This window comes from uncultured Pseudoramibacter sp. (genome assembly GCF_903789625.1).
Classification (GTDB): Bacteria; Bacillota; Clostridia; order Eubacteriales; family Eubacteriaceae; genus Pseudoramibacter; species Pseudoramibacter fermentans.
The window spans coordinates 1-52765 of record NZ_CAIFFF010000013.1 but is presented as its reverse complement, the minus strand read 5'-3'; the positions used below and the strand labels follow the sequence as shown (position 1 = coordinate 52765).

Sequence of the window (52765 nt, the reverse complement as noted above, 5' to 3'; positions counted from 1 at the left end):
GCAGCAGGATGAAAGAATTTCTTCTCTGTCTTGCTACACTTTTATGGTACTAAAAACAGAGCGATTTGAAAATTTCAAATTGCTCTGTTTTTTATTGAGCCGGATTATTTTTCGATGTTCTTGATCAGGTTGACCATTTCGATCGCGGAGCAGGCCACGTCGTAGCCCTTGTTGCCCGCCTTGGTCCCCGCACGTTCGACGGCCTGTTCGATATTTTCAGTCGTCAGAACACCAAAGAGCACCGGAATGCCTGTGTTCAGGCTGACCTGCGCGATGCCCTTGCTGGCTTCGTTGCAGACGTAATCGTAATGGCTGGTTGCGCCGCGAATGACTGCCCCGAGGCAGATCACCGCGTCGTATTTGCCGGACTGAGCGAATTTCTGGGCGATCAGCGGAATTTCAAAGGCGCCGGGCACCCAGGCGATGTCGATGTCGTCGTCGTTGACGCCGTGGCGGATCAGCGCGTCCTGCGCGCCGGAGACCAGCTTCGACACGATGAATTCGTTAAAACGCGCCGCTACGATGGCGACCTTAATCTGTTGTGCAACAACCTTACCTTCTAATTTGTTCATGATTTTGCCTTCTTTCTCAATTCTTTTTATTCTTTAAATTATCGTTCTTTTTCGCTTTTTCCGCCTTGCTGTAGCTGATTGGATAAGCGTGCACGTGACGGTCGTGTTCGTAATGGGTCATGTGGTTCATTCGATTCTGCTTCGTCATCAAGTAGTTGTAATCGTAAGGCTGAGCCTCGATTTCAATCGGCACCCGTTCTTCGATCGTAATACCGTAGCCGGAAAGCCCTGTGATTTTCTGCGGGTTGTTCGTCAACAGGCGCAGCCGCTTCGCACCGATGTCCCGGAGAATCTGCGCGCCGACGCCGTAATCCCTCAGATCTGGTGGAAAGCCCAGCTTGATATTGGCTTCAACCGTGTCGTAACCCTGTTCCTGAAGGGCGTAGGCCTTGATTTTGTTGATCAGCCCGATGCCGCGGCCTTCCTGTCTCAAATAGATCAGCACGCCCCGGCCTTCTCTGGCGATCTGGCGCATGGCTTGGTGCAGCTGATCGCCGCAGTCACAGCGTGAGGAACCGAAGACGTCCCCAGTCAAGCATTCAGAATGCACGCGGCAGAGCACCGGCTCGCCGTTGGCCACGTCGCCCATCGTCAATGCGACGTGGTGTTCCCCGTTGATTTTATTGCGGTAGCCGTAGATTTTAAAATTGCCGTAGGCTGTCGGCAGATTGGCTTCGGCTTCCCGGACCATGATCGTGTCGTTCTTGACGCGGTATTTAATCAAATCGTCGATAGTCACTACAGTGAAATCGTGTTTTTCAGCTAATTCCAACAATTCGGAGGTGCGCATCATCGTGCCGTCGTCCCGCATCACTTCGCAGCACAGCCCCACAGGTTTCAAGCCGGCAATGTTCATCAGGTCGACCGTCGCTTCGGTGTGGCCGCCGCGGGTCAAAACCCCGCCGCGTCTGGCCTGAAGCGGAAACATATGGCCCGGCCGTCTAAAGGCTTCGGGCTTCACGTCATCGGCGACGGTTTTCATCGCCGTGTACGACCGTTCGTAAGCTGAAATGCCGGTCGTCGTGTCGACATGGTCGATGGAAACGGTAAAGGCTGTGCTGTGGTTGTCCGAATTTTCGTCGACCATCTGCGGCAGATCCAGCTTCTGACACCACGCTTCGCTCATCGGCATGCAGATCAGCCCCTTGGCCTCACTGGCCATCATATTCACGTTTTCCGGTGTTGCGAATTCCGCCGCGCAGATCATGTCCCCTTCGTTTTCACGGTCCGGGTCGTCGATGCACAGGATGATCTTGCCATCTCTTAAATCCTGCGCTGCCTGTTCGATTGTACCTATTGATTTTGCCATTTGTTGTCTCTTTTCTATCCTTCTATACTCTGTATGATTAAAAGCCGTATTTCTTTAAAAATTCAAGGCTTAAGCCGCTGTCTTTTTGATTGTTTTCATCTCCCGTCAGCATCCGGTCACACCATTTTTCGATGTACTTCCCAACCATATCGCATTCGAGATTGACCGCGTCGCCGACGTCCTTCTGTCCCAGCGCCGTCACCTCCAGCGTGTGCGGGATGATCGACACTTTAAAAGATGTGTCGTCTACGTCCGCTACCGTCAGGCTGATGCCGGACATCGCGATGGACCCCTTTTCGACGATGTAATTCAAAATATCCTTCGGCGTCTTAACCGTGAACCACACCGCGTTGTCGTCCCGCCGCCTGTCGGTAATGATGCCGACGCCGTCGATGTGACCTGCGACCATGTGGCCGTTGAAGCGGCCGTCCGCGGGCATCGCCCGTTCGAGATTGACGCCGTCTCCAACTTTAAGTTTCGCCAGCGCGCTGCGGTTGAGGGTTTCGGCCATGACGTCCGCCGTAAAGTACCGGCTGCCAACCGTCGTCGCCGTCAGACAGACGCCGTCGGTCATGATGCTGTCGCCGATCTGCGTGCCGTCGAGTACCGTGCTGCAGCCGACGGTCAAAATGCAGGAGCGCGCGCCCTTTTTAATGCCCTGAATCGTGCCGATTTCTTCCACAATGCCTGTAAACATTCGTACTCCTCTCTTTTATTCCGTGTAGACCGGATAACCGGTGATGCAGAGATCGCGGTCGTAAGAGGCGACTGCGACGCCGTTCAACTGCACCGCCTGACTCATTTTATCGACGCCGACGCCGCCGACCGGCGAGGGCGCACCGACACCGCCGACGATTTTTGGCGCGACAAAGGCGTGAACCTTGTTGATCAGCCGGGCTTTCAACATCGATCCCATCAGCGTCCCGCCGCCTTCGAGAAGGATGCCGTCGATTTCGCGTTCAGCCAAGACCACTAACGCCTTTTTAAGATCGATCTCTCCCGATGTGTCTAACTCAGAGGAGATGACCTGAACGCCCTGCGCTTTCAGCGCCGCCCGCTTGTCCGCATCTGCCTCCGCTCCGGTGAGCACCCACGTCGGGATGTCCTTTGCCGTCTTCACGAGGGCCGCGTCCAGCGGCATGCGCAGATGGGTGTCGCAGACGATGCGGACGGGATCGACGCCGTCTGCGATGCGGCAGTTGAGCATCGGATCGTCACTGAGCACAGTGCCGATGCCACATATGATTCCCTTGTAATGCCGGCGAAGCTGGTGAACCGCTCTGCGCGAGGCCTCACCGCTGACCCATTTGGAGTCGCCAGACGCTGTCGCGATCTTGCCGTCTAATGTCATCGCGTATTTCGCGTCGACAAAGGGCAGATGCGCCGTCATGTAATATTCAAAGACCTCATTGAGTTTTCGGCAGTCGTCCTCAAGTATACCGGTTGTGACTTCAATGCCGGCGTCTCTTAAAATCTGAACCCCTTTGCCGGCAACGATCGGATTGACATCCATCGCCCCGACAAAGACCCGGGCGATTTTCTTTTCGATGATGATGTCGGTGCACGGCGGCGTGCGGCCAGTGTGGCAGCACGGTTCAAGGGTGACGTACAAATCTGCGCCTGCCGGATCCTCATGGCAGTGAAGCAGGGCGTTGCGCTCTGCGTGATAACCGCCGATGTACTCGTGAAAGCCCTCGGAGATGATCCGTCCGTCTTTGACGACCACGCAGCCCACCATCGGGTTGGGCGACGTGCGGCCGTCTGCCTGCCGCGCCAGAGCCAAGGCTCTTCGCATGTAGGCTTCTCTGTCTGCTGTTTCTTTTTCTGTCATGCAGCTTCCTTTCTACCAGGACGCCAATAAAAAAACGCCCTGAAAAATCAGGGCGTCGAGCTCAACAAAAAGGGTTCGATCTTCTTCCATCCGGACTATAACCGTCGGTCCCGGAATTGCACCGGATCATGCCAAATGGCTCGCGGACTTTACCGCCGATAGGGAATTTCACCCAACCCTGAAGATTGAAATATTTATTTTTTACATAAAACAGTATAGAGAAAACGCCGTCATCTGTCAAGACGGACGCAAAAAAATTTTCAGATACGCCGGCGGCACCACCCTCGTCATCCAAATGCCGTTGGCCGAAAGGTAAAAGACCAGACCGTCCTTGGCCATCCGCCTGGCGTCGATCTGGAAGACGACCGGCCTGCCGTGGCGGCTGCCGACTTTTTTCGCCGTCTCGGGATCCTTTGACAGGTGCACGTAAAGCCGGCCCATCGGCAGAAGCCCCTCTCTTAAAATGGCCGCCACCGATTTTTCGCCGGTGCCGTGCCACAAAATATCGGGCGGCGTCAGCTGCTCGGGCTCCACGTCTACAGGGATCGAATGCCCCTGATTCGCCCGGATTTTGGTGTGATCGGCGTTGAACGCGTAGCGCTGCTTCGCGTCGGTGCGGACAATTTTTTCAAGATAAGGCCGATCAAAAGTGCGGGTTCTGGCCATACCGGCGATCAGCGCGTCCACATCCGCCCAACCGTGGCGGTCCAAGGTGATGCCGATTTTTTCCGGATGGTGCCGGAGGACGAGACTTAAAAATTTGCTGTCGCGGGTCATCCGTTTAGCCGGGGTGTCCGGCTTCCTCCGCCAGGTCCGGCCGCGGTCGTCGACGGTGAAAATGTCGGTATAGCGCGGACCATGGGTCCCCAGCTCAGACTGAATCAGGGCGACGCGCGTCACCACGCCGTCAGACCGGTCCAGATGCACGTCGAAGGCCCCCGCGCTTTTCGCTTTGCGCAGCATCGTGATGTGCGGCCTGAAGGGCTTACGATCGTAGGCAATGCCCGCTCGGTCGAGGGCCTGTCTGAGGTGATCGGCCAATTCGGCAAGCTTTGGCTGACTGTCCGGGGCCGCCCAGATCGTGTCGCCAAAACGCCCGCTCTGGGAAAGCTTGAGATGAAAAGGCGCAAAACGCATCTTTTTCAGCACGCGCACTGCGGTATCACGCTGATTTGGATCACACTCACCCAAAAACGCCAGCGTCAGATGCAGGTTTTCCTCCGGTGTAAAACGGCCAGTCACCCCCTGACGTTTTAAATCCGCCTGTGCCCGGGCAATGGCCCGACGCTGTGATTTTGACAAATGGATACCGATAAAAAGCCGCATGTCCGCCTCCGCTGATTCAAAAAATTAAAAGGGATAAGTCCCGTCCAAATAGCCGATTAAAAAATCCTTGGCCAGGCTGTTGGGACGGATGGCCTCTCTGGCCTCGTCAACAGTGAACCATTTCCACTTGTCGACTTCCCAGTTCGGCTCAGGCTTGCCCTTCACAATCGCCGTAAAATTGAGCATCAAGGTATTCGTGGGCTTAAAGTAATGGGACCGGTTGAACTTCAGCTTTTGAACCTCTAAATGCATCTCTTCATTCACTTCTCGACGCACCGCGTGCTCGGCGTCCTCGCCTCGGTTGACGTAGCCCGCCACCAAAATGTAGCTCGGCCGACCATACTGCTGGATCAGCAGAATATGGTCCTGATCCTCATTCATCACAATGGTGCTGATGGCCGTGTTAAACACCGGAAAACGGTATTCCTCGCAGACGGGGCAGTAAGGCACGATGCCCTCGTCTTTCAGATAACGGTGCAGCAGCGGTGAGCCGCAAAACATACAGTGGGTCATTTCGGGTGTAGACATTTTAAATTCCTTTTCTATTTTTTATTTCTGCGCTGCGATGTGATCGCCTCGGTCGACCGCGACGTGATAGCCGGTCCGTTCGATCCGCAGCGCCATGCACCGCCTGCATTCGGCCGCCTCGTCGCCAGTGCAGATCTTCCCATCGTAGAGCAGGTATTTGCCGCGGACGCTGGTCGGCGAAAGATTGGGCATGACGACGTTGGCGCCGGCCAGTATGCCCTTTTCCCGTCCGGTCGGGTCAATGGTCCCAAGGGCCGTTGTCGCCGGCAGCAGCACGTCCGGCTGCATCAGCCGGATGATCGCCAGCAGGTGCAGCGTCATCTCGAGGCTCCCCTGCGCTTGAGTGCCAAAGGGCGTGTCCTTCTGGGGAATGAACGGGCCAATGCCGATCATTTCCGGCTGAAGCTCGCGCATGAATATGAGGTCGTCGACCAGATAATCCAGAGTCTGGCCGGGTGAACCGACCATCATGCCGGCGCCGACCTGATAGCCAATGGTCTTCAGCGTTTTGAGACAGCGCTTTCGATTTTCGCCGGACAGCTCCGGCGGATGCAGCACCCTGTAATGCTCGGGATTGGCCGTCTCATGGCGCAGCAAATACCGGTCGGCGCCAGCTTCGAAATAGGCGCGGTAGCTGGCCTCGGATTTCTCCCCGATCGACAGCGTCACCGCACAGTCCGGGTGGCGTGCCTTGATCTCGCGGACTAAATTGCAGATCCGCGTGTCGGAATAGGCCGGATCCTCTCCGCCCTGAAGCACGAAAGTTCTGAAATCGAGATCGTAGCCCCGATCGCAGCAGTCTAAAATTGTCTCGTCGTCTAAACGGTAACGGGAAATACGCGCATTGTCCCGCCGGATGCCGCAGTAATAGCAGTTGTTTTTGCAGACGTTGGTAAATTCGATGAGGCCGCGGAGGTAGACGGCCTTGCCGTACACCGCTTCCCGGACACGGCGGGCCGCGGCGTAAAGTATTTCAGCCTCTGCGTCGGTGAGTGTGCTCAGCAGCTGCTTAAAATCCTCCCGCGGAAGATTGTGGGTCTCGGTCAGCCGTTTGATGCGTTCCTCATTTTTCGTGGCCATCCAGCACCTCGAGGCTGCGGTCTAAAATGCCGTTGATTTCGGCGATGACCGTGCCGTAATTCGTAAAGGGCACGTGCTGGCGCACCGCCCTTGCCATTCTCGATTTGATTTCCGTCCCGCTCTGCATGCACCCGCCACAGTGCACCACCATCGCGTATGGACTTAAATCCGCCGGAAAACTCTTGCCCGACGATGTTTCAAAAACGAGCTGCTTCCCCGTCTGCTTCTGAATCCAATGAGGCAGCTTGACCGTCCCGATATCGTAGCACTGTCTGTGATGGGTACAGCCTTCCGCCATCAAAATCCTGTCCCCGTCCTGCAGATGATCCAGCGCGTGCACGCCATCGACGGCCGTCTTTAAAAAGCCCTTGTGCCGCGCCATTAAAATCGAGAAGGACGTCAGCAGCACCGACCGCGGCACGACCGAAGCCACCTTCTTAAAGGCCTGGGAGTCCGTCACGACCAGTGCCGGCGGGTTTTGCAGAGAGGCCAGTGTTTCAGGCAGCTCCGTTTCCCGGCAGCAGATGCCCATCGCCCCGATGTCAAGCAGTTCGCGGAGGACCTGCTGCTGCGGCAGAATCAGCCGCCCCTTCGGCGCCGATTCGTCGATTGGAATCACGAGTACCACCACGTCGCCCATGGCGACCAAATCGCTGATAATCGGCTTGTCCTCAGATTTCGGCTGCATCGCCGCGATTTTTTCCTTGAGTTCGTCGATATGCCAGCCGGTTTTCGCCGACACGTCGATTTCGTTGTCACCGCGATCAGGCAGATTTTCTCTGAGGTCAGCCTTATTGTACACCACCAGATAGGGCAGATCTTTTTCTTTAAAGCGGCTGATCAGCGCCTTGTCTTCTTCGGACAGGCCCTTTCCGCCGTCGACGACCAGAACCGCGATATCCGTGCGTTCCATTTCCCGGTAGCTTCTCGCGACGCGTTTAGCGCCGAGCTCGCCGACGTCATCGGTTCCTGGAGTATCCACAATCAACACCGGACCCAGCGGCAGAATTTCCATCGTTTTTTCCACCGGGTCGGTCGTCGTTCCCGCTTTTTCCGACACTACCGCCAGATCCTGTCCTGTCACCGCGTTGACGACGCTGGATTTTCCAGCGTTGCGCTTTCCGAAAAAGGTAATGTGGAGCCGTTCACCTGCCGGTGTTTCATTGAGTGTTGCCATTTTTGATCTCCTTCGCTAAATTGCTGAATTCACCGTTGTCAAAAAAATTCACCGCGCGGTCATAGCCGATCCTCCCAGAAAAAGCAAAATGATGCAGGGGGATCAGCTTCGCCTGATCCGGCACCAGCGGAGCGTAAAGCCGATCTGCCATCACGGCTTCCGCGCCGCCAACCGCTGTCTTAACTGCCGCCTCCCCATTCACGGAAATAACCTGGCCCGCGCACAGCGCCTTCGAGCATTCTGTCGGTACTACTGCGCGGACCGGTCCGCGCTGTTCAGCCGCGCACGCCGCGGCAATGGAACCGGCCTGAACGGCTTCGCCGATGACGGCGGTCTGCACTTCGTCAGATGGTTGACCTTGAATCCCGTCCAAATAAGGAAGCCGCGTCCGGCCGTCTCTGGCGCTGCGTTCAAGGGCGTCAAAGAGCGTTTCTGAAAAACTGCCGACTGGACAGCCCGCCACTGCCGGCGTTCCAAACCGTGCCTTAAGCACCTTGGCTGCGCGCCATCCAGTCGAGGACACCACGAGGTTAACCGCTGCGCGGCCTGCTCCGCAAATTGCCTCGGGATCGCTGTCCAGCGCCCAGTTGGATTGAATCTGCCATCCGGCATCGACGAGCTTCTGCTCAAGAGAGACGGCACTGCCAGGCGCGTCGAAATCGAGGGGCGTCAGGCCGAGAATATTCACGCTGTGGGGCCGCTTCGCCTCGCCCAAATCGTCGACCAGCATCTCGGCCACAGCTTCAAAGGCCCGGCCCGCGCCGTCGACGTAGTCGTGCAATCCATTGGTCGGAATGTAGAATACTGGCACGCCGGTTTGATCCGCGATCATCTCGGAAAGGCCTTCAAAATCCGTCCCAATAATGTACGGGATCGGCGAATTGCACAGCGCAATGAACCGTGGATGCAGGTTTTGAGCCGCCTCGACCACGTCGTCGACCAATTTTTCGTCGTTGCCGACAATCGCGTCCATGTCGTTGAGCCCCGAGATGAAAATCAGGCTTTCTTTATCGTACCAGCGGGTTTCGTCGTGGGTATTGTAAGTCGAATTGCATCCAGAAGGATCGTGAATCACGACCATGCCGCCAAGCTCGTAGAGCGCAGAGGCCGCGCCGGACACGTCTCCGGCGTAACAAGGCACTTGGGTATATACTTGTCTCATAGTACGCAGGTACACCCCCATCCCTTCTGTCCGATCACAGGCTTCGGATCCTTCGGACAATCCAGTGCGCTGCACATTTCCTGCATTAAGGCCGCTTGGCCGCCGTAGCCCCAGAGACCGCCGTTGGCGACCATCTGAACAAAATAGCGGCTCTTTTCAAACCATGCCGCTCTCGGGCCGATGGCCAAAACCTTTTCGTCAGGCGCCGGCCACCGCCGCATTTCAGGACGCAGCGTCGAACAGACGATGACACTCGGCGCGTGGGAGCGCAGCCAGTCAAAATCTGTTTTTTCTTCGTCTAAAAAACCGTCCGCGTAGAGGCGCACCACGTTGAATCCCGCTTCGATTAAGAACCGCGCCAAGCTCAAGGGTCTGAAGACGCCGACGGTATCAATGGCGATCGGCATCCGGCCGACACGTGTTTTCGCTGCCGCCACTGCCTTTTCTGCAGCCGTCTTTCGCGTTTTAAGGAAGTCGGACACGTCCCAGCCGTAATGGGCCGCGACGGGCGCCAGCGCTGCCTCGATCTCTGCGTCCCGCCAGCCCGCGCTCAAATAAAAACTCGGGCGGTTCAACCGCGCGGCCACCCCTTCTGCCGCCAGCCTCGCCATGGGCGACACATAAACTTCCACAGCGGCCGCACCGGTCTTTCGGTACGCTTCAAAATCCGGGCAGGCGCCTGTGGTGTTGACCTGAACGCCGTGCCGCGCGAACAATGCGGCAAAATCGTTGGTCTGTTCTGAACCCAGCGGCGTATCCGCGCCGATTAAATTCACTTGAGCGGGATCCGCCGGCAGATCGTACAGCGGCCGCGTCATTTCCAGGCGCTCCCGCTCGTCCGGCGTCGTACCGCGTTTCTGCATGATCGGGTCCATCCAGCACCTCAGCCAGAAAATATCCGGGTATTTGGCCTCGAGCACCTCGTAAACCCGATCCATGTCGGTCCCCATAAAATGGTGCAGACAAACGGGAAAAACCAACACCGCCTTCGGGCGCCTCTGCCATTTTTCGATGCAGCCGATGATACCCTGCAGCGTCACCTCAGTCAGGTCGCTGTCCATCAAGTCCTTGTCCTCGAGCAGCACCATGCCGAAGCGGTCGCCCGCGTCCATTTCGTCCGCGGTCATCACGACGCCGCGCATGCAGTTGTCGCCGCAGATGTAAATCTGCCGGCTCTCGGGCAGCTGCATCCCAATGTGCACAATATTCCAGTGGCTGTGCTCCGGCGTGTTAAATTCCAAACCGGCCGCAAAGGGCGCGGGAAAATGCGCCTGAGAAATTGGAAGGCTGGCCTCTGAAAAATCAGCTCTCACGCGCTTTAACATGGCGCACCTCCCGTCTCGCGGGCGTAAATCGTCTCAGCCAGCCGCCGGTAGGCTGCCGCCATTTCCGAATCGGCCGCCGTCTCGAGCACAATGCGGTGAGCATTATCCGCGGCCCTGACCATCTCGGAATCAGCCAAAGTGCCGACGATGGTGCTGTGAAAATCTTGAGCCAGCTGCTCAACGCGCTGGGTTTCATCCGCGTTCTGTCTGCGGTTTAAGATAAAGCCGCCGAGCCTTGCGTAATGCCGCGCCTTAAAATGATCGACCGCCATCGCGATGTTGGCTGCCGCATAAATCGGCATGGCCTCGCCGGAGGTCAGAATGTAAACCGACTGAGCGTATTTTTTCCGCATCGGCATCGCGAATCCGCCGCAGACCACATCCCCCAGCACGTCGTAAAGCACGACGTCCGGCGCGAGCTTTTCGTAAAGGCCTTTTTCGGTCAGCTTTTCGAGAGCCGTGATCACACCCCGCCCGGCGCAGCCGACACCGGGCAGCGGCCCCCCGGTCTCGGCACAGTATACGCCGCTTGCGCTCTGTACGACCACATCCTCTAAATCGAAGGCGTCGTTGACTTTCCGGCACATGTCCATCACTGTCGGAATTTTCTGACCGTGGCACAGGTTCATCGTCGAATCCGCCTTCGGGTCGCAGCCGATCTGGACGACGCGCAGGCCACGCTCAGCCAGCGCCGCCGCGATATTGGACACCGTCGTCGATTTGCCGATGCCGCCCTTTCCGTAAAACACCAGCTGGATCATGGGGTTTCCGTGATGACGTCTGAATAAGCGGTCTTCACCGTGACGCCAGGGAGCTGGCCGATGCTGCCGGACAGCGCCGAAATCACGCCTTCCGGCGCGTCCACCGCGACGCTGATCAGATTGATGTTTTTCTGACGATAGGGAATGCCCATGCGCCCGATGATATAGTCTGACGCTTCGTGAAGCATTTCGTTAATTTTTTCTACTTCGTTTTTATCTCGAATGATGATCGAAATCACCGCAACTCTCGTTTTCATAAATTGACTCCTTAACAAATCCTCGGCAGCAGCTCGGTCCCCGGTTCCGGCAGGAAGGTCTGAGCGCCGATCGCCGTTTCCATCACGACCCGTTCCGGATTGTCCTCGGTGACCACGCCGATTTTGCAGATACCCTGGGTGTCCGGATAAGCCGACAGCGCGTCGATCACCGCATCAGCGCGTTCCTGGGGCATGATCATCACCATGCGCCCTTCACAGGCCAGATACAGCGGTTCCAGACCGAGCATTCCGCAGACGCCGGCGACAGCCGGGTCCACCGGGATATCTTCGGCGTTTAACTGAATGCCCACGTGGCTCTGGTGGGCAATTTCGTACAATACGGTGCCGACGCCGCCTCGGGTCGCGTCTCGGATCACGTGGATATCCGGCGCCGCCTCGAGGGCCGCCGAAATCGGATGCCACAGCGGCGCACAGTCGCTGGTCACGTGAGCGTCGATGCCGTATTCATCTCTGGCGAGCAGCACCGCACAGCCGTGCCGGCCCACATCGCCGGTGACCAAAACGGCATCCCCTGGCTTGGCGTCCGCGCCGGCCAGATGAACCCCAGGCATCAGCTCGCCGACCCCCGTCGTCGTGATAAAGACCTGGTCCGCCTGACCCTTGCCGACGACCTTCGTATCCCCAGCCACGAGGGCCACACCGACTTTTTCAGCGGTCTGCGCCATCGACTGGGCAATCTGGTCGAGTTTCACCGTTTCGAGGCCTTCCTCGATGATAAAGGAGCAGGTCAAATACAGCGGCTTCGCGCCCATGCAGGACAAATCGTTGACCGTTCCGCAGACCGACAGCTCGCCGATGTTGCCGCCCGGGAAAAAGGCCGGCGATACGACGAAACCGTCGGTCGACATCGCGATCTTCCGGTCGGGCCGCGGCAGCACCGCCGCGTCGTCCGCCGTCAGAAAGGGATTGTCAAAATATTTCTTGAAAATATCGTGAATCAGCGCTGAAGTCTGCTTGCCGCCGGCCCCGTGGGCCAGCGTAATCTGATCCGGCAGTGTTTCTCTCATTTTATACCTCCATACAAATAATAAGCCGAGCACGTGCCCTCACTGGACACCATACAAGCGCCCGTCGGATGTTCCGGCGTGCACACCTTGCCAAACAGCGGACAGTCCACCGGCCGGCAGTTCCCCTGAAGGACGTCGCCGCAGCGGCAACCGGGGTGATCTTTCCCGACAGTTTCAGGCAGATCGAAGCGCACCGCCGCGTCGTAATGGTCGTAGGCTTCCCGCAGCTTCATCCCTGAATTTGGAATTTTGCCGATGCCCCGCCACCAAGCGTCACAGGGTTCCATGTACTTTTTGACGAGCTGCTGAGCCTCCGGGCTCCCCGATTCCGTCACGACCCGGGGATAAGCGTTGACGCAGAAGGTCTCGCCCGCTTCAAACTTTTTGACGGCGATGGTCAGCGCGCTGATTAACTCGCCGGCCGTAAACCCGGCTACAACGCCGCTGACGCCTTCTGCTTCCATTTTACGGCAGTCCGCCATTCCAGTAATCGCGTGCACGTGACCGGGATACAAAAACAAATCCGTGCTGTCTTTCATCGCCTCGTAGGCGGCGGGCATCGTTTTGTTGGCCGTCAGAATCGAAAAATTGTCCGCGCCGTCCGCGATCGCGTGATCGACCGCGAGACAGGCCGACGGAGTCGTCGTTTCAAAGCCCACCGCGAGAAAGACCACCTGTCGATCCGGATTGTCCACCGCGATTTTTTCTGCGTCGTCCGGTGCGTACACAATCCGAACGTCGGCGCCGTCGGCTCGGGCCTGGCTTAAGCTTTTATCCGTCCCCGGCACCCGCATCAAATCGCCGAAGGTACAGACGGTCGCGCCGCGGTCCTCCGCTAAGGCGACGGCCCGATCGATATACCCGCCTGGCGTGACACAAACCGGACAGCCCGGCCCAGAAATCAGCGTGATGTTTGGCGACAGAATCTGGCGGATGCCCTGTCTGAAAATTTCGTGGGTGTGGGTGCCGCAGACCTCCATGATGCGCACTGGCGGTCCATCGTATGTTTTGAGATATTGGATCGCTTTTTTAAGCGGCTCCGAAAGCGTGTGTCTTGCCTTTGTCATAGCAGATGATCCAGCAGATTTTCCGTTTCGTGACCGTCGTCGTCGGTAATTTTAGCGATCGCCGTCCCAGCGTGAACCATGACGTAATCGCCCGGTTCCAACCCGTCGAGCAACTTCGCCGAGATTTCCCGCTTGGCGCCCGACGCGTCGACGACCGCCGTCCCCTTATCGGTTAATTTGACAACTCTTGCTGATAATCCTACACACATATTGATTCCTTTCTCTTCTTTCTATTGATGTTTTTATTGAATATTTGTATCTTGCAGCCGGCTCATCGCCGCCACAGCCTGTCCCAGCGCGATGCCGCCGTCGTTGGGCGGCACCAGCCTGTGAAGCAGCACCTCAAAGCCGCGGGCCTTTAAGCCCTCGGCGGTCAGCCGCGTCAACAGCTTGTTTTGGAACACGCCGCCGCTCAGCGCGACCGTGTTGATTTGAACCTTATCTCTAATCTGACAGCATGCGGAAATCATCATCTCCGACAATTCCCGGTGGAAAATGTAAGCCAGCTGCCCCGCTTCTTCTCCCGCAAGCCTCCTGGCCATTAGGTCGTTAAACCAAGCAGTCGTCGGCAGCACCAGCTGCCCGTCTGCGTTTTCCGTCACGGCCGGCGCCCTGCGGCACGTGGCGTCAGGATGGGCGGCCTCGTAGCTTTCAGCGGCCGTCTCTAACGCCATCGCCGCCTCGCCCTCAAAGGTCGATTCCCGGCAGATGCCAAAGCCCGCCGCCGCGCCGTCAAACAGCCGTCCGGCACTGGTCGAGCGCACTGCGTTGATTTTTCTGTCGGCCATCATCCTGAGCACCCGAGCCTGTTTGGCGCTGCACAGCCCGAGGGACAACACCAGCGTTTCCCACTTTTGGGGATCTGGCTGCTGCGCCATCAGTAAGGCCGCGGCAATCCGCCAGCCCTCTTTTGACGCGGCGTCGCCGCCCAGCTGCCAGAAGGGCTCGATGTGGCCGACCCTTTCATAATGCTGCCAGTCTGCGATTAAAATCTCGCCGCCCCAGATCGTGCCGTCGTCCCCGTAACCCGTCCCGTCAAAGGACAGGCCGATAACCGGGCGGTCCACATCGTTCTCTGCGGTGCAGGACACGATGTGCGCGTAATGGTGCTGAATGGGAATGAGCGGCAGTCCCAGCGTCTCAGCGAACTGCGTCGATTGATACCGCGGGTGCAGGTCGCAGGCCACAGCCTCAGGCTTCACCTTTAAGAGGGTCAGCATCCGGGCCGTGCTCTCCTTGAGCGCCTGAAGCGTCCGCACGTCCGCCAAATCGCCGACGTAGGCCGAGGGGTAGAAAAGCTGATCATGCCCAATGCAGAACGTGTTCTTGAGTTCGCCGCCGGCGGCCAAAACCTGCCCACGCATCGGCGCAGAGACGATATACGGCATCGGCGCGTACCCGCGGGAGCGCCGAATCATGTAGGGCGCCCGCTGACCGTCGACAGTGATAAAATCCATCACCGAGTCGTCGGCACGGGTGACAATCGGCCGGTCGTTGGAGAGGATCACGTCGGCGAAATGGGCCAGTTCCTGCCGCGCCTCCGCGTCGTTGTGGCAGATGGCCGCCCCCGCCGCATTGCCGCTGGTCATCACCAGGCTGTCTGGCATGTCGATGCCGTCGTCGTAGTCAAAAAGCAGACACTGCACCGGCGCGTAGGGCAGCATGACGCCGACGGTGGCCTGACCCGGCGCGATACCCTCGCACAAGCGGCCGCCCGGTTTTTTCTCGAGCAGCAGAATCGGCTTTTGATGTCCCGTTAAAATGCGCGTCTGGTCTGCGTCGATGACACATTCCCGGCGCACGGCCGCTTCGTCCCGCATCATCACAGCCAAAGGCTTGTGGGGCCGATTTTTCAGCCGCCGCAATCGGGTGACTGCTGCCGCGTTCTCCGCGTCACAGCACAGGTGAAAGCCGCCGATCCCCTTGACCGCCGCGATGCCGCCACCGGCGATCGTTCTGCGGGTTGCGGTCATCGCAGCGCGGCCCCGTTCCGGGCGGTCGAGCAGATAAAGCTCGGGCCCGCAGTCTGGACAGCAGACCGGCTGGGCGTCGTAGCGCCGGGACGCCGGATTCGTGTACTCCTCAGCGCATTCCGGACACATCGGAAAATCCTTCATGCTCGTCCGCTCTCTGTCGTAGGGCAGCTCGTCGAGAATCGTCAGCCTCGGGCCGCAGTCCGTACAGTTGATAAACGGGTGCAGATAACGCCGATTGTCCGGATCGAAAAGCTCCGCCTTGCATTGGTCGCAAATGGCGATGTCCGGCGAGACAAAAATCGCGCCCTTCACTTTTTCGCTGTCGACAATCTGAAAATCGTCGAACTGAGCAGGGGCGTCCACCGATTTGATTTCGGTCTTCAGCACGACGGCCCGCTCTGGTGGGGCGTTCTCAATCTGATTTTCAAAAGCCGCAACCTGTTCCGGGGTGCCCTGAGCGAGAATTTCCACCCAGGCGCCGCGGTTGCTCACCTGTCCGCAGATTCCGAAGGCTTCAGCATATCGGCTGACCGTCGGCCTGAACCCGACGCCCTGAACGATGCCGTACAGTCGGATGCGGTGTGTAATTTGCACATCATTCATGGGGATTCAACCGCTTTCCTGAAATCGCAAAGTGGGGCCAGTCGATCCACTGTCCCGCAAAACGCTTGGCCAAGGGCTTGAGCGTCGGGTCCGCCGCGATGATGTCGTAGCCCCCCTCAGCAGCTGCCCGTTCAAAATCGTCTTCTTCTTTTAATTTGAGATCACCGGACTGCGCCAGCTCCTTGAGGCTCATGAACCAGGTCGCGCCTGTCACAGAAGCCGCACCGCGGGCGAGCCAGACCTGTCTGGCTGAATCCACCGCCACCTGCTGGTGCACAGCTAAGATGCGCTTGCCCGAAACGTCAGGAACCGACTCGGCAAATCGCGCCGCCATCGGATCGTAAAGTTTGTACGGCACGCCGAAATGCCGGTCCAGCCATTTTGCCGCCTTGAGCCCGTCCGGCGCCACAACAAGATTGCGTTCGGCCGACGCCCCATCGGCAAAGGTGTCCAGCCCCTCGTCCTGCGACCAGCCGTAGGCCGTGCACGCCGGATGCGCCTCTAGGAAAGCGTCCAGCGCGTCCAAATCGCAGTCAAAGGGCGTCGCGCCCAATACGCCGATGCCCTTTCGAGAGGTCTGGGATCGATCGGTGCAAAATTTCTTAAACAGCGTCCAAAAGGCCTGCTCGCAGCCGGCGTCGTAGAGCTTGAAGCCGTTCGTTGCCACGGCGAAGGCCGGCACGCCGCTTTTTTTCTCAATTAAACGGCACAGCGATTTCAAATCGGTGCCGATTACAGCCGGCACCGGCGTGCCGACGAGGGCCACGAATTTCGGATGAAGGGCCTCGGCGATTTCGACCGCCTTGTCGACCAAAAGCTGGTCGCGCCCGAGAATCGCGTCCATATCCCGAAGGCCTGCGCTGAAAACCGCCGCAGCCTGGGTTTCAAATCGGGGCTCGTCAAATCCGCAGATATTGCCCGTACAGCCGCCAGCGTCGACAATAATCACCGCGCCGCCCAAAGCGTAGAGTACTGAAACCGCGCCCGACTGATCCGGCGCGAAGGGTGTCAGCACTTTTCTGAGTCCTTTCATCGCGTGCTTCCTTTCTGTTCGGCCCGGTCGACCGCCTCGCAGACCGCCTGCGACAGCTTGATCACGCCGTCAAATCCAAAGGGCTGGGTCTTCCCACGCCACGGCACCAGTGCGGCTTTTTGATATCCACTGTAATAATACACGGCGTCCTCACCGATGGCGACCACCGGCCCGTTCTCATCCGGGTGGTAATGCACCATCTGTGGATCGGCGTTGTCGTAAATTTCGAGCTCCGGCTTTAGGGCCGCGAGCTTTTCGAGCCACGGCCAATATTCCGCGGCGGTCGTGCCGTAAACCGCCTGGACTTCACAGCCCGCTCTGAGCAGCGCCAGCGCCAGCTCGAAAGGATTGGCGTCGGCGACTTCCCCAACCGCAAAGGACCAGCCTGCCGTCCGCTGTACGAGTCTGTCTACAGCTGCCTCGGCGTTTTGCCGAAGCGCGTCGGTTTCAAAGGTGACGCCGAGCACCTGTCCGAAAGCCCGGTACTGCGCCGCGATCTTGTCGGTCTGATACAGCCGCTGCATTTGAATGAGCGGAATGCCCAAGCGTTTGTGCAGGTCCTCAGCCGCTGGCAGCGCCTCTGGGTTCAGTACCAGATTGAAATTCGCCGCCGCCATCTCCTGAAAATCTGCCATATTCTGACACTCGGCGATCTGCCGAATCTGATGGACGCCCACCGCTTTCAACAAATCGAAAATTTCGCTGCTGCGGTCCACGCCGCCGAAATAGCCGAGCAGATTGACGCAGTCGACCTGGCGCTGCCGTTTTTCAAGCAGCGAATACAGCGACTGCCGGACGTGCACCATCGGCGGCCGCCTGCCTTCTCGGGTCAGCGCGTACATGTAGCACGGCCGGACGGGAATGCCGACGACCTTCTCCGCCTTCCGGCAGACCCGTTCCATATCTGTCCCAAGCAGCGCATCGACGCAGGTGATGCAGATCATCACCACCGACGGTTGTGTCGGAAGAAAATCCACGACCTCCTGCACCGCCTCTGGAATTTTCGTCAAATGGCGGCCGGTGATCAAATCGGTCTCGTCCATCGTCAGATAAAAGAAGCGGTTATGGTATGCCGGCCGTTCCGAGAGCGCCGAGGTATTGCGTCCGCAGCACCCGGGCGATACGATGAGCATGATCGAGTCTGGAATAGCCAGCCCCGCCCGCTTGACGCCGTAGCCCTCTGCCCCCGGCGAATTGTAGGCCAGTGTCGCCGGCGAAGAATAAATCAACTGCCTCGTGTCGGCGATCTGTGACTGAAGGGCGTCCTTTCCCGCGTCGACGATCGATTGAACTGTGCGTCCGGCGCTCATGCTTCCGCCTCCAGCCGTTCGGAGAGGGCGATGAATTTCTGAGAGATGTCGAGAGCCGGATCGCCTTCGACGACGGTCATGCCTTGATCCTCGCAGCGGTTGATCGCGTCGCTTCGCGGCAGGTCTGCCACAATTGGCAGGCCGCAGCTTTCGGCAAAGGCCTCAACCTTCTGCCGCTCGTCCGGTACGTTGCGCCGGTTGAGAATCAGTCCCTCCACCGACGCGTAGCCGCGGTCTTCAAAATTGTCGACCGCCGTGTTGATGTTGTTCGCCGCGTACAGCGCCATCTTCTCGCCGGAGGTTACGATCAACACCTTTTCGGCGTAGCCCTCACGGATCGGGGCGGCAAATCCGCCACAGACCACGTCGCCGAGCACGTCGTACAAAATGACGTCGGGTTTCACAGTTTCGATGAGTTCGAGATCTTCGAGGAGCTGAAAGGTCGCGATAATCCCCCGGCCGGCGCAGCCCAGCCCCGGCGTCGGGCCGCCCGTTTCGATACAGACGACGCCGCCGTAGCCGATCGCCGACAAGTCTTCGAGGCGCTCCGGCTCTTTACCTTCCCGCAGCAGCGTCATCACCGGCGTCACCGAATGATTGTGCAGCAGGTTGATCGTCGAGTCCGCCTTCGGATCGCAGCCGATTTGTATGACCTTTTTTCCTCTCGTGGCAAAGGCAGCGGCCAAATTGCTGGTCACTGTCGATTTGCCAATGCCTCCCTTTCCATATACGGCTATCTTTAACATAAACGCTCCTTCTAAAATAAAAAAGACTTTTATTTTAATTTCTCAACTAAAATAAAAGTCAGTGCAATGCCATTTGTGCTGACTTCCCTGTCAAGAAAACGGATTCTTTTCACGTTAGTCAGTTTAATTATAAATGGCCTGGACGATTCCGTCAATCCAGCGCCGTTTATTTTTCGCCTTGGCTTGACAATCCTTAAAGGATTGAGATATTATAATGAATATTTATATTTGGTTGATCTAGACTTTACAAATTAGATAAAAACATCATATTTTAAAGGATGCGCGTATGAATCATTCGTTCAAGTCTTTTTTACAAAGGCATTGGAAAAATCTTGTCGTGATCGCAGCCTTCGCCGTTTTTATCTGGACGATTTATATCGCGTTCGGCAATGCCGCAAAATCCTTCCCGATGCTGGTTAAACTGCTGCAAAAGGGAGATGAAAAAGAAATCGCCGCCTATCTCTCGAAGCAGGGCCGGTGGCGCGGATACCTCACGATTATTCTCTTCTCAATTATCCAGGTGATCAGCATCGTTTTCCCTGGTATGGCCATTCAGGTCGCCGCGGGACTGATTTATAAATGGTGGGTTGCTTTTATTTTGTGCTACGTCGGTTTCGTCGCCGGCAACTGCATGGTCTTCGTCTTCGCCAGACGAGTCGGCAGCCGTCTCTCGGAAAAAACGGCCGTGAGCCGCAAATTTTCGGGATGGTTTCAAAAAAAGGCCGAAAGCAGCTGGATTATGAGCAAAATCAATTCAGCTAATCCCGAATTTGTGTTCGGTATGGCCTGTCTCATTCCCGGCATTCCCAATGGCATCATCCCGTACATCGCCTCGTCGACGACCATTTCCGCCATCGGATTTGGCGCAGCCGTCGCCGCGACCAGCTGGATTCAAATTATCTTAAACTGTCTGGCCGGATCCTTTTTAATCCGCGGGCAATTCGGATTCGTCGTCCTTTCCTTTGCCGCCCAGATCGCATTGATTCTCTTCATGCTCTGGAAACGGGACTGGTTTTTATCGAAAATGTAATAAGGAAATATTAAAAAAGAGCTTTCCCAAGGCGTCAAACCGACACCTTTCGGAAAGCTCTTATTTTTTTATGCGGATTTTATTTTTCAATCTTCTTCGATGGTCTTCAGCGACACCGCAAAGGTGTTGTCCGAAAAGTCGCGGTCTAAATCGTCGAAGCACGCGTCGTAAAACTGCTTCATAACCCAAATTTCCGGCACCTTCTGAACGACATCAGACAGATCTTCTTTTTCAGTCAGCATCAGCTTGCTCGAATCGCCCTGAGCGAAATCCGCCAGCGCGTTCTGCGTCGCAATCCGCATGACAGTCGCCATGAACACCTGGGCGCTGTTCCAGTCGACCACGTGATAATCCGGAGCATCCCCTAAATTTTCCAGCGTCTGCATCACGCCGGTGATGTCGTATTCAAGGTTTGGATCCACGCCCACTTCGAGAGTGTAGCGATTTTGATTCATGCTGCTGTAATGTTTGTCGAGGGGTGACGCTTCGAGGGTCTTGGGATCGACCTGCCCCTTGCTTTCCAATTCCTCTTTTTCTTCGTCAGATTTCGCAATGACACACATTTTCAAAAGTGCGTCTGCCGATGGTCCAATCATTTTCATTATCTATGCCTCCCTTTTTCTTTATTTAAAATTTTCATAAGCGATGGTTTCCTTGCCCGTCCGTTTCGCGGCCAGGTGGTCGATGAAGATAAAGAACTTCGTCAAAACCTGCATACACGGCACCGTTGCGACCGCAAAGAGCACGAACAGCATCACACATTTAACCGAAACGAACTGAATATCAAACAGCGAATTCATTGTCACTGCCAAAACGACGAGTCCGGCAATACAGCCTGCGATGACGATGCCGCGGAACGGATTGAGCGGCTTCGAGATATTGTACAGGATGATGAAGCCGACAATGGCCAGCAGAAATGTCGAAGCCACCGAAATATCTCTGGTGGCGACACCAAAGGTCTGTCCGAAAACAACCATCGCGGCGATCATGAAGAAGTCCGTCAGCGCGGCCGGCATGGCCCGGAGCATGACCCGCTGGATGAAATGCCCCTCGATGCGCCGATTGTTGGGTTCCATCGCGAGGAAGAACGCCGGGATACCGATGTTGAACATCGACACCAGCGAGATCTGCGACGGCGTCAGCGGGTATTTGATAATACTGACGATCGTGAAGATCGAAAGTAAAAACGAAAAGATGTTCTTCACCAAAAACAGCGTCGCGGAGCGCTCGATGTTGTTGATGACCCGCCGCCCTTCCGAGACTATCTGGGGCATATGGGAAAAATCAGAGTCAAGCAATGCGACCTGTGCCGCCTGAACAGCCGCCTCTGAGCCAGACGCCATCGCGATGGAACAGTCCGAATCCTTCATCGCGAGGATATCGTTGACGCCGTCGCCCGTCATCGCCACGGTGTGGCCCTGAGCCTGCAGTGCGTGGACGATCTCGCGCTTTTGTTCCGGCGTCACCCGGCCAAACACCGTCGTAGTTTTAACGGCGTCGTCAATATCCTGTTTAGAATTCAGCGTCTGGGCGTTGACGTAGTGATCCGCGCCGGCAATGCCCGCCCGTTTGGCGACCTCCGACACCGTCACCGGGTTGTCCCCGGAAATCACCTTGACTGCCACGCCCTGGCTCGCAAAGTATTTAAAGGTTTCTGCCGCGTTTTCTCGGATCGGATTCTGGAGCATCACGAAAAATATCGGATCGACATCGCATTGATCCAGACCATTTTCCGGAATGGTGCCCGCGTTTTCAATTTGTCCGAACACAACGACGCGATACCCTTTAGCCGCGTAATGGTTGACTTCATCCTGATACAGATTGAAATGGCGCTTCAGTACGATTTCGGGCGCGCCGAGCACAAAAACGCCTTCTCTGAAACGCACGGCCGAATATTTGTAGCGCGACGAAAAGGGCAGCGTCTCAATCGCGTCTGCACCTTTTGTTTCGCCGAAATAATCGATCATCGCCTCGGAGGTCGCGTTGCTGTCGTCGAGGGCGCCTAAATATCGGCTTACCAAATCCCCCGCGCGCTCCATCTGCGCCCGGTTCATCTGCCGCACCGGCACGGCGTCGGCGACGAGCATTGCGTTGTCCGTAATCGTTCCGGTCTTGTCGACGCAGACCACGTCGACCCGCGCCAGCGACTCGATGCTCTTCATATCGTGAAGCATGACCTGCTTGCGGGCCAGGCGCATCGCTGACACCGCCAGCGTCACCGAAAGCAAGAGGTAGAGCCCTTCCGGAATCATGCCGATGACTGCGGCGACCATCGACGGTACCGCACTGGTGAAGGAGCTGCCCGCCGTGCCAATGCTCTGGTAAAGCAGCAGGATCCCGATGGGAATGATCACAATCCCAGCGAGTTTGACGATCCCGTCGATGGCGCGCACCATTTCGGAGCGGTCGTCGGTTTCGACGGCCTTGGCCTTTAGCGTCAGCTTGTTGATGTAGGCGTCGGCGCCGACGTGGGTCAGCCGCGCCGCGCATTTCCCCGACACCACGAACGAGCCGGACATCAGCTCATCGCCGGGCTGTTTTGTGATTTCGTCGGCTTCCCCGGTCAATAACGCTTCGTTTACCGCGATCTCGCCGGAGATCACTTCGGCGTCCGCCGGAATCTGTGTGCCGCCTTCCAGCACCACCACATCACCCAGCACCAATTGTTCCGTGCGCATTTTCTTCGGCCTGCCGTCGCGGTACACGACCGACACCGGGGCGTTCATAATCGTCAGCTTGTCCAGCACCTTTTTCGCTTGAATCTCCTGAATGATCCCAATTAACGTATTCGCAATGATCACTGGCAGAAAAGTCAGCGAATTCCAGGCGCCGCTCACAATTAAAAGCAAAGCCAATACGACGAAAATCAAGTTGAAGTAGGTCAGCGTATTTTCCTTGACGATCTGTTTGACGGTTTTAGCTGACTTGGCAACCTGCGTATTGCCCTTGCCGTCAGCCATTAATTGCGCAGCCTGCTTCGACGATAAACCTGTCATTTGACTTGCCTCCTCCCGCGCTGTACGTGATGCTTGTAAATTCGTTTTTATTATAGCACAACTTGAAAATTTAACCGATGAAGCGTAAACTTAAATTATGAAATCTTTAAGTCAATCCTTTATTTTAGAGCCTTATACTTTCGCGCTCTGTATCCCAATCGGTCCCACTCAGAAAGACGCACTGTCCGATTACGCCGAACAGGCCGCGGCTTTAAAGCCCGATCTGATCGAATGGCGCCGGGACGCCCTCGGCATGATGACAGACGACGAACAGGCCGCGTGTCTCGACGCACTGGCCGAAAAACAAGTTCCGATTCTCTACACCTTCCGGAGCTTTGAAGAAGGCGGCGCCTGTGCCGAGGCCGACGAAGCCGTCCGCAGCCACGCGGCATTGAAGGCGCTCGCACACCAGGCCGTCGCCTACATCGACGCTGAAGCCGGCAATTCTGAAAAAGTCATCAAAACCCTTCGCAAGGAAGCTCACAAACAGGATAAACGGCTGATTCTGTCCTACCACAATTTCAAGAAAACGCTGAAGCCCAAGGCTTTTAAGCAAAAGCTCTACGACATCGCTGAGCTGGGCCCCGACGTCATCAAAGTCGCCATGTGGGCCGAAGATAAAAGCGACATTCTGCAGTCGGCCTCTGTTCTGCTCCGCTTTCTCCAGAAAGGACATTGGAAAAAGCCGATCATTTTCATCATGATGGGCGAACCCGGCAAGCTGCTGCGCATCGCACCGGAATACTTCGGCGGCAGCCTGACCTACGCGGCATTATCTGAATCCGACGCCACAGCGCCTGGACAGCTTACGCCCGACGCGATCCGTCATTTCAGAAAAGACTTGCACCTTTAAGCCTTCTTCGGTATTATCAATAGAAAACTTATCAAAATAGGAGGCTACTCAATCATGACCATGCCAAAAAATATTGCTTTGATCGGCTACATGGGTGTCGGCAAAACCACGGTCGGACGGGCGTTATCCCACGAGCTCCACTACGGCTTCTACGACACCGACGCGATCATCGCTCAAACCGCCGGCAAAACCATTGAAAACATTTTTAAAGAAGACGGCGAACCGGCTTTCCGAAAAATGGAAACCCAGACTTTAAAGGACATTTTGGACACGTCCAACCCGAAGGGCTGTGTCATCGCCTGCGGCGGCGGCCTGCCCCTTTCTGAAGAAAACCAGAAGCTGTTAAAGGACAACTGCTTCACCGTTGAGCTGATCTGCGCCGACGACGTCCTCGCAGACCGTCTCGAAAAAGACGAAAATAACGTGCGCCCACTGCTCGCTGACGCGCCGACCCACGAAGAACTTCTCAAAAAAATCGGCGTTATGAAACTCAAACGCAAAGCGTATTACGACGCCGCGTCAGACATTAAAACCGAAACCGACGTGCTTTCCCTTGAAGATGTGATCGATTCGATTTCCATATTCGCCGAAATGTGGCAGGACCGCCAGGAACGCATCGCGCAGTCGTAAATTTTTACAACAAAAAAAGTGCTTTTGAAAATTTCAGAAGCACTTTTATTTTTTAATCTGGTGCCGAAGGTGGGATTCGAACCCACACGGTATCGCTACCAACGGATTTTGAGTCCGCCAAGTCTGCCAATTCCATCACTTCGGCACTGCTGACTAGATTATAATAACAAAGAACCATCAAAAAAGCAAGGGTTTTTTTAAACCTCGTCAAAAAACTCCGACTACAGAGCCGGAGTTTTTGACGTTAACGATCTTAATTTTCTTTGTCTGAATCCTTGGCATCGTCTGGAAGACCATTTCCGCTTTCCTGCATCGCATTGATGTTTTCGTAGGTTCGCGCCAGATTGTTTTCCACATCTATATGATCTACATCGACTGCTGCAGCCTGCGCAGCCAGTCCCTGGGGCGTGTATTTCATCGTTCGGGCAAATACAGATTTAAGCATGATCGGCGTGACGATTGTCGTAATGATGACAACCAGAATAACCGGTCCGATAAAGGCATTAGAAATCAGTCCAAGGGACTGGCCCTTGCTTGCAACGATCAAAGCCACTTCTCCTCTGGAAATCATCCCGACGCCGATGCGCAGACTTTGATATTTTTTGTAATGGCAAACCAGCGCGCCAGCGCCGCAGCCGATGATTTTCGTCACAATGGCGACCACCACAAGAATGACCGAGAACATAACCACCGTTGCGTTCATTGACGGCAGATCCACTTCCAAACCGATACTCGCGAAGAAAATCGGTGAGAGGTAGAGATAAGAGAGCGTGCTGAATCGATTGGCCACGTATTCGCGTTTGGGCGTCATTGAGATGACTAACCCCGCAATAAAAGCCCCTGTAATATCGGCTACGCCAAAGAATTTTTCAGCGCAGTAGGAAATCAGCAGGCAAAAAACGAAAGCGATGATCGTGTGGCGTCTCAGGCCCTTTTCCGATTTCTGCGTCCACCAGCGGAAAAATTTCAGGAAGAAGAAACCCGCTACACCGGCAAAGACGAAAAAGCCGACGATCTTGAGCAGCACCATCACAATCGACACCGACGTATCCGCCATAGACGTCACAATCGTCAATGCAATAATGCCGAGCACGTCGTCGATGATCGCAGCGCCGAGAATTGCATTGCCCGAATGGGTGTTGAGTTTGCCGATTTCCTTAAGGGTTTCGACGGTGATGGAAACCGAAGTCGCCGTCAGAATGACCCCGATGAACAGGTTCTGCAGGTACAACGGCGCCGACAGACCCGAGCTCATCATTCCCGGCCGGTTGAAGTACTTCGCAACGAAATACCCGCCGATCAGCGGCACAATGACACCGATCAGCGCAATGACAAAAGATGCTTTCCCCGTTCGCTTCAATTCTTGAACATCCGTTTCAAGCCCTGCGGTGAACATCAGTACAATCACACCGATTTCCGCTGAATCTTTAATAAACTGCGTTTCGGAAATGACATTGAGCATTGCCGGTCCTAAAATCAGTCCAGCCAAAAGCGCGCCAACCACCTGCGGCATTTGGACCCGCTTAGTTAAAAGGCCCAATACCTTTGTCGACAATAGTATGAGTGCCAAATCTAAGAGAAACTTATAGCCTTGCATCACTTACCTCCATTTGTCTTTCTTGAATTGTCTTTATTCGCTGATGATGTGATGCTGAATCAGCAAATTCTGCATCCCAGCTTCGTACATGGGTTCTGTTTTCATCATCGACGAGACGACCTCGGCTACGGTGACAACAATACCGAAATAAATTAAATGACTGAAACTGCCGGTCAATTCACACGCCAGTGCAACAGCCGTCAGCGGCGTTCTCACAATCGCCGCAAAGTATCCGGCCATGGCGAGGATGACAAAGTTATTAATCAACATGGCGTCCAGGCCGAGAACGCGCACAGCCAAATGGCCGTACAGCCCGCCGACGAAAGCGCCTAACACGATCATCGGCGCCAGTGACCCGCCTGGCGATTTTGAAGTGAAGCACAGCATCGAATATGCAAATTTCACGACCAGCAGCAGCGCGATCATCCGCACCGCGATCTGGCCCTGAACCAGCTGTTCCAAAATCAAATGGCCGTCACCGAGCACGCCTGGAAGCGTCAGCCCGAGCACCCCCGCCAATAAAAAGGGGACGATCGGTTCGGTGTTTTCAGGAAGGGGCAGCTTGTCGTAGAATTTCTGCGCGAGCTGCATCGACCGATAAAAGATCTGACCCGTCACACCGCAGATCACGCCGAGGGCAATCACGAAGCCCACCGTCGAAAGGGGCAGAAACAGATCGAGGGGCACAGAGAATACCGGACTCATTCCGAAAAAGACCTTCGACACAAAATCCGCCGTGACCGACGCGATCAGCGCAGTGAACAGCAGATTCACCGAATATTCCGCGTTGAAGGTTTCAAGGGCGAACATCACGCCAGTCAGCGGACAGTTAAAAGCCGCGGACAGCCCAGCGCTCGCACCGCAGGTGATCAGATAATGTTCCGCCTTCTTGCCGCGATGAGTCAGTCTGGAAAGGCCCTTCCCAGCCATTGCGCCGAGCTGTACCGACGGTCCTTCCCGGCCAAGAGACAGCCCGCCGGCCATCGACAGAAGGCAGCCGACAAATTTGCCGACGAGCACCTTGACCCAGTTCATGTCGAAATAGCCCTGCACCTCGCCGCGCACCTCCGCAATGCCGGAACCGGCCGTGAAGGGCTCCCAGGTGATTACCTTTCGCACGAGAAAGGCCAGCGCCGCGAGCATGATGAAATACATCACAATGAGCGGAACGTTCGTGACGTGGGCCAGAATATAGGCCTGGCCGCCCTGGAACAATGTGCTCGCGAACCGATAGATGATCGATACGCCGCCTGCCACCAGTCCGACGAGAAGGCCGCCTGCCGTGCTTTTCAGGATCAGTCCTCTGCGATAGCGCCCTTTAGGCGGCACCAATGTGGGTTTTCTTCTTCCCGTCGGCATTGCTTCACCTCCGTTTTTTCACTTTTCATAGTTTACCACAATTCACAATAATTGTTTATTCTTTATCAAAAATTCACTGCATTTTCTCTGAATATTGTACCCTTATGCTGTAAAAAAACAAGCCCCAAAACTGGAGCTTGTGACAATTTTTGCGATGTTGACCCCGCGCTTAGGCCCTGTCATTTTGAAGCAGCTCGTCGTTAAACTGCTTCATCACTTCGGAAATCTTGATATTCTGCGGGCAGACTTTTTCACAGCTGTGGCAGGCGATGCAGTCGCAGGGCAGGTGCCCTTCGCCCATCGTCGACAGGCGCATCGGCGCAATGAAGCCACCGCCTGTAAAATGCTGTTCGTTGTAGAGTTCGATGAGCTTCGGAATGTCGAGCCCCTTCGGGCAGTGGTCGACGCAGTAATGGCATGCCGTGCAGGGAACCTCTTCCTTTTCGATCATTTCCCGCGCGATTTGCTGAAGAGTCTGCCATTCTTCTTCGTTTAACGGTTTTTCGTCGGAAAAAATCGCGCAGTTGCGTTCCAGCTGACCCAGGGTGCTCATCCCGGAGAGGACGATGTCGACTTCAGGAATGGTCTGCAGAAAACGGAATCCCCATTCTGCCGCCGAAACGCCTGGGCGCAGCGCGTCAAGCTTAGACATGGCTTCGTCTGACAGCTGAGCCAGCTTGCCGCCGCGCAGCGGTTCCATGACCCAAATCGGCAGGTCGTATTCCCGGGCCAGTTCAACCTTTTTCTTCGCGCCCTGGAAGGTCCAGTCGATCCAGTTCAGCTGAATCTGCATGAATTCCATGTCGTCCCCGTACGCTTCGAGGAAGCGTTTCAGCGTCGGCAGCTCGCCGTGAGCCGAAAAGCCCAAATGGCGGATCCGGCCGATGCGGCGCTGTTCCACCAAATAATCCCGGATGCCGTATTGAGGATCTAAATAATAATCAATATTGCTTTCGTTGACGTTGTGGAATAAATAAAAATCGAAGTATTTCGTCTGGCATTTTTTCAGCTGTTCTTCAAAAATTTCGCGGACCTTCGGAAAATTGCTCGTGTCGTATCCTGGAAATTTCGACGCCAGAAAATAGCTGTCTCTGGGATAGTTGATCAGCACATTGCCAAAAAATTTTTCGGATTTTCCGTGATGGTAGCCCCAGGCCGTGTCGAAATAATTGATGCCCGAGCGAATCGCGGAGTCGACCATTTCGGCTCCCTTCAGGCCATCGATCCGGGCGTCATCGCCGTCAATGACCGGCAGGCGCATGCCGCCGAATCCCAATGCCGATAAGGAAACATTTTGAAAATTTCGATATAACATATTCTTCCTCTTCTTTCAGTATCTCATTTTCATTTTCGCGTAGTCAAACAGGCCGCAAGCGAGTTCAGTGCCCTTTTCGTCGTAAATGCTGATATCCACGACGACAATACGCTTGCCTGCCTTCTTTTCTTTCGCGACAGCCTTCAATTTTTTGCAGTTGATGGCCGGGCGCATGAACTGCAGATCGCCGCTCAACGTGCTCACCCGGTGCCCGTGGGACGACGCGCAGGCGCCGCCAGCATTGTCTGCCAAGGTGTAGAGGCAGCCGCCGTGCACGGAATGATTCAAGTTTAAGTGCTTCGGCTCAATGACGAGCTCGGTTTCCGCGTAACCTTCTTCGATGACGGTGCCCTGAATTCCCATTTGGACGGAAAATAAATTCTCCTTATTTCGAATTTCGAGAATTCTCCTCAATTCATTGATATCGGGTTTATTTTCTTCAAGTGTTTTCATGATGGTAACCTACTCTATTGTGTTTTTTTCTGATAAACTGTATGTGTATACCTTACCGCAAAAGTTCAAGAAAAAAAAGGAAATCATGAAAAAGAAAATAAATTTAAACTGTTTCACCGGCGCGATTCTGGACGTGGACGGCACGCTCCTCGACTCGATGCCCATTTGGTACGACGCCGGTGCCCGTGTGCTGACCGCCCTTGGCGTCACACCGGAGCCCGGTCTTGGAGATCTTTTGTTTAATATGACCCTCGATCAGAGCAGCGCCTATTTGAAGACGCACTACCACTTAACGCTATCTATCGAAGAAATTCAGCAGGCGATTTTAGATGAAATCGCGGCCTTTTACCGCAACACCGCGCCGCTCAAGCCCGGGGCTCTGGCTTTTGTGCGCACCCTTTCCGCGCAGATGCCCCTCGCGGTGGCTTCCGTCGGCGACCGCGCGCTGATCCGCGCCGCCTTTTCCCGGCTGAATATTTTAGACTGCTTTTCGGCGGTTCTCACCGACCAAGACCCGGAAATCCGCGCCGGCAAATCCTCACCGAAAATTTTTCTCACCGCTGCCGACGTCCTTCATTCAAAGCCGGCTTCGACCCTTGTCGTCGAGGACAACCTGACGGCGGTCACGACGGCCCACACCGCGGGCTTTCCGACGCTTGCGGTCTACGACCCGGCCAATCGAGAGGACTGGCCGGAAATTGCGCGCATCGCGGACACCGCTGTCCCCTCATTTGAGGCACTCACTCTTGCTTAAATCCACGCCAAGGCATCCTGAGCCATCGCCTGCCCCAGCTGCCGCTGGCTTTCCTCGGTCAGATGGATATAATCGACCTGGCCCGCCTCTGCCACTTCGCCCGCGTCGAAAAAGCGGACGTTTTTCTTTTCAGCCAGCTCGCGGTACGCCGCTCTGAGCTTCCGGCTTTTCTTCGCAAAGCCGTCGAGGGTCGTCTCACCAAGCGTTGCGCAGTAACCGCTTAAAAAGGTGTCGGCCGGCACGTCCAGCTCTCTGCCGATCTGCGGCGGCGCCATCAAAAGAATTTGCGGCGCCTCCGCCCACCAATTGGAGTCGGCAGCTTCGTCGATCAAATCCGCCATTCGGCCGACCACGCGTTCAATCGAATCCGGTCTCAGGCAGTCGTTGCTGCCCAGCATGACGAACAGCCAGTCGAAGGGCGCGTACCCGCGCATAGACGTCGTGAACAAATCTACGCCGTGGCCGTAATAATCCGGGTAAAGCACCGTCGAGAGCGTCCGCCCAGGAAAACCGGCGTTGACGACGTCCACATCCTTCCCCGCGGCGGTAAGTGCCTCCGCCATCACCTCAGGCCACCGGTGCGCCTCGTCGTAGCGGCCGCTGCCGCCCATTCTCGGATCGTACCCGTAGGTATTTGAATCCCCATAACAGATGATTTTCGTCATTGTTCTGTCCTTTATCTCAATACGGATGATCCATTAAATACTGCCAATAGGCTTCGTAGACGACTGGGATAATGCCGATGACAAACACGATAATCGAATAATCCGGATTGAGCTTGAGCCAGCCTCGAATAGTTTCAATGGCCAATGGCGCCGCCTTTTCAATCGGGAAATCCCCGCCGCCGCAGCTGATGGCCGGAATGACCACCTGATGGATGTCTTTTTCCTTGACCAGCTCGAGAATGTTGATATAGCATGCGGCCAAATCCTTGAGGTCCTGAGGCTTACCCGTATACTGCGGGCCGACCGTAAAGATGATATGTTCCGCATCGCTTTGATAGCCGTCGGTCATCGCGACCTCGCCCACGTCCAGATGCCCGATTTTGCGGCAGGCCTCGACGAGCTTTCTCCCGCCGGCTTTCTGCACCGCCTGGTCGGTCAGGCCCTTGCCCGAAAGTTCAGGGTCAGTGGGATCAACGATGCAGGGCACGGCCAATTCCGCCACGCTGCCGCGGCGGACGACGATTCTGCCAATAGGATTCTTTTTCATTTCTACCGCCACCTTTCCATTTCAATTCTTCATCTTCATTATATTTAATTCTTCATCTTCATTATACGAGAATCGGCTGCGGCTTTCTGCTAAAGTCTTTGCCAATTCCCGTATTATTTCATCATATTGCGCTTTTTCAGCGCTTCCGCCACCATATCGAACTCGTCGACGTAGATGCAGTTGGGAATGCGGCCGTCCCGGATGCCGGCTGCCGCTTCGTCGAAATCGAACCATTTGACCGATGCCACCTCTGACGCCTGAAGTTTGAGATCTTCGATATCGAAAGGCTTCGTGCACAGATACACGGTGCTCAGTTCCTGGTCGACAAAGGGCTTGCCGTGAAAATGCGCCGAAAACCCAGCGCGGTGTCGGCCGATTTCCACAAGATCGGACGCCGTGATCTTCAGGCCGAGCTCCTCGCCAACCTCGCGCAGCGCCGAGGACAGCGGCGTGTCGCCGGCCGAAATGTGTCCAGCCGAGGAAATATCGTAGCAGCCCGGGTTGGAATCCTTGCAGGCCGCCCGCTTCTGGAGGAGCACCTGCCATTTGCCGTGATGGCGGCGCAGCATCCAGATGTGCACCGTCCCGTGGAGGCTGCCATCCCGATGGCAGACGCCCCGTTCCCGGACGACACCCGTCGGCCGGCCATCTTCGTCCAGCACGTCGAACAATTCGAGGGGATGACCGTCCTGAACCGCTTCGACAAGTCCGCCATTGCCGTCGTACACCAGCTTGAGCGAAAAAAATGCCGGATCCTCTAAAATCAATCGGAAAAAGATCCGGTCGCCTTCCCAGAGATTGAGCTTCAAGACCTGATCCTTGTCGACCCATTCGAGCACCCCTTCATCGCAGGGATGGGGCGTCCCGGTAAATGCGTCCGAGGTGAACAGGTGCATGTATTCCGTTACGCCGTCGCCGGAGACAAAGGTCACAATGCCTTGAAAGCGCCAGCGCTTCAACGTCAGGCCCGTTTCCTCCCACACCTCGCGCAGCAAGCATTCTTCAGGGCTTTCGTCGGCCTCGAAATGACCGCCGACGCCAATCCACTTGCCGTGGTTGACGTCGTGGTCTTTTTTCACGCGGTGGAGCATCAGAATTTTATGTGTCGCAGGGTCCTCAATGTAAACGAGGGTCGACAGACTTGTGCGGATGTCTTTTGTCATCGCCGCCTCCGATCAATGGGTTTGGACGCGGCCGTCGAGCTTGGTAATCGCGTCGATGGTACCACCGCCGAGGCAGATCTCGCCGTCGTAGAGCACCACTTCCTGGCCCGGCGTCACAGCGCGCTGAGGCTTGTCGAAGCGGACCTCGATGTGGGTCGCGTCGACGACATTGACCTCGACACCTTGGTCCGGCTGACGGTATCTGAACTTCGCCTGGCATTTGAACTGTTTAGCCTCCGGCGGCACGTCGGCGACCCAGCTCATTTTCGACGCGGTCAGTGCCTTCGAGTAGAGTGCTGGGTGATCGTCGCCCTGCACGACGTAGAGCGTATTGGTCGCTAAATCCTTTTCGACAACGAACCAGGGCTCACCCGTCCCCTGTCCGCCGATGCCGAGGCCGCGGCGCTGCCCCAGTGTGTAATACATCAGCCCGTTATGATGGCCCTTGACGTTGCCGTCCAAGTCCTTGATCTCGCCGGGCTCGTTGGCCATGTACTGGTGGAGGAACTGGCCGAAATTGCGTTCGCCGATGAAACAGATCCCGGTGGAATCCTTTTTCCCGGCTGTCGACAAATCGTATTCTTCCGCGAGGCGGCGCACCTCCCGTTTGTCGAGATCGCCGATTGGGAACAGCGTCTTCGACAGCTGCGCCTGCCCGAGCTGGCAGAGAAAATAAGTCTGATCCTTGTTGCCGTCCGCCCCCTTGAGCATTTCGTAGCGGCCGGTCGCTTCGTTTTTCCGAATCTGCGCGTAATGTCCAGTTGCGAGCTTGTCCGCGCCCGCCACCTTCATCGCGTAGTCGAGAAAGGCCTTGAACTTGATTTCCTTGTTGCACAAAACGTCTGGATTCGGCGTCCGGCCGCGCTTGTATTCCTCTAAGAAATCCTGAAAGACCCGCTCCTGATATTCCTTTTCGAAATTTACCGTATAATAGGGAATACCAATTTTTTCACAGACGCGGCGCACATCCTCGTAATCCTCGGTCGCAGTGCAGACACCGTTTTCGTCCGTTTCGTCCCAATTTTTCATAAAAATACCGATCACGTCGTGTCCGGCCTGCTTCAGCAGCAGCGCCGCGACAGACGAATCGACTCCGCCGGACATCCCGACTACTATTTTCATAATACACTCACTCCTGTCTTATTCAATCGTGTAATCGTCGTAGCCCTTTTCTTCTTCGGCAATTTTCTTTTCAGTTTTGTGCATTTCACTGGAACGATTCAGCAGGTAACCGCCGAAAATGATGATCATCACGGCGAACACCAGCACGAGCGCGTCAGCGGTGTGCCCCGGACTGATCCCGGCGAAAAGCCCGAAGGCGATCAGCAGAATTCCAACGACGGTGCGGCTCGTCAGGTGCTGCGGACCGCGGTTTTGAACGAGCATGCCGATCCCGGAAATAAACGCCCAAATCGCAACCAAAAAAATGAAGATACTTAAGAAGAAGCCCGGCATCAGTGCCAGGAAAAAGCCGAGAATCAAATTTACAAAGGCCTGCCCTGAAATCAGCACGCCGGCAATCGGATCGCGCAGGCTTAAAATCAGATAGAAAAAGCCGACGATCAGCCGTTCAATCCCGACGATCCGGATGAGGATGGTCAGCGTCCGAAAGCCTGGTACCGCCGCGATCACGATCCCGACGACGATCATCAAAATCCCTTCGATGAGCATCATCCACCAATGACCAAACAAACGGTCAAAAAAGCTTAAGTTCTGCTTTTGATCTTTATTTTTTGAAAACATTGAATTTCTCCCATAAATTAAATTTCCTTTATTATATGAAAAATATGGGGTAAAAGCAAGCGGACGCCTGCCGCATTTGATATAATGGCCGCAATGACTTGAAGGGAGGGATCAACATGTCTGATCCACTTAAAAATTTACAGCCTGAACATTTATTTAAGCATTTCAAAGCGATTGCGGATATTCCCCACGGCTCTTATCATACAGAAAAGCTCTCGAACGCCATTTTGGCCTTTGCCGAAGAAAAACACCTGAACGCCGAACGGGACGACGTCGGCAACGTCGTTATCACCGTCCCGGCCACCCCTGGCCACGAGGACGCGGCACCGGTCATTCTCCAGGGCCATCTCGATATGGTCACGGTGGCCAAGCCCGGCGTGATTCACGATTTTGACATCGATCCGATCACCCTTGTGCTCAAGGGCGACGACCTCTACGCCGACGGCACCACCCTCGGCGCCGACGACGGCGCGGGTGTGGCCATGGCGCTGGCGCTGCTCGACGAGCCGGATTTCGTCCACCCGAAGCTCTACCTCGTCTTCACGACAGAAGAGGAAGTCGGCATGGACGGGGCTTACGCGTTGGACTATCAGCAGTTTGCCGACGCCAAATCCATGATCAACCTCGACTCTGAGGACGAAGGCACGGCAACCGTCGGCTGCGCCGGCGGCACCCACATGAAGAGCACGCTGCCGATCCGCCGCGTAAAGGCCAAGGGCCTTGCCGCGGTGCTGAGTGTTTCGGGTCTGGCCGGCGGCCATTCCGGCGACGAAATCGACCAATTCGGCTTGAACGCGGTCAAGGTGCTCGCCGACGCGCTCTGTGCCATCGCCAAGGACGTCGATTTCTCCATCGTCGACTTAAAAGGCGGCGAACGGGACAACGCGATTCCAACCTCGGCCGAAGCCACCCTGCTCATCGCGCCGAGCGAACGCGTGACCCTCGATCAGACCGTCAACGCGCTGCAGCACACCTTTCGCGCCATCGCCGGAAAACGGGATCAGGGCATGACCCTCGCTCTCGATTTTCCTCAGGCCGACGCGGTTGAAGCGTCTGTCCTCGACCCCGATTCCGAAGCCCGCGTGCTCGGCGCCCTTTCCGCAGCGCCAACCGGCGTCGTCGCGATGGACCGCTCTGTCCCCGGCGCAGTCAATACTTCTCTGAACCTCGGCGTCGCCGCGACTTCCGACAAGGCACTGTCCCTCGTCTTCCTCATCCGAAGCGACCACGACACCGCCAGAGACATGCTCTGCGGACGGGTGACTCGGCTGATCGACCTCCTCGGCGGCACCACTGGCGCGCCCAGCTCCTACCCGGCGTGGCCGGCAAGAGAGACCTCTCCCCTGCTGGACACGATGTCCGCCATTTGGCAGGCCCAGACTGGCAAAGCCCTTACGCCGATGGTTATCCACGGCGGTCTCGAATGCGCCCTCTTTGCCCACGCCCTTCCGGACCTCGACATTGTCTCCATCGGCCCAGACAACATCGACATCCACACGGCCAACGAACACATGTCGATTCCGTCATTTAAACGGACCTACGCGTTTTTGAAGGCAGCTGTCGAAGCGCTGTCGTAAAATCACAGCATCCCCGCAATAAAAAATCTCCAATCTCTGAGTTGAGCTCAGAGGTTGGAGATTTTTTTACGGCACAAGATTGGAGACCCAATTGTTAAGCTGGCTGACAGCCTGCTCCAGCACGGTGTTGCTGCTGCTGTCCGCCGAATTTGTAGTGGAATCAGTGGTGGAATCAGAGGTCGTCGAATCGGTACTGTTTGACGTATCCGTTGAATCCGAGCTGGTATCCGGCGTGTTCTGGACGTTGCTGCCGGTGGACTGGCTCGTCCGGCTCCGCAGACTTGTAAAGGTATCGCGGTTGATGCCGGTGTTCACGCCGAGAAAACCGAGCCAAACGAACAGAAAATACAAAAGGCCGATGGCCGTCGCAAGCACGCGTTTGCCGCCGGTCCAACGTCTGTAATGCCAGATCAAATACAGGCCCAGCGGCGGGAAGACCGCGAGCATCAAAAGTAAAAACCAGGTCTTTTCTGTCAACGCCTCCCATTTTTCTTTGAAGGTTTGAGGGGCCGCAGGCTCAAGGGCTTCATCGTCGTCCGCGTAGCCGTCGTCGTAGCCTTCGGCATCGGTGTAGCCGTCATCGTAATCGCCGTAAGCCCCGTTGGCGTAGTCATCCTCGTAGGCGCCGTCTTCCCCATCGTACACGGTGTCATCCGTGTAACCGTCATCGTAAGGGGCATCGTCGTAATCCTCCGGCGCATAAACGTCGCCCGTTTCGTACAGTGCGTCCTCCGACTGCGTGTTACCCTCTGGCGCTTCATCGCCGTAATCGACGGGATCGATCTCCGCTGTCGGCTCTTTATCATAATTGTCCGCATAATCGTCCGAGTAACCGTCGTCGTAGCCTTCGGTATCAGCGTAGCTGTCATCGTAATCGTCGTACACCGCGTCATCATCGTAGGTCGTGTCAAAGGCGGTGTCGTCAGCTGTTGGAACGTCGTTCTGTGCGTGAGCGGCATCCCCCATTGAAAGTTGGCGGTCTCTCGCCCGCTCGAAGGGGCTTTTCGCAATGCGGGTGGCGTCCGGATCGAAGGGTTCCTCTCGGTACGCGTCTGGCGCGATCCGCGTGGCGTCAGGTCCTGGCGTCTGCGCCATTTGTTCCTCCTGGGAGGCCTGACGGCGGGCTGCCTGCGCCTTGCGGTAAGCCTGATCGAAGGCGCTCTGGCCGCTGTGCGAGGCTGCCGCACTCGCATTGCTCTGCGGCGTGTGCTGTGCGCGGCTGCTCTGAGCCTGTCCAGCGTTTGGATTGACGTTAGGCCGAACGCTCAGCATCGCCTCGGTCACACAGGATTTAAACCACCGGAGCACCTCCTTCGAGGTGGATTCGATGTGCAGATAAACCCGGCCGGGCCCTTTTTCTGACAAATCAATTAGAATATCGTCAGCGCCGTACTCGGCCAAGATGAGCCGACGGTGGTTGCGCACGCGGATTCGGGTGAAGTCCCCATTCTGCAGCGCTTCAACACAGCCCTCGGACCATTGTGCCAATTCACCGGGTGCGGAAAGATTCTCTATCATGGTTGCCCTCCTTTATTGGATTTCACTGCCTGCTGCTCTGAGCAGATAATTCCTTGTAAAATTGATAGCTTTTGGTCTGCCGTCCAAGCTGAACGGTAATGTAGCGGTCCATCAGATCGAGCCCCTGACGGACGCGGCCGGCGTCCCATTTGGTGTGGCAGATGGTTTTGATCGGTTCCCCCATCCACCGGCGCATATCGGCGATCAAGTCGGGGGTGACTGGCAGATCGCCCGGCTTCAGGCAGCTCCCGCAGACGGTGCCGCCGTCTTGAAGCGAAAATCCAGTCAGCTGTTCCCTTTCGCCGCACCGCACGCAGCGTGACAACTCCGGCCCAAGCCCCTGAATGCGCGTCAGCTTAAGTTGAAAGCAGGTGGCCAATGCCTCGTCGTTTTCAGCCAGCTGTTCCGACCAGTAATAAAAAATGTGGGTCACCGCCTTGAGCATTTCCGGATCACCCTGATAAAAATCGTAGAAGGCGTCCAAAAGCTCCGCGACGTAGGACGCCAGCGTCACCTTGACAATGTCGCCTCTTAGCTTATAAAAAGACTCAATTAGTGTCGCGTCGGAAATGTTCGCAAAATTCTTGCCCTCGAAATACATGAAATCGCCGTAGGTGAAGAGCTGGGTCACACTCCTCAGCGCGCCTTTGCGCCGTCTCGCGCCTCGGGCGATGGCCCGCTGCTTGCCGTATTTTTCGGTGAACAGCGTCAACAGCTTGTCGTTGTCCTGATAGGGCGACTCCCGAATGACGAGGGCCTTCGTTTTGACCGACGCCATTTAATACCGGTACCCCAAATCCTTGAGGGCCATGTCGTCCTCGCGCCATTTCTGACGCACCTTGACCCACAGCTGCAGGTTGACTTTCTGAGACAGAAAGGCTTCGATATCCTGCCGTGCGTCGCTGCCGATGGCCTTGAGCATGCTGCCGCCCTTGCCGATGACGATGCCCTTATGACTCTTCTTTTCGCACTGAATGTCCGCCTCGATGTCGACGACGGTCTTGCCGTGCTTGCCCTTGCGCGGGTGCATCTTTGTGACCTCCACTGCAATGCCGTGGGGCACCTCGTCTCTGAGATGATTCAGCGCCTTTTCCCGAATGATTTCGGAGACGATGAAGCGCTCGCTCTGATCGATGACCATATCGTCAGGGAAATACATCGGCCCCTCGGGCAGGATCGCCTGAATCCGTTCGATCAGCGTGTCGACGCCGTCGCGCTTAACCGCGGAAATCGGAATGATTTCCCGATAGATGTCTTGGGATTTCGCCTGATCGATTTTTTCGAGCAGCGCCGGTTTTGAGAACTGGTCGATTTTGTTGATCACGAGGATCACCGGCGTCTTCATCTTGCGGACAATGCGTTGGATGTATTGATCCTCCGGATAGGTTTTCTTCGCGGAACCGTCGATCAAGTAGAGCACCACGTCCACATCCTCGAGGGTATCCTTGATCGCCTGTTTCATCGCCTCGTCGAGCTTGTTTTGGGGCTGGTGAATCCCCGGCGTATCCACAAAGACCATCTGGCTCGTGTCGTCCGTCCGGATACAGCGGATGGCGTTGCGCGTGGTCTGCGGCCGCGGCGACGTGATGACCAGCTTTTCCCCGATCAGCGCGTTGAGCAGCGTCGATTTGCCCACGTTGGGGCGGCCGATCAGCGCGACAAATCCCGATTTAAATTGACTCACATTTACCTCACTTTGTTTTGATTCAGAACAGCGCCAGCACCTTCGGCGCGAAAATGATCACGCCGACGATCACTGACACGATCGCCATGCACAGGACGGCCGCCGCGGCCGTGTCCTTCGCGATCTTAGCCAAATGGTTGAATTCCTCGGTGTAGAGATCCACCAGCGTTTCAACCGCCGTGTTGATGACCTCGAGAATCATGACAAAACCAATGACCAGAACCAGAGCGAGCCATTCGGCGTGGCTGACGTGAAAAATGAAACCGAGGGCGATGGCGATCAGCGCCATCACCGAGTGAATGCGCATATTGGGCTGGGTCTTGATGACGTAGCCGAGCCCTTCAAAGGCGTAATGAAAGCTTTTTCTCAGGCGTTTCACTGGTTTGCTCCTTCTTGATTTTCCTGTGATTTCAGCGGCGTACCCACGTCACCGATGACGGTCTTTTCCCGGGCGCGCATCTGCTTCTTATCCTCAGGCTCCATGTGATCGTAGCCGAGCAGGTGCAGCGTCGAATGCACCGACAGGTAGCACATTTCCCGCTCCATTCCGGTGCCGTATTCCGCGCCCTGCGCCTTGGCGCGGGCTGGATTGAGCACAATATCGCCGAGGAGCACCGGTATCTCCGACGGTGTCGTCAGCACGGCCTGATCCTCAGGGAAGTTGTACATCGGGAAGGACAGCACGTCGGTTTCCCGGTCGATGCCGCGGTACTCCGCGTTCAGTCTGTGAATCGTCTCCGGCTCGACCCAGGTCAGCGAAATTTCGTAGGTGTTGAGGTCGAGATCAATGCCTTCTGTAACCAAAGTCTTCTGGATGTAGGCTTCGATTTCAGGCAGCCATTTCTCTTCGGCCTTGTACGCGGTTTGGTTTTCAAAATCAATGGTGATCATGGTGTTTTCTCCGGCGGGGCGCGTCTTTTTCTTCGCTGTCCGCTTCCGATTCTTGATGGGCCGCACGCGTCTGGTCGTACTTTTCGTAGGCTTCGATGATGCGCTGCACGAGGCGGTGGCGCACCACATCCGAATAATCGAATTCGATGAAGTCGATGCCCTTGATGCCCTTCAGCACGCGCTGGGCTTCGATGAGCCCCGAGCGTTTTCCGGAGGGCAGGTCGATTTGGGTGACGTCCCCGGTGACGATGACCTTGGAGCCCGCGCCGAAGCGGGTCAAGAACATCTTCATCTGGGCCGGCGTCGTGTTCTGGGCTTCGTCCAAAATGATGTACGCATTTTCAAGGGTGCGGCCGCGCATGTAGGCCAGCGGCGCCACTTCGATGAGCCCCTTTTCCATATTGCGCTCGAAAGCCTCCGGCCCCATGATTTCAAACAGCGCGTCGTAAAGCGGGCGCAGGTACGGGTCGACCTTGTCCTGCAGGTCGCCGGGCAGAAAGCCGAGCTTTTCGCCGGCTTCGACCGCAGGCCGGGTCAAAATCAAACGGCTCACGTCCCCGTTTTTAAAGGCGGTGATGGCCATCGCCATCGCGAGGTAGGTCTTGCCGGTGCCGGCCGGGCCGATCCCGAAGACGATATCGTTGTGCCGAATGGCGTCGATGTAGCGGTGCTGGCCGAGGGTCTTCGCCTTAATCGGCTTGCCCCGAGTCGTGAAGCAGATGATGTCGTCCATCATCTCCGCGTATTGGCTGTTGATGCCCTTCATGCGCATTTCGATCAGATAATGGGTCGTGTCCGCGCTGATGCCCTTGTCCTTCTTGATCACACCGACCATGTCGCCGATGACGGCCAGCGCCCCTTCGACGCCGGGGGCTTCACCGGTCACCGTCAATTTTGAGTCCCGGACATTGATGTGCACGCCGAAGCTCTTTTCAATCTGCTTGACGTTGGCGTCGTATTCGCCGAAAAGCGGCGTCAGCACGTCCGCCGAATCGATTAAGATTTCACGTTTTACTTTTTCCAAATAACTCTCCTATAAAAAATTATTGTAATGTTTCGGACGGAATGAGCCCGCAGAGTACGCCGTAATCGCCGATCATTTTGATTTGCACAATTGACGCGGGCTGGGTCTCGACGTGCCAGGTCAGCGCGTCGGGCATCCCGCAGAGCACCGCAAGGGCCGCGCGGACCACGCCGCCGTGGGTGACCAGCGCAAGGTGAGCGCTGTCGTCGTACGCGCCTTTAATCTCTTTCCAGAATGCGGCGAACCGCGCCTTGACATCTTGAAAGCCTTCGCCCTCCGGCAGACGGTAGCGGTCGAAATCGGCGAGCCAGGCCTGCCAGATCTCTTGATATTGAGCTTCGGCCTCTGCCGCGGTCAAGCCGTCGAAAATGCCGAAATGCATTTCCCTGAGCCGGTCGTCCTGTCGGACACGCACGTGACTGGCGCGGGCCAGCTGCTTGGCCATCGCCATCGTCCGCCCGGAAGGGCTCGCGTACACGGCGTCGAAGGTCGTCCCCGAAAGCCGCGCTAAGGTCTGGGCCTGCTGGGCCCTTCCCCTCTCGGTCAACTCGGATTCCGTCATCCCTAAATAACGTTTTTCGGCATTGCCCAAGGTCTGGGCATGCCGGACAATTGTCAGTTTCATGGTTTTATTATAACGAATCAGCTCGAAAAAATAAACGGATAACACTACTTTTGTGCCCTTCCCGCCGTTGTCTTAAATAAAAAAGAGCCGCCGTCACCAGAAATAGCGCTCTGGATTCGGAGACTCGTATTATTTTTAAATTTTTCTACCGTTTGACCTTCAGACGGGCCACCGCACGGGACAGAGCCGCCTGGCCTTTGTAGTATTCCTGCAGGCTCTTGCGCTGGCGCAGGCGTTCTTCCGCACGTTCGGCCGCTGCCTTGGCGCGGTTCGCGTCGATTTCTTCCGGCCGTTCGACCGTATCGACGATTACCGTCACCTGATTGTCGACCACTTCGGCAAAGCCTGTGCCTGAAACGGCGATCGTTTCGGCGCCGGATTCGTCGGTAAAGCGCAGCGTGCCGTTGGTCATCGCCATCAGCATCGCCGAGTGATGGGCCAACACCTGTTTTTCGCCGTCGGTACACGGAATCGTGAGGGACTGGCATTTGCCTTCGTAGAACAAGCGGTTGCTGGCCACAATTTTCAAATCAAATAACGCCATCAGATCACCTGCTTATTTCGACGCTTCTGCTTTAAGCTGCTTGTCTTTTTCGATCGCGTCTTCGATGGTCCCGACATTGAAGAAGGCCGCTTCGGACAAATCGTCCAATTCGCCGTCGAGGATCATCTTGAAGCCCTTGACCGTTTCCGCGACTGGCACATACGCACCGGCCACACCGGTGAATTTTTCGGCGACGTGGAACGGCTGCGACAGGAAACGTTGAATCTTGCGGGCGCGCATGACGGTGACCTTGTCTTCGTCGGATAATTCTTCCATCCCGAGGATGGCAATGATGTCCTGAAGTTCCTTGTACTTCTGAAGCACAGACTGAACCCGTCTGGCCACGTTGTAGTGTTCTTCCCCGACGACGTCCGGTTCGAGAATACGCGAGGAGGATTCCAGCGGATCGACAGCTGGGTAAATCCCTTGTTCGACGATTTTACGGGACAACACGGTCGTCGCGTCGAGGTGGGTGAACGTCGTCGCCGGCGCCGGGTCGGTAATGTCGTCGGCCGGTACGTAAACCGCCTGAACCGACGTGATCGAGCCCTTCTTCGTCGAGGCGATGCGTTCCTGCAGCGCGCCCATTTCGTTGGCCAGCGTCGGCTGATAACCGACGGCTGACGGCATTCGGCCGAGCAGGGCCGAAACTTCTGAACCGGCCTGGGTGAATCGATAGATGTTGTCGATGAAGAGCAGCACGTTCTGATTCATCTGATCTCTGAAATATTCGGCCATCGTCAGCCCCGTTTCCGGGACCAGCATACGGGATCCTGGCGGTTCGTTCATCTGACCAAAGACCAAGGCGGTCTTGTCCAGAACGCCGGAGGCCTTCATTTCCGTGTAAAGTTCATTCCCTTCACGGGAGCGTTCGCCGACCCCGGTGAAAATGGAGTAGCCGCCGTGTTCCGTCGCGATGTTGTGAATCAGTTCCTGAATCAAAACGGTCTTGCCGACGCCGGCGCCGCCGAACAGGCCGATCTTGCCGCCCTTAGCGTACGGTGCGAGCAGGTCGACGACCTTGATGCCCGTTTCAAACATTTCGACGGCCGGACTCTGGTCTTCGAATGCCGGCGGTTCTCTGTGAATTTCCCAATGGGGCGCGTCGCTGAGGTCTTCACCGCCATCGATCGCGTCCCCTGTGACGTTGAAAAGTCTGCCCAGGACCTGTTCCCCGACGGGAACGGCAATGCTGGCGCCGGTGTCTTCGACGTCGATGCCCCTGCACAGCCCTTCTGCGGCGTTAAGCAGGATGCAGCGAACGGTGTCGTCGCCAATATGCTGGGAAACTTCCATTGTGTATTGTTTACCGTTATGGGAAGCCATCAGCGCGTTTTTGACCTTTGGCAGTTCCCCGCCTTCAAAGGTCACGTCGATGACAGCGCCCATCACCTGTGTGATTTTCCCTTTCATCTATTCTTTAGCTCTTTCCTTTCTGCTGTGCCCTCGCGCCTGCCGCGATTTCCGTGATTTCCTGAGTAATGCTGGCCTGGCGGACGCGGTTGTACTCGAGTTTGAGATCCGACAGAATGTCTTTCGCCGAATCCGTCGCGTTTTCCATGGCCATGACCCTGGAATTCTGTTCGGAGCAGTAAGCCTCGACCATCGCGCTGTAAATTTCGCCGACGGTGTAATCCGGAACGACGGTGTTTACAACCGCTCGCGGTGTCGGGTACAGTTCAAACTCCGTATGAATCGGATCGGCCGTTTCGAGCACGTCCTTCGGTTCCAGCGGCAGGACCTTCGTCTTCGTCGTCTCCATCGTGACCGAGTTGATCATTTTCGTATAAATGATGTACACATCGTCCAGCATGTGATGATGGAAGGCCTGAAAAACGCGGTAAGCCATGTCCCGGGCCCGGCCCAAAGTCGGATCCTGAGCCGTGTACATGAAGTTGACATCGAAGGGGATTTTCCGCTGGCGCAGATAATGTACGCCGACCTGGCCGACGACAAAGATCTGGTTGTTCGGCGTCGACTTTAACGATTTTTCCAGAAGCTTGAAGATGTTCTGGTGATAGGCGCCGGCCAGCCCTTTATCCCCTGTGATCACGATGTAGCCCGTCTTCCGCTCTTCGGCTGGAATTTCCGGCCGGCTGTCGAAGAACGGATGTTCGGCATCCTCGTCCGGCAGATGGCGCAGCGCCAAGGCCAGTACGGATTCCAGCGTATCGAAATACGGCAGGGTATCCTGCCAGGCCTTTCTCGCCTTGCGCATCTTGTTGTTCGAGATCATGTACATGGCGTTGGTGATCTTCATCGTGTCCTGAACCGAGGCGATTCGGGTTTTCAGTTCATTGAGTGAAGCCATGATCCCTACCTCGCTGTTTTTTGATCCATTCCCGCGACAATTTGTTTCGCAGCGTCGACAATCTGCTGCTTCAGTTCGTCATCCAAATCCTTGGTGGTGTTGAGCTGATCGATGATTTCCGGATGCTGCACCTTGAAATCTTCGAGCAATGTCTTCTGAACAGCCTTCAGATCCGCGACCGGAATCTTATTGAAAGCGCCGTTTTCCGCAGCAACCAATGAGATGACCTGATCGGCCATTGACATCGGCTGGTGTACCGGCTGCTTGAGCATTTCCATCAGCCGTTCGCCGTAGGCCAGCTGGGCCTGGGTTTCATCGTCCAAATCGGACGAGAACTGCGTGAAGGTTTCGAGTTCGCGGTACTGGGACAAATCGATTCGGATCGTCCCTGTGGCCTTCTTCGTCGCCTTGGTCTGGGCGTCCCCGCCGACACGGGAAACTGACAGCCCGACGTTGACCGCCGGCCGCATCCCCGAGTGGAACAGTGACGATTCGAGGAAGATCTGCCCGTCGGTGATCGAAATGATGTTCGTCGGAATGTAGGCGGAGACGTCTCCGGCCTGGGTTTCGACGATTGGCAGCGCCGTGATGGAGCCGCCGCCGAGGGCGTCGTTCAAATGGCTCGACCGTTCGAGCAGTCTGGAGTGCAGATAAAAAACGTCCCCAGGATAAGCTTCACGCCCTGGCGAACGTCCGAGCAGCAGGGAAAGCGCACGGTAAGCCACCGCGTGCTTGGACAAATCGTCGTAGACGATCAGCACGTCCTTGCCCTTGTGCATGAAGTATTCTGCGATGGCCGTGCCTGAATAAGGCGCGATGTACTGTTCTGAGGCCGTATTGGCCGCCGACGCGTTGACGATGATCGAGTAATCCATCGCCCCGTAATTTTCGAGAGTTCTGGCCAGCTGAGCGACTGATGACGCCTTCTGACCGATGGCCACGTAAATACAGATAGTGTCCTTTCCCTTTTGGTTGAGCATGGTGTCCACCGCGATCGAGGTCTTCCCCGTCTGGCGGTCGCCGATGATGAGCTCACGCTGTCCGCGGCCGATCGGGAACATCGTATCGATGGACAAGATCCCCGTTTCCATCGGGGTATCGACGGCCTGACGGTCGAGAATCCCCGGCGCCGGCGATTCGATCGGGCGCCGTTCACTGGATTCGATGGGCCCTTTGCCGTCGATTGGGTCGCCCAAGGCGTTGACCACGCGGCCTAAAAAATCGTCGCCGACCGGCACCGACATTTCCTGTCCGGTGCGATGAACTTCCATACCTTCTGAGATATCGGCGTCTCTGCCGAATAAGATACAGCGTGTCAAATCTTCTCCGATATCCTGGACCATACCGCGGTCGCCGGATTCGAAGGTCACAATTTCGCCGTAAAAAGCGCGGCGCATTCCGTACACGGAAACAATGCCGTCGCCAACGGTGAGAACTGTCCCGATTTCCTGAACGCTGTCGTCTTTTCTAAAGTTTTCAATTTCGTCCTCTAATACGCGGACGATATGTTCTGAGTTCATGTTCTCACCTCCGTTTGTGTGTTTTAATCAATGCGTTCAATTCCTTAAAGCTGCCCGCCACCGAATGGTCGTACACGAAGTCGCGGATTCGGATGCGGAAGCCGCCGATCAATGCGTCGTCACGAACGACCTTCCATTTGATGTTGCGGACGCCGAATTTATTGAACACCAGCTTTTCCAGCGCCTCGCGGTCCGGCATCTCGCCGGCGTACCACAGTGTCCCGTGGCCCGTACCGTTTTCGATGTCCGCCAGATCTTCACAGGCGTCTAAAATTTTGCGGATGTTCTTAAATTGTCCGTGCCGGCACAGCACCGCAAAGGTCGGCACGACTTCCTTCGGGAAGATCTGCTCAATGACGTCCGCTTTCGCGCGGGTGTGCTTCGTCGGGTCTGACAGAATCTGAATGAGAGCCGGATTCTGATTGAGAATAGCCTGACATTCCTTGAGCGTGTCGCTCGATAAATGCTGGCTGCGAATCACCTTTGCACCGTCGATCACCGTCTGACTAACGAAGCGTTCCATAACGGCCCTCCGATAAAGGTGCACCGCTTTCCAGCGCTTTCTTCGTCGCCTTCATGGCAAGATCCGCGACAGCATCCTGCAGTTCCCGTTCGGTCTGTCTGCGTTCTTCCTCGAGCTGACGCCGTGTCTTTTCAGCCAGCGCCTTCGCGTCGGCTTCTGCCTCCGCCATGCGCTTCTGATAGACTTGATCGGCCTGCTTTTTCGCGTCAGATAAAATCTGTTCGCGTTCAATTTGAATCTGTTGCAGCTGTTTTTCGTACTGGGTCTTCATGTCCTCGGCAGAGGTTTTCGCTGCCGCGGCCGTGTCGAAATCGTCCTGAATCAGTTTTTTCCGCTTCCCCAGCATGTTGTTAAAGGGCTTGAATAGGAATTTCCTTAAAATCAAATACAGGACAATGACATTAATCACGGTGAAGACCAAATTAATGTCTACTTTCAGCACAGTGTGTCACCGCGCTTTCATTATTTCAACATGATGATGATCAGAAGACCGATGACGAACCCATAAATAGCGGTTGCTTCAGCCAGCGCACATCCCAAAAGCAGGTTTCTCATGATTTTGCCTTCTGCTTCCGGCTGACGAGCGATCGCTTCTGTCGCCTTCCCTGTCGCAATGCCGATCCCAATACCGGCGCCGATCCCTGTTAAAACCGCAATACCTGCACCAATTGCAATAAGTGTACCCATGATAATTTCTCCTTAAATATAGATTTTAAAATTTCTGAATCAAACTGTTTTTTCCAAAAACTGACTGCGCCGTCAGTCGTCGATTAAGCCTTCCTGCATAAACAGCGCCGTCAAGAAGACGAACACGATCATCTGAATCAATCCGTCGAAGATGTCGAAATACATGCTGAACGGAACCGGCAGGAACAGCGGACAGACGGCCTTCAAAAGTTCCATGACAACAAAGGAACCCATCACGTTGCCGAAAAGCCGCATACACAAGGACAGCGGCCGAATTCCGAGTTCCATGATGTTAAACGGCGTCATCAGCGGAAGCGGTTCGGCAAAACTCTTGAAAAATTTCTTGCCGCCGTTGTGATGCGCATTGGAATACTCAATGAGCACAATGGACATCAACGCCAACGCCAAAGTGACGTTCAAATCCTTAGTCGGGGGCGTAAAGCCGATAATCCCGATTAAATTGGCAAAGCCGAGATAAAACATCACCGTCAGCAAATAAGGGATGTACCCGGCGCCATTGTCCCCGAGGATGCCGTAAAATAAGCTGTACCCGGCGGACATAACCGATTCGAGAAAGATCTGCTTTTTCCCAGGGTTTTGAACCTTGAGCCCGTGCGTCAGGAAAATCGCCAGAGCGATGAGGATCGCCATGATGATCCACGTGACAACGACGGATTCAGACACCGCAATCGTATGACCGGCGATTTTAAAGCTGAATGCCGTTTTAATCGTCAGCGCTTCGCTCAGATCTTTCGAAAGATTTGACAAATGACCACTTCCTTTCGTCCCAATAATGATAAGAGAAAAGGGCACACCGACATCATGCCTGCGTGCCCTCGTTGGCCTTCGGTAGAAGAACTATTTATCATTATTTCAATTCTGTTCGATTTGAACTGTGGTTATTATAAGCCTAAAATTAATTTTTTCAAGCGTTTTTTTGAAATTTTCACAAAAAAACTTTCAGATGACTAATTTTTTCATTTGTTATTTTTATCACAATTTTCAGTGATTACATTTGTTTTTATTTTCACTTGTTTGTGTGCTGACGACGCGCTTTGTCCACCGCCTGCTGCTTCGTCTGCACCTGCTCGATCGCATTGTAAATCTGATCCGCGTAGGCCTTTGAGCCATCGGGATTCGGGTGGATGCCGTCCTCCCAGAGCCATTCGGGATGAGCTGAAAGGGTGCTGTTCCAATCGATGATCGTCAAATTAGGATAGTCCGCGGCCAGCTGGTTCAGATAGTCGTTGTTGGCGCGGGTCCAATCCAGCTCCGGCCCGTAGACGTTGACCCAGAATACGGAGCGGTTCGGCCCGAGGACATTCAAAAGCGCCTTGACTGCTTTCTCGTAAAGTTCGCCGTTGGTACCGAGAGAGATCACAACGGTGCGGCCGAGGTGGTGATTCTTTCGCTGTTTTTTTACCCAATCCAGCTCGTCGCCGATGTGGCGGGACTGTTTCGCGTTGATCGTCACACTGTTGTTGAATTTCGCCTTTAGATCCGGCGCCGCGTCCAGCGTCACGGAATCGCCAATAATCGTCACGTTTTTAACCGAGGCGCGTGCCGCGTTGCCCGTTCCCTTGTAATTGGTTTTGGCCTTCGGCGGATCCGTCCAAGGGTAAATGGGTGTCCCGTCCTTCGTTTTTGAAATCGCCTTTTGATTCTTTTCAAGCCGGGATCTCAGCGCCTGCTGCACCTCCGCTCGGCTGTTCTTTGACGTTATTGTCGTGTAAAGGCCCAGCCCGCAGATCACCGCCGCGGCACAGGCCACCGCCACCGCTGCGATTTTAAGCGCCTGCTTTTTGAAAGGCTGCCGCCACTTCTTCTTTTCGACAAAGTCGACGAGCCACGCCGACCACGCCGAAAGCGCACCGATCAGCACGAGCGCGAGGACGCCGCCCGCGGCATGATCGAGCCAGCCCTTGTTATTAAAGACGAAAATCACCGGATACTGCCAAAGAAACAAGCCGTAGCTGTGGCTGCCGATCCACTTGAGCACGCGGCTGCGGTCGAGCCGCCTGCCGAAGGTCAGTCGGCTGTCCACGGTCATCGCCAGCAGCGCGCCGAAAGCCAGGGTATACAGCGCCATGCCGCCGTCGTAAACAAAGGCGTAACGCCCTTTGATGAAGACGTAGCTGACAACCACAAGCGCGATAATCCCCCAGAACGCCGCCGTGATTTTTATTCCCGCCCTGCGTGGCCTCGGCCTGCGCTTTCTCGAGGCGTCCCTTTCGTATTTAAGGAGTCCGAGACAGGCCCCGAAAAGAAGGGCGAAGGCGCGGGTATCGGTGCCGTAGTAGACCCGGGTGACGTTGTGGGTGATCTGGTAGCAGATCGGCATCCACACCGCGCTGACGAGGGATAAAAGCAGCACAAAGCACCACGCCGCGAAAAAACCGCGCCGCTTCTTTATTTGCTTGCCGCCCCAAAAAATCAGTGGCCAAATTAAAATGTATTGTATTTCGATGCCGAGAAACCACAGATGGGTAAAGGGCGAAGCGCTCGCGATCCGCTTAAAATAATCCGCGTTCTGGGCAATCTGCCACCAGTTGTTGACGCCGAGAAAAACACTCGCGACCTCGAGCCGGATGCCTTGCACCGCCCAGGGCACAAGAAACCGAATGACGCCGACTGAAAAGAAGACGACGAGAATGAGCTCCGGATACAGCCGCTTGACCCGCTTGGCGTAAAAGTTCGGCACCGTAAACGTGCCACGGTGGTCCCGCTCAGCCGTAGTGTAGGCCAAAAGAAACCCGGTGATGACGAAAAAGAGGAGGACGCCCAGATAGCCGCCCGCGAAAACATTCGGGATCAGGTGGAAAAAGGTGACGCCGATGATGGCAAGGGCCCGCAGCCCGTCCAATCCGGGAAGGTAGGTTTTTGCCGATTTAATCTTAATGTCTGATTTTTTTTGTGATTTTTGCATATTGCCGCCGTAAAATATAATTCGTTCTAAAATTTAACCATTTCCTTATTTGCACACCTATTATAATAACTCCCCCAGCGACTGTCAAACCCCAGGCCGCGCTTTTATCATTGGCATTTTTCAAGCGTGTGATATAATAATGAACATTGTCAAAAACCAAATCAAAGGAGGACGCAATGGAACAGGATATGACCAAGGGGAGAATTCTCCCGCTCATCATCAAATTTATGATTCCGCTTTTGATCGGCGACGTCTTCCAGATGCTCTACAACATGGTGGACACGATCATCGTCGGCCGCTTCATCGGCGCCGACGCCCTGGCTGCTGTTGGCTCCACTGGCGGGCTGATGTATTTGATCGGCGGCTTTGCCATCGGCATCACCGCCGGCTTCACGGTGCTGACCTCTCAGCGCTACGGCGCTGGGGACCGTGGCGGCGTCAAGGTCTCAGTCGCGACGGGCATTGAGCTTGGCTTTGCCCTGTCCGCGATTTTAACTGTGCTGTTCTGGGCCTTCGCCCCACAGATTCTCAAGCTGATGAACACGCCGGCCTCGGTCTACCGCGATGCCCTTGCCTACATCCGCATCATCTGTCTTGGTACGCTCTGCACGGTGTTCTACAATTTGTTCTCCGCTTTTCTGCGCGCCGTCGGCAACAGCCGCGCGCCGCTGTATTTCCTCGTCTTTTCCGCGTGTCTCAACGTCGGGCTCGACCTGTTGTTCATCATCACCTTTCACGCCGGTGTCGGCGGTGCCGCCACCGCGACGGTGCTCTCCCAAGGCATCTCGGCGGTGCTCTGCGCGGTGTACACGGTGCTCCGCGTGCCAGTGCTGATTCCCAGCCGCGATCACTGGCGGCCGAAGCGCTGGGCCGTCGCCTTTGAAATCCGAATGGGCATTCCGATGGCCCTGCAGTACGCGATCACCGATTCCGGCATCATGATCATGCAGGCGGCGATCAATTTGTTTGGTGCCGACGCCGTCGCGTCCTTCACCGCCGCGTCGAAAATACAAAACATTTTGATGCAGGGCATGATCGCAATGGGTCAGACGATGGCGACCTTCTGCGGACAGAACGCCGGCGCGCGGGACCTCGGCCGAATCCGCGAGGGGATTAAAATATCGGTGATTATCGAGGTGATCTATTCCATCGCCGCGATGGCGCTGATGGTGCTGCCGCTGCGCACGTTCATGGGCCTGTTTTTCTCCTCGGGCAAAGAACTGTCCCGAATGATGCCCTGGGCGCTGACCTACGCGAAAATTTCGATTCCGTGCTACATTCCGCTGGCGATGATCTTCATCTTCAGAAGCAGCATGGAAGGCTGCGGCTACGCAATGCTGCCGCTGATCTGCGGCCTGACCGAGCTGGCCGCGCGCGGCGGCACTGCCGTCCTCGGCATCCACCTACATTCCTACGCCGTGTCCTGCGCGTGCGACCCGGCCGCGTGGCTGCTCGCCGGGGTCATGTCCATTTTGATCTTCATCTGGATGTACCGCGACATCGCCAAAAAATCAAATCGTGCAATTATAAAAGAAGGTTTATCATGAAAAACGCATTATCTATGGGCTGGGGCCATTTCAAGACCATCACCCACCACAAATGGCTCGTGATGAAGCACTGCTTCAAGGTTGGGCTTTACAAGCAGGGGCTGCTCCACGACATGAGCAAATACAGCTGGACAGAGTTCTCAACGGGCGTCCGCTTTTTCACCGGCACCCACAGCCCCAACGCCGAGGCCCGCAAACAGACAGGCATTTCCCGGGCTTGGCTGCACCACAAGGGCCGCAACAAGCACCATTTCGAGTACTGGATCGATTTGGACCTCAAGGATCACACCAAAATGGTCGGCTTCCGCATGCCGTACAAATACGTGGCGGAAATGTTCTGCGACCGCGTCGCCGCGAGTAAAATTTATTTAAAGGATCAATACACTGAGCACCATCCGTGGGACTATTACCAGCACATGAAGGATTCGCCCTACATGCACCCCACCACTCATCAGGAGCTCGAGTTTCTGCTCAAAAAACTTCGGGACGAGGGCGAGGACGCGACCTTTGCTTGGCTGAAGGCCGAGCTCAAAAGACGGAAAAAAGCGAAAGATTATTACGATTAATTTAAGATTTAGTTTTGAACAATTCTAATATTGGATAAAGTAGATCTTATCTTAAGACGGGATTTATTTCGCCGATCTCACTTTACAAAATGAAATTCAAGTTCTATAATAAAGCTATGAAATCGTATTACAGGCACAAAGAAGGAGGCCAATATGAAAATTTACAAATGCTCGAAATGTGGACAGATGGTTTATGTACTTCAGGATTCACCGTACACCCCAGTTTGCTGCGGCGTGGATATGGACGAATTAACCGCTAACACCACAGATGCTGCAACAGAAAAACACGTCCCGGTCATTACTCAGAACGGCACTCACGTCGACGTCGTGGTCGGCTCCGTCGAACACCCGATGCTCGAAAAACACTACATTCAGTGGATCGCACTGGAAACCGCTCAGGGCGTTCAGGTCAAATACTTAAAACCAGGCGAAGCGCCGAAGGCTTCTTTTGAATTGACCGCGGACGACAAACTAATCGCTGCTTACGAATTCTGCAATCTCCATGGACTGTGGAAGGCTGAAGCTTAATCAAAAAAGCGCACTAAAAAAGTCGAAGTGAACTTCACTTCGACTCAGACTGTAGACAAACGAGGCTCTGAGAAAATACTCAGAGCCTCGTTTGATTT

At 55.6% G+C, this 52765-nt stretch carries 54 protein-coding genes, 1 tRNA gene and 1 riboswitch; of the genes, 8 read left to right on the top strand and 47 right to left on the bottom strand.

What is annotated here, in order from left to right:
- Positions 1-104 precede the first annotated feature (104 nt).
- The 19 genes from ribE (QZX60_RS07660) to QZX60_RS07565 form a co-directional block, all read right to left on the bottom strand.
- Entirely contained in the window at positions 105-572 is a 468-nt protein-coding gene (gene ribE / locus QZX60_RS07660) for a 6,7-dimethyl-8-ribityllumazine synthase (RefSeq protein WP_295363255.1), read from the bottom strand.
- 16 nt (positions 573-588) lie between these two features.
- Positions 589-1881, bottom strand: coding sequence for a bifunctional 3,4-dihydroxy-2-butanone-4-phosphate synthase/GTP cyclohydrolase II (locus QZX60_RS07655; protein WP_295363252.1), 1293 nt, complete (start codon positions 1879-1881; stop codon positions 589-591).
- Between the two features lie 37 nt (positions 1882-1918).
- Positions 1919-2578, bottom strand: coding sequence for a riboflavin synthase (gene ribE / locus QZX60_RS07650; RefSeq protein WP_295363249.1), 660 nt, complete (start codon positions 2576-2578; stop codon positions 1919-1921).
- Between the two features lie 15 nt (positions 2579-2593).
- Positions 2594-3712 carry a bifunctional diaminohydroxyphosphoribosylaminopyrimidine deaminase/5-amino-6-(5-phosphoribosylamino)uracil reductase RibD gene (gene ribD / locus QZX60_RS07645; protein ID WP_295363246.1) on the bottom strand — a complete coding sequence of 373 codons (1119 nt, stop codon included), beginning with the start codon at positions 3710-3712 and terminating at the stop codon, positions 2594-2596.
- A gap of 74 nt (positions 3713-3786) precedes the next feature.
- A riboswitch (FMN riboswitch) is annotated at positions 3787-3902 on the bottom strand.
- A gap of 47 nt (positions 3903-3949) precedes the next feature.
- A complete protein-coding gene (thpR, locus tag QZX60_RS09305) occupies positions 3950-5038 on the bottom strand; it encodes an RNA 2',3'-cyclic phosphodiesterase (RefSeq protein WP_363174789.1) in 1089 nt (362 codons plus the stop codon).
- Positions 5039-5062: 24 nt separating this feature from the next.
- Positions 5063-5566: an NAD(+) diphosphatase gene (locus QZX60_RS07630; protein WP_295363244.1), complete on the bottom strand. Its 504-nt coding sequence runs from the start codon at positions 5564-5566 to the stop codon at positions 5063-5065.
- A gap of 21 nt (positions 5567-5587) precedes the next feature.
- The gene (gene hydE / locus QZX60_RS07625) at positions 5588-6646 is read right to left on the bottom strand and encodes a [FeFe] hydrogenase H-cluster radical SAM maturase HydE (RefSeq protein ID WP_295363242.1); all 1059 of its coding nucleotides are present in this window, start codon (positions 6644-6646) and stop codon (positions 5588-5590) included.
- Complete coding sequence (gene hydF / locus QZX60_RS07620; protein ID WP_295363239.1) at positions 6630-7823, bottom strand: [FeFe] hydrogenase H-cluster maturation GTPase HydF; 1194 nt, start codon at positions 7821-7823, stop codon at positions 6630-6632. Before hydF ends, hydE begins: the two co-directional genes overlap by 17 nt.
- Complete coding sequence (locus QZX60_RS07615) at positions 7807-8985, bottom strand: nitrogenase component 1 (RefSeq protein WP_295363236.1); 1179 nt, start codon at positions 8983-8985, stop codon at positions 7807-7809. The genes hydF and QZX60_RS07615 overlap by 17 nt, the downstream gene beginning before the upstream one ends.
- Complete coding sequence (locus QZX60_RS07610) at positions 8982-10310, bottom strand: nitrogenase component 1 (RefSeq protein ID WP_295363233.1); 1329 nt, start codon at positions 10308-10310, stop codon at positions 8982-8984. The genes QZX60_RS07615 and QZX60_RS07610 overlap by 4 nt, the downstream gene beginning before the upstream one ends.
- Entirely contained in the window at positions 10304-11071 is a 768-nt protein-coding gene (locus tag QZX60_RS07605; RefSeq protein WP_295363230.1) for an AAA family ATPase, read from the bottom strand. Before QZX60_RS07605 ends, QZX60_RS07610 begins: the two co-directional genes overlap by 7 nt.
- Positions 11068-11328: a TM1266 family iron-only hydrogenase system putative regulator gene (locus QZX60_RS07600; RefSeq protein ID WP_295363227.1), complete on the bottom strand. Its 261-nt coding sequence runs from the start codon at positions 11326-11328 to the stop codon at positions 11068-11070. Before QZX60_RS07600 ends, QZX60_RS07605 begins: the two co-directional genes overlap by 4 nt.
- 11 nt (positions 11329-11339) lie before the next feature.
- The gene (gene hypE, locus QZX60_RS07595; RefSeq protein WP_295363224.1) at positions 11340-12356 is read right to left on the bottom strand and encodes a hydrogenase expression/formation protein HypE; all 1017 of its coding nucleotides are present in this window, start codon (positions 12354-12356) and stop codon (positions 11340-11342) included.
- Positions 12353-13423 carry a hydrogenase formation protein HypD gene (gene hypD / locus QZX60_RS07590; RefSeq protein ID WP_295363221.1) on the bottom strand — a complete coding sequence of 357 codons (1071 nt, stop codon included), beginning with the start codon at positions 13421-13423 and terminating at the stop codon, positions 12353-12355. Before hypD ends, hypE begins: the two co-directional genes overlap by 4 nt.
- Positions 13420-13632: a HypC/HybG/HupF family hydrogenase formation chaperone gene (locus tag QZX60_RS07585; RefSeq protein WP_295363218.1), complete on the bottom strand. Its 213-nt coding sequence runs from the start codon at positions 13630-13632 to the stop codon at positions 13420-13422. Before QZX60_RS07585 ends, hypD begins: the two co-directional genes overlap by 4 nt.
- A 33-nt stretch (positions 13633-13665) precedes the next feature.
- Positions 13666-16002 carry a carbamoyltransferase HypF gene (gene hypF / locus QZX60_RS07580; RefSeq protein WP_295363215.1) on the bottom strand — a complete coding sequence of 779 codons (2337 nt, stop codon included), beginning with the start codon at positions 16000-16002 and terminating at the stop codon, positions 13666-13668.
- On the bottom strand, positions 15995-17035 hold the full coding sequence (locus QZX60_RS07575) for a nitrogenase component 1 (RefSeq protein ID WP_295363213.1): 1041 nt from the start codon (positions 17033-17035) through the stop codon (positions 15995-15997). Before QZX60_RS07575 ends, hypF begins: the two co-directional genes overlap by 8 nt.
- The gene (locus tag QZX60_RS07570; protein WP_295363211.1) at positions 17032-18345 is read right to left on the bottom strand and encodes a nitrogenase component 1; all 1314 of its coding nucleotides are present in this window, start codon (positions 18343-18345) and stop codon (positions 17032-17034) included. Before QZX60_RS07570 ends, QZX60_RS07575 begins: the two co-directional genes overlap by 4 nt.
- Entirely contained in the window at positions 18342-19091 is a 750-nt protein-coding gene (locus QZX60_RS07565; RefSeq protein WP_295363209.1) for a nitrogenase iron protein NifH, read from the bottom strand. The genes QZX60_RS07570 and QZX60_RS07565 overlap by 4 nt, the downstream gene beginning before the upstream one ends.
- A gap of 286 nt (positions 19092-19377) precedes the next feature.
- On the opposite strand from QZX60_RS07565, the gene QZX60_RS07560 reads away from it, so the two are divergent.
- Positions 19378-20121 carry a TVP38/TMEM64 family protein gene (locus QZX60_RS07560; protein WP_295363206.1) on the top strand — a complete coding sequence of 248 codons (744 nt, stop codon included), beginning with the start codon at positions 19378-19380 and terminating at the stop codon, positions 20119-20121.
- An 86-nt stretch (positions 20122-20207) separates the two neighbouring features.
- Here the strand turns inward: QZX60_RS07560 and QZX60_RS07555 are convergent, their stop codons facing one another.
- Positions 20208-20723, bottom strand: a complete 516-nt coding sequence (locus QZX60_RS07555) for a hypothetical protein (RefSeq protein ID WP_295363203.1) — start codon at positions 20721-20723, stop codon at positions 20208-20210.
- A gap of 21 nt (positions 20724-20744) precedes the next feature.
- Complete coding sequence (locus QZX60_RS07550; RefSeq protein WP_295363200.1) at positions 20745-23117, bottom strand: HAD-IC family P-type ATPase; 2373 nt, start codon at positions 23115-23117, stop codon at positions 20745-20747.
- A gap of 97 nt (positions 23118-23214) precedes the next feature.
- Between QZX60_RS07550 and QZX60_RS07545 the strand changes: the two genes are divergently transcribed.
- A complete protein-coding gene (locus tag QZX60_RS07545; protein WP_295363197.1) occupies positions 23215-23970 on the top strand; it encodes a type I 3-dehydroquinate dehydratase in 756 nt (251 codons plus the stop codon).
- A gap of 54 nt (positions 23971-24024) precedes the next feature.
- Entirely contained in the window at positions 24025-24600 is a 576-nt protein-coding gene (locus tag QZX60_RS07540) for a shikimate kinase (protein ID WP_295363194.1), read from the top strand.
- 58 nt (positions 24601-24658) lie between these two features.
- Here the strand turns inward: QZX60_RS07540 and QZX60_RS07535 are convergent.
- The 5 genes from QZX60_RS07535 to QZX60_RS07515 form a co-directional block, all read right to left on the bottom strand.
- A tRNA-Leu gene (locus QZX60_RS07535) sits at positions 24659-24745 on the bottom strand.
- A gap of 108 nt (positions 24746-24853) precedes the next feature.
- The gene (locus QZX60_RS07530; protein ID WP_295363191.1) at positions 24854-26197 is read right to left on the bottom strand and encodes a cation:proton antiporter; all 1344 of its coding nucleotides are present in this window, start codon (positions 26195-26197) and stop codon (positions 24854-24856) included.
- 33 nt (positions 26198-26230) lie between these two features.
- Positions 26231-27556 carry a ClC family H(+)/Cl(-) exchange transporter gene (locus tag QZX60_RS07525; protein ID WP_295363188.1) on the bottom strand — a complete coding sequence of 442 codons (1326 nt, stop codon included), beginning with the start codon at positions 27554-27556 and terminating at the stop codon, positions 26231-26233.
- Between the two features lie 169 nt (positions 27557-27725).
- Complete coding sequence (locus QZX60_RS07520; RefSeq protein WP_295363185.1) at positions 27726-28871, bottom strand: aldo/keto reductase; 1146 nt, start codon at positions 28869-28871, stop codon at positions 27726-27728.
- A 15-nt stretch (positions 28872-28886) separates the two neighbouring features.
- Positions 28887-29324 carry a PaaI family thioesterase gene (locus QZX60_RS07515; protein WP_295363182.1) on the bottom strand — a complete coding sequence of 146 codons (438 nt, stop codon included), beginning with the start codon at positions 29322-29324 and terminating at the stop codon, positions 28887-28889.
- 85 nt (positions 29325-29409) lie between these two features.
- Here QZX60_RS07515 and QZX60_RS07510 point away from each other — a divergent pair, with 85 nt between their 5' ends.
- Positions 29410-30078 (top strand): HAD family phosphatase, encoded by a 669-nt coding sequence (locus QZX60_RS07510; protein ID WP_295363179.1) that lies wholly within the window; start codon positions 29410-29412, stop codon positions 30076-30078.
- Here QZX60_RS07510 and QZX60_RS07505 read toward each other — a convergent pair.
- The 5 genes from QZX60_RS07505 to QZX60_RS07485 form a co-directional block, all read right to left on the bottom strand.
- Positions 30075-30743 carry a GDSL-type esterase/lipase family protein gene (locus QZX60_RS07505; protein ID WP_295363177.1) on the bottom strand — a complete coding sequence of 223 codons (669 nt, stop codon included), beginning with the start codon at positions 30741-30743 and terminating at the stop codon, positions 30075-30077. The two genes, QZX60_RS07510 and QZX60_RS07505, sit on opposite strands and share 4 nt — an antisense overlap.
- Before the next feature lie 16 nt (positions 30744-30759).
- Positions 30760-31290 carry a macro domain-containing protein gene (locus tag QZX60_RS07500; RefSeq protein ID WP_295363174.1) on the bottom strand — a complete coding sequence of 177 codons (531 nt, stop codon included), beginning with the start codon at positions 31288-31290 and terminating at the stop codon, positions 30760-30762.
- A 113-nt stretch (positions 31291-31403) separates the two neighbouring features.
- Positions 31404-32453, bottom strand: coding sequence for an NUDIX domain-containing protein (locus tag QZX60_RS07495; RefSeq protein ID WP_295363171.1), 1050 nt, complete (start codon positions 32451-32453; stop codon positions 31404-31406).
- 12 nt (positions 32454-32465) lie between these two features.
- On the bottom strand, positions 32466-33575 hold the full coding sequence (mnmA, locus tag QZX60_RS07490) for a tRNA 2-thiouridine(34) synthase MnmA (protein ID WP_295363168.1): 1110 nt from the start codon (positions 33573-33575) through the stop codon (positions 32466-32468).
- Positions 33576-33593: 18 nt separating this feature from the next.
- Positions 33594-34196 carry an HdeD family acid-resistance protein gene (locus QZX60_RS07485; RefSeq protein ID WP_295363165.1) on the bottom strand — a complete coding sequence of 201 codons (603 nt, stop codon included), beginning with the start codon at positions 34194-34196 and terminating at the stop codon, positions 33594-33596.
- Positions 34197-34312: 116 nt separating this feature from the next.
- Here QZX60_RS07485 and pepD point away from each other — a divergent pair, with 116 nt between their 5' ends.
- Positions 34313-35773 (top strand): beta-Ala-His dipeptidase, encoded by a 1461-nt coding sequence (gene pepD / locus QZX60_RS07480; RefSeq protein ID WP_295363162.1) that lies wholly within the window; start codon positions 34313-34315, stop codon positions 35771-35773.
- A gap of 66 nt (positions 35774-35839) precedes the next feature.
- Here pepD and QZX60_RS07475 read toward each other — a convergent pair whose 3' ends face one another.
- From QZX60_RS07475 to QZX60_RS07400, 16 genes are all read right to left on the bottom strand, one after another.
- Positions 35840-37291 (bottom strand): tripartite tricarboxylate transporter TctB family protein, encoded by a 1452-nt coding sequence (locus QZX60_RS07475; RefSeq protein ID WP_295363160.1) that lies wholly within the window; start codon positions 37289-37291, stop codon positions 35840-35842.
- Positions 37292-37313: 22 nt separating this feature from the next.
- A complete protein-coding gene (gene recO, locus QZX60_RS07470) occupies positions 37314-38069 on the bottom strand; it encodes a DNA repair protein RecO (protein ID WP_295363158.1) in 756 nt (251 codons plus the stop codon).
- The gene (era, locus tag QZX60_RS07465; protein ID WP_295363155.1) at positions 38070-38975 is read right to left on the bottom strand and encodes a GTPase Era; all 906 of its coding nucleotides are present in this window, start codon (positions 38973-38975) and stop codon (positions 38070-38072) included.
- A 22-nt stretch (positions 38976-38997) separates the two neighbouring features.
- Complete coding sequence (locus QZX60_RS07460; protein ID WP_295363152.1) at positions 38998-39354, bottom strand: diacylglycerol kinase family protein; 357 nt, start codon at positions 39352-39354, stop codon at positions 38998-39000.
- Positions 39351-39866 carry an rRNA maturation RNase YbeY gene (ybeY, locus tag QZX60_RS07455; RefSeq protein WP_295363149.1) on the bottom strand — a complete coding sequence of 172 codons (516 nt, stop codon included), beginning with the start codon at positions 39864-39866 and terminating at the stop codon, positions 39351-39353. The genes QZX60_RS07460 and ybeY overlap by 4 nt, the downstream gene beginning before the upstream one ends.
- Positions 39853-40890, bottom strand: coding sequence for a PhoH family protein (locus QZX60_RS07450; protein ID WP_295363146.1), 1038 nt, complete (start codon positions 40888-40890; stop codon positions 39853-39855). The genes ybeY and QZX60_RS07450 overlap by 14 nt, the downstream gene beginning before the upstream one ends.
- A gap of 19 nt (positions 40891-40909) precedes the next feature.
- A complete protein-coding gene (locus QZX60_RS07445; protein WP_295363144.1) occupies positions 40910-41515 on the bottom strand; it encodes a histidine phosphatase family protein in 606 nt (201 codons plus the stop codon).
- A 145-nt stretch (positions 41516-41660) separates the two neighbouring features.
- Positions 41661-42059: an ATP synthase F1 subunit epsilon gene (gene atpC / locus QZX60_RS07440; RefSeq protein WP_295363141.1), complete on the bottom strand. Its 399-nt coding sequence runs from the start codon at positions 42057-42059 to the stop codon at positions 41661-41663.
- A gap of 12 nt (positions 42060-42071) precedes the next feature.
- Entirely contained in the window at positions 42072-43472 is a 1401-nt protein-coding gene (gene atpD / locus QZX60_RS07435) for a F0F1 ATP synthase subunit beta (RefSeq protein WP_295363138.1), read from the bottom strand.
- A gap of 7 nt (positions 43473-43479) precedes the next feature.
- Positions 43480-44370: an ATP synthase F1 subunit gamma gene (gene atpG, locus QZX60_RS07430; RefSeq protein ID WP_295363135.1), complete on the bottom strand. Its 891-nt coding sequence runs from the start codon at positions 44368-44370 to the stop codon at positions 43480-43482.
- A 5-nt stretch (positions 44371-44375) separates the two neighbouring features.
- Positions 44376-45890, bottom strand: coding sequence for a F0F1 ATP synthase subunit alpha (gene atpA, locus QZX60_RS07425; RefSeq protein WP_295363133.1), 1515 nt, complete (start codon positions 45888-45890; stop codon positions 44376-44378).
- A gap of 4 nt (positions 45891-45894) precedes the next feature.
- The gene (locus tag QZX60_RS07420) at positions 45895-46413 is read right to left on the bottom strand and encodes a FoF1 ATP synthase subunit delta (RefSeq protein WP_295363131.1); all 519 of its coding nucleotides are present in this window, start codon (positions 46411-46413) and stop codon (positions 45895-45897) included.
- On the bottom strand, positions 46397-46855 hold the full coding sequence (locus tag QZX60_RS07415; RefSeq protein ID WP_295363128.1) for an ATP synthase F0 subunit B: 459 nt from the start codon (positions 46853-46855) through the stop codon (positions 46397-46399). The genes QZX60_RS07420 and QZX60_RS07415 overlap by 17 nt, the downstream gene beginning before the upstream one ends.
- A 20-nt stretch (positions 46856-46875) precedes the next feature.
- Positions 46876-47100 (bottom strand): ATP synthase F0 subunit C, encoded by a 225-nt coding sequence (gene atpE / locus QZX60_RS07410; protein WP_295363125.1) that lies wholly within the window; start codon positions 47098-47100, stop codon positions 46876-46878.
- A gap of 72 nt (positions 47101-47172) precedes the next feature.
- Positions 47173-47868 carry a F0F1 ATP synthase subunit A gene (locus QZX60_RS07405; RefSeq protein ID WP_295363123.1) on the bottom strand — a complete coding sequence of 232 codons (696 nt, stop codon included), beginning with the start codon at positions 47866-47868 and terminating at the stop codon, positions 47173-47175.
- Between the two features lie 259 nt (positions 47869-48127).
- Positions 48128-50026 carry an acyltransferase family protein gene (locus tag QZX60_RS07400; protein WP_295363120.1) on the bottom strand — a complete coding sequence of 633 codons (1899 nt, stop codon included), beginning with the start codon at positions 50024-50026 and terminating at the stop codon, positions 48128-48130.
- A gap of 176 nt (positions 50027-50202) precedes the next feature.
- Between QZX60_RS07400 and QZX60_RS07395 the strand changes: the two genes are divergently transcribed.
- From QZX60_RS07395 to QZX60_RS07385, 3 genes are all read left to right on the top strand, one after another.
- Positions 50203-51573, top strand: a complete 1371-nt coding sequence (locus QZX60_RS07395) for an MATE family efflux transporter (RefSeq protein ID WP_295363117.1) — start codon at positions 50203-50205, stop codon at positions 51571-51573.
- Entirely contained in the window at positions 51570-52139 is a 570-nt protein-coding gene (locus QZX60_RS07390; RefSeq protein ID WP_295363114.1) for a DUF5662 family protein, read from the top strand. The genes QZX60_RS07395 and QZX60_RS07390 overlap by 4 nt, the downstream gene beginning before the upstream one ends.
- Before the next feature lie 153 nt (positions 52140-52292).
- Entirely contained in the window at positions 52293-52667 is a 375-nt protein-coding gene (locus QZX60_RS07385) for a desulfoferrodoxin family protein (RefSeq protein WP_295363111.1), read from the top strand.
- The last annotated feature ends 98 nt before the right edge of the window (positions 52668-52765 follow it).

What these genes read in the sequence shown, in the direction of transcription:
- QZX60_RS07600 (WP_295363227.1), bottom strand. Translation starts at nt 11,328, where the DNA reads ATGAAAACGAGAGTTGCGGTGATTTCGATCATCATTCGAGATAAAAAC.
- QZX60_RS07385 (WP_295363111.1), top strand. Translation starts at nt 52,293, where the DNA reads ATGAAAATTTACAAATGCTCGAAATGTGGACAGATGGTTTATGTACTT.
- hydE (WP_295363242.1), bottom strand. Translation starts at nt 6,646, where the DNA reads ATGGCCACGAAAAATGAGGAACGCATCAAACGGCTGACCGAGACCCAC.
- QZX60_RS07560 (WP_295363206.1), top strand. Translation starts at nt 19,378, where the DNA reads ATGAATCATTCGTTCAAGTCTTTTTTACAAAGGCATTGGAAAAATCTT.
- QZX60_RS07655 (WP_295363252.1), bottom strand. Translation starts at nt 1,881, where the DNA reads ATGGCAAAATCAATAGGTACAATCGAACAGGCAGCGCAGGATTTAAGA.
- QZX60_RS07475 (WP_295363160.1), bottom strand. Translation starts at nt 37,291, where the DNA reads ATGATAGAGAATCTTTCCGCACCCGGTGAATTGGCACAATGGTCCGAG.
- pepD (WP_295363162.1), top strand. Translation starts at nt 34,313, where the DNA reads ATGTCTGATCCACTTAAAAATTTACAGCCTGAACATTTATTTAAGCAT.
- QZX60_RS07515 (WP_295363182.1), bottom strand. Translation starts at nt 29,324, where the DNA reads ATGAAAACACTTGAAGAAAATAAACCCGATATCAATGAATTGAGGAGA.
- ybeY (WP_295363149.1), bottom strand. Translation starts at nt 39,866, where the DNA reads ATGATCACCATTGATTTTGAAAACCAAACCGCGTACAAGGCCGAAGAG.
- recO (WP_295363158.1), bottom strand. Translation starts at nt 38,069, where the DNA reads ATGGCGTCGGTCAAAACGAAGGCCCTCGTCATTCGGGAGTCGCCCTAT.
- QZX60_RS07550 (WP_295363200.1), bottom strand. Translation starts at nt 23,117, where the DNA reads ATGACAGGTTTATCGTCGAAGCAGGCTGCGCAATTAATGGCTGACGGC.
- hypE (WP_295363224.1), bottom strand. Translation starts at nt 12,356, where the DNA reads ATGAGAGAAACACTGCCGGATCAGATTACGCTGGCCCACGGGGCCGGC.
- ribE (WP_295363255.1), bottom strand. Translation starts at nt 572, where the DNA reads ATGAACAAATTAGAAGGTAAGGTTGTTGCACAACAGATTAAGGTCGCC.
- QZX60_RS07420 (WP_295363131.1), bottom strand. Translation starts at nt 46,413, where the DNA reads ATGGAACGCTTCGTTAGTCAGACGGTGATCGACGGTGCAAAGGTGATT.
- QZX60_RS07485 (WP_295363165.1), bottom strand. Translation starts at nt 34,196, where the DNA reads ATGTTTTCAAAAAATAAAGATCAAAAGCAGAACTTAAGCTTTTTTGAC.
- mnmA (WP_295363168.1), bottom strand. Translation starts at nt 33,575, where the DNA reads ATGAAAATAGTAGTCGGGATGTCCGGCGGAGTCGATTCGTCTGTCGCG.
- atpE (WP_295363125.1), bottom strand. Translation starts at nt 47,100, where the DNA reads ATGGGTACACTTATTGCAATTGGTGCAGGTATTGCGGTTTTAACAGGG.
- QZX60_RS07570 (WP_295363211.1), bottom strand. Translation starts at nt 18,345, where the DNA reads ATGAGCGCCGGACGCACAGTTCAATCGATCGTCGACGCGGGAAAGGAC.
- QZX60_RS07630 (WP_295363244.1), bottom strand. Translation starts at nt 5,566, where the DNA reads ATGTCTACACCCGAAATGACCCACTGTATGTTTTGCGGCTCACCGCTG.
- ribE (WP_295363249.1), bottom strand. Translation starts at nt 2,578, where the DNA reads ATGTTTACAGGCATTGTGGAAGAAATCGGCACGATTCAGGGCATTAAA.
- QZX60_RS07530 (WP_295363191.1), bottom strand. Translation starts at nt 26,197, where the DNA reads ATGCAAGGCTATAAGTTTCTCTTAGATTTGGCACTCATACTATTGTCG.
- hypF (WP_295363215.1), bottom strand. Translation starts at nt 16,002, where the DNA reads ATGAATGATGTGCAAATTACACACCGCATCCGACTGTACGGCATCGTT.
- ribD (WP_295363246.1), bottom strand. Translation starts at nt 3,712, where the DNA reads ATGACAGAAAAAGAAACAGCAGACAGAGAAGCCTACATGCGAAGAGCC.
- QZX60_RS07565 (WP_295363209.1), bottom strand. Translation starts at nt 19,091, where the DNA reads ATGTTAAAGATAGCCGTATATGGAAAGGGAGGCATTGGCAAATCGACA.
- QZX60_RS07505 (WP_295363177.1), bottom strand. Translation starts at nt 30,743, where the DNA reads ATGACGAAAATCATCTGTTATGGGGATTCAAATACCTACGGGTACGAT.
- QZX60_RS07445 (WP_295363144.1), bottom strand. Translation starts at nt 41,515, where the DNA reads ATGAAACTGACAATTGTCCGGCATGCCCAGACCTTGGGCAATGCCGAA.
- hypD (WP_295363221.1), bottom strand. Translation starts at nt 13,423, where the DNA reads ATGACAAAGGCAAGACACACGCTTTCGGAGCCGCTTAAAAAAGCGATC.
- atpG (WP_295363135.1), bottom strand. Translation starts at nt 44,370, where the DNA reads ATGGCTTCACTCAATGAACTGAAAACCCGAATCGCCTCGGTTCAGGAC.
- thpR (WP_363174789.1), bottom strand. Translation starts at nt 5,038, where the DNA reads ATGCGGCTTTTTATCGGTATCCATTTGTCAAAATCACAGCGTCGGGCC.
- hydF (WP_295363239.1), bottom strand. Translation starts at nt 7,823, where the DNA reads ATGGCAACACTCAATGAAACACCGGCAGGTGAACGGCTCCACATTACC.
- QZX60_RS07525 (WP_295363188.1), bottom strand. Translation starts at nt 27,556, where the DNA reads ATGCCGACGGGAAGAAGAAAACCCACATTGGTGCCGCCTAAAGGGCGC.
- QZX60_RS07400 (WP_295363120.1), bottom strand. Translation starts at nt 50,026, where the DNA reads ATGCAAAAATCACAAAAAAAATCAGACATTAAGATTAAATCGGCAAAA.
- atpC (WP_295363141.1), bottom strand. Translation starts at nt 42,059, where the DNA reads ATGGCGTTATTTGATTTGAAAATTGTGGCCAGCAACCGCTTGTTCTAC.
- QZX60_RS07615 (WP_295363236.1), bottom strand. Translation starts at nt 8,985, where the DNA reads ATGAGACAAGTATATACCCAAGTGCCTTGTTACGCCGGAGACGTGTCC.
- atpA (WP_295363133.1), bottom strand. Translation starts at nt 45,890, where the DNA reads ATGAACTCAGAACATATCGTCCGCGTATTAGAGGACGAAATTGAAAAC.
- QZX60_RS07545 (WP_295363197.1), top strand. Translation starts at nt 23,215, where the DNA reads ATGAAATCTTTAAGTCAATCCTTTATTTTAGAGCCTTATACTTTCGCG.
- QZX60_RS07610 (WP_295363233.1), bottom strand. Translation starts at nt 10,310, where the DNA reads ATGTTAAAGCGCGTGAGAGCTGATTTTTCAGAGGCCAGCCTTCCAATT.
- QZX60_RS07395 (WP_295363117.1), top strand. Translation starts at nt 50,203, where the DNA reads ATGGAACAGGATATGACCAAGGGGAGAATTCTCCCGCTCATCATCAAA.
- QZX60_RS07500 (WP_295363174.1), bottom strand. Translation starts at nt 31,290, where the DNA reads ATGAAAAAGAATCCTATTGGCAGAATCGTCGTCCGCCGCGGCAGCGTG.
- QZX60_RS07585 (WP_295363218.1), bottom strand. Translation starts at nt 13,632, where the DNA reads ATGTGTGTAGGATTATCAGCAAGAGTTGTCAAATTAACCGATAAGGGG.
- atpD (WP_295363138.1), bottom strand. Translation starts at nt 43,472, where the DNA reads ATGAAAGGGAAAATCACACAGGTGATGGGCGCTGTCATCGACGTGACC.
- QZX60_RS07605 (WP_295363230.1), bottom strand. Translation starts at nt 11,071, where the DNA reads ATGATCCAGCTGGTGTTTTACGGAAAGGGCGGCATCGGCAAATCGACG.
- QZX60_RS07520 (WP_295363185.1), bottom strand. Translation starts at nt 28,871, where the DNA reads ATGTTATATCGAAATTTTCAAAATGTTTCCTTATCGGCATTGGGATTC.
- QZX60_RS07540 (WP_295363194.1), top strand. Translation starts at nt 24,025, where the DNA reads ATGACCATGCCAAAAAATATTGCTTTGATCGGCTACATGGGTGTCGGC.
- QZX60_RS07575 (WP_295363213.1), bottom strand. Translation starts at nt 17,035, where the DNA reads ATGAAAGGACTCAGAAAAGTGCTGACACCCTTCGCGCCGGATCAGTCG.
- QZX60_RS07390 (WP_295363114.1), top strand. Translation starts at nt 51,570, where the DNA reads ATGAAAAACGCATTATCTATGGGCTGGGGCCATTTCAAGACCATCACC.
- QZX60_RS07495 (WP_295363171.1), bottom strand. Translation starts at nt 32,453, where the DNA reads ATGACAAAAGACATCCGCACAAGTCTGTCGACCCTCGTTTACATTGAG.
- QZX60_RS07510 (WP_295363179.1), top strand. Translation starts at nt 29,410, where the DNA reads ATGAAAAAGAAAATAAATTTAAACTGTTTCACCGGCGCGATTCTGGAC.
- QZX60_RS07555 (WP_295363203.1), bottom strand. Translation starts at nt 20,723, where the DNA reads ATGAAAATGATTGGACCATCGGCAGACGCACTTTTGAAAATGTGTGTC.